This is a genomic window from Paracoccus sp. S-4012 (assembly GCF_009674885.1).
Classification (GTDB): Bacteria; Pseudomonadota; Alphaproteobacteria; order Rhodobacterales; family Rhodobacteraceae; genus Paracoccus.
Map to the genome: position 1 here is coordinate 1 of NZ_WKKA01000019.1, position 46,595 is coordinate 46,595.

The following is a 46,595-nucleotide window of genomic DNA, read 5'->3' on the forward strand; positions in this document are numbered from 1 at the left end:
GGTGATCGCCAATCCCTTGCAGGTGAAGGCGATCGCCCCCGCCCATGGGCAGACCGACAAGGTGGATGCGGGGACTCTGGCGAACCTCTACGTCGCGGGCTACCTGCCCGAGACGCCCGACGCCGCGGCCGAGCGGCTGCGGCGGCTCGTGGCGCGACGCTACCAGATCGTGCGCATCGAACGCGGGTCAGGAACGAGGTGCATGCGATCCTCGCCGCGCATCTGGTCCCGAAGTGTCCGCACGCCGACCTTTTCAACCAGCGCGGTCGGGGCGTAGCTGGCGAGGCAGAGCGTGCCGGACGACGAGCGGATCGCGATCGAGCGCAACCTCCGCGAGCTCGATCGACTGCCTTCCAGCGGATCGCGCCACCCAACACCGAGAAGTGGCGACGGCGTCGGTGTCGTCGTAGTCCCATCCATGGCGTGGTCTCCACGGCGGCGCCAACCGCCGTTCAGGGTTGGGTCAATGCCCGGAGACTACGCCAGCCCCGAAGCTCCACCACGTTCGCGACAGCACCCACCGCATCCACGACAGCCGGTGGCGGGCCAGATACTCGGTCTGCTCGAGCGACAACCCGTGCAGCGATTGCAACACCAGCATCCGGAACTTCAGCACCGGGTCGAACGGAGGCCGGCCACCCATCCAGCGCGGCGGTCGCCGAGGGCACCCTTCAGTACCGGCCGGAATATCTCGAAGTCCACTGTCGCCGCCAGCGTCTCGAACGGATCGCCCAGCGCCGAAATCTCCGCCAGCCCTTCCGTGATCGACCAGAACCCCAACTGACCGCCATCGCCGACCCCCGCTGATCTCAGGCGGACTGAATCACAATCCGCCCTGCAGCGCGCGGTTTCCGGAGGTGTCCAGCTGACCGCCTCATCCCTTCCGCTCGGTGATCTCGGGCGTGCCCGTGCTGGCGCTGCGGGCGCCATCTTCGAGGCAGCGCTCGCCCGCTTCCGACCCGGCGCGACCTTGGGCCAGATCACCTGCGGCCCGGCCCCGCCCTTGTCGGAGGCGGTGCGCGGGCGCTTCCGCCTCACTTCACCGCAGCGCGCGCATCAGGGCGAACCTGCCGCCCGCGCGGGTCTACACCTTCCGCCAGCGGTAACGCCCGCGCGATTGCACCCCCCTGCCCTTGCGCCTATGAGGGCGCCGACCAGAGGATCGGAGGCCGCGCAGCATGACCCAGACCCGCACCGAAACCGACAGCTTCGGCCCGCTCGAGGTCCCGACCGACCGCTACTGGGGCGCGCAGACGCAGCGCTCACTCGGCAACTTCAGGATTGGCTGGGAAAAGCAGCCTGCGGCGATCATTCGCGCGCTGGGCGCGGTGAAGCTGGCGACGGCGCGGGTGAACATGCGCGAGGGGCGGCTGGACGCGACCATCGGCCGGGCGATGGAACAGGCGGCGCAAGAGGTGTTCGAGGGTCGACTCGACGACCACTTCCCGCTCGTGGTGTGGCAGACCGGCTCGGGCACGCAGTCGAACATGAACGCCAACGAGGTGATCTCGAACCGCGCGATCGAGATCCTCGGCGGCGAGATCGGCAGCAAGAAGCCGGTCCACCCGAACGACCACGTCAACATGGGGCAGTCGTCGAACGACACCTTCCCCTCCGCCATGCATGTCGCCATCGGCATGGTCGCCCGCGACCTGCTGCTGCCGGGGATGGAGCATTTGGCGGGTGCGCTCGAGGACAAGCGCGACGCGTTCAGGGATATCATCAAGATCGGCCGCACCCATACGCAGGATGCGACGCCCCTGACGCTCGGGCAGGAGTTCTCGGGCTACGCGCATCAGGTCCGCATGGGGATCGAGCGGGTGAAGCTCGCCCTGCCCTATATCTACGAATTGGCGCAGGGCGGCACCGCGGTCGGCACCGGGCTGAACACGAAGAAGGGCTGGGACAAGGCCGTGGCAGCCGAGATCGCCACGATCACCGGCCTGCCCTTCGTGACCGCGCCGAACAAGTTCGAGGCGCTGGCCGCGCATGACGCGATGGTGTTCTTCCACGGCGCGCTGAAGACGGTCGCCGTCAGCCTCTACAAGATCGCCAACGACCTGCGGCTGCTGGGCTCGGGCCCGCGCTCAGGGCTGGGCGAGCTGATCCTGCCCGAGAACGAGCCCGGAAGCTCGATCATGCCCGGCAAGGTGAACCCGACCCAGGCCGAGGCGCTGACCATGGTCTGCGCGCATGTGATGGGCAACGACGCGGCCGTGGGCTTCGCCGGCTCGCAGGGGCATTTCGAGCTCAACGTCTACAACCCGATGATGTCCTACAACGTACTGCAATCCATGCAACTTCTGGGCGATGCCGCGGTCAGCTTCACCGACAACATGGTGGTCGGGACGCAGGCCAACACCGCGCGGATCGAGAAGCTGATGCAGGAGAGCCTGATGCTGGTCACGGCGCTCGCGCCCACGATCGGCTACGACAACGCCACCAAGGTCGCCAAGACCGCGCACAGGAACGGCACCACGCTGCGCGAGGAGGCGATCGCGCTCGGCTTCGTGGACGGCGCGACCTTCGACCGCGTGGTCCGGCCCGAGCAGATGATCGGCCCGGAGGACTGATGCAGGCGGTCCCGCAGCTGATGTTCGAGGGGCGCGTGGCCGAGGCCATCGCCGTCTGGCGGCGGGCCTTTCCCGATCTCGAGGCGACCGACGCCAACCCGGCCGAGGTGGTCGTGGCCGGGCAGCGCCTGCGCCTCTTCGACAGCCCGGTGCCGCATGCCTTTGCCCTGACGCCGTCCTTCTCGCTGGTCGTGACCTGCGAGAACGAGGCCGAGGTGCGGCGGCTGGCCGATCTGCTAGGCGAAGGCGGCGAGGTCAGGATGCCGCTCGGCGCCTACGACTTCTCGCCCTGCTTCGCCTGGGTCGAGGATGCAGTCGGCGTGAACTGGCAGCTGATGGTCGCGCCGTGACGGCCAAGGTCGTGAACCTGCGCCGCGCGCGCAAGGCGAAGGACCGCGCCGCCAAGGCCCGCGAGGCGGATGCCAACGCCGCCCGCCACGGCCTGACGAAGGCGGAACGTGCGGGCCTGGAGGCGCAGGCCGGGCGCCTCGCTCGCGCGCTCGACGGACACCGGCGCGAGACCCCGGATGATTGACCTGCCGCCGATGGGACCGCCGCGGAAGCGCTCGGTCACGATCGGCGGCCATGCGACCAGCGTCAGCCTCGAGGACGCCTTCTGGGACGGCCTCCGCACCCTCGCCCGTCGCCACGGACTGACCCCGGCGCAAGCGGTGGCCGAGATCGACCGCGGCCGCCCGCCGGAGGTGGGGCTGGCGACGGCGGTGCGGCTGACGGTGCTGGCGGAAGCGGTTGTACGGGGATCGTAGGGTGCCTGCTCAGCACGCACCATCCCGCGCGGCGACACGGTGCTTGCGGAGCACGCACCCTACTGGCAGCGGCGGATGGCGCCGGCGCAGGGATCGCCTTCTGGTCGAGCCTTGCCGGTCCGGCCTCAGCGGCCTCCCGCCGTCCGCCAAACCGGGCCGCATCAGCTTTCGCAGACGCGCGTCTGCGGGTCGAGGCGGACATATTCCGCCGCGGTGATGCGCTGGATCTCCAGCGAGTGCTTCCACTCGCGGTTCCAGCGGGTCAGCACCCCGCCCCGGTAATAGTAGCCCATGATCGCATCGACATACGGCGGGATGATGGTCGTGCCCGGCAGGCGCGGGGCGTGAAAGCCGACGGTCGCATCCGGCGCGAGGCAGGCATTGGGCAGGGTGATGAGAAGCGTGCAGGCGGACCCGCAATAGTCCCTGATCTCGACCGGACCGCCCCAGCGTTCAAGCTGGTTGCGCCTCTGGATCATCGCCATGACATTGCCGCCGCGATCATCGGCGATCACCGCGGACTGGCGCCCCTGCGTTGGAGCATTCGCTCCGGGCAGACCTGCAGGCGGTCCGGCGGGAACGCAACCCGCGAGCATCAGGGCGGCCATCAGCAGGACGGAGTGCCTGTTCATGGCCCGCAAGATGGCGCACGGCGCCATCACTGGGAACCCACGAAGGCGCGAGTCACAGCAGCCGGCACCTCAAGGGTGCCGACCGTCGAGCCGTTCCGCGCGGCCAGCAACAAGCCGCCCTTGCCAGTGTGCTGCAAGGTGAAGTTCTGGTTGCCGCCTGCGGCCAGGTCGGCGTCAAGGCCCTCACGTCGATCACATCCCCCCGGCCGACGCCCTCGAGGCAGCAACGCTATTGCCGGCCCTGATCTCGTCGGCCCTTCGCCTGGACGCGAATGGCTGAAGATGTGGAATCGGAAGGTGTCAGCCCTCTTGCCGCCGATCAGGACGTCGCTTCCGGGGCCGTCCGTCAATTTGTTGTTGCCGTCCTGACAGCGAAGCTCGTCACTGCCTGCGTAACCCCGGATGTCGTCCTGGCCGATGAGGGTAAGGCATCGGCCGCGGAGGCGGCAAGACGGCCGCGAGCCAATGCGCAAAAGGCCGTTGGACCCGAGAGGCGATATCGGCGGATTTCAGGGCGCGATCGCCGGGACCGTGAGGCAACCGCAGGAGGATCAGGACTGCTGGAGGCGCAGGCGCCGGCTGCTGGAGGGATGACGTTCCTCCTGGGGGTGAACGCCGCAAGGCCTGCGGCTTCCTCCCCGCTTGGTTCTTGAATCGTTCTCGTTCGTGCGTTACCTTGACGGGCCATGAACCCAGACCTCGCCCGCAAGCTCGCGATCCTCTCGGACGCGGCCAAATACGACGCCTCCTGCGCCTCGAGTGGGACGGAGCGGCGGGATGCGCGCAAGGGCGGGATCGGCTCGACCGAGGGGTCCGGGATCTGCCACGCCTACACGCCGGACGGGCGCTGCATCAGCCTGCTGAAGATCCTGATGACGAATTTCTGCATCTTCGACTGCGCCTATTGCGTGAACCGCGTCAGTTCCAACGTCGAGCGGGCGCGGTTCTCGGTCGAGGAGGTGGTCACGCTGACGCTGGAATTCTACCGGCGCAACTATATCGAGGGGCTGTTCCTGTCCTCGGGCATCATCCGCAGCCCGGACCAGACCATGGCCGACATGGTGCGGATCGCCCGGACCCTGCGCGAGGAGCATGGCTTCAAGGGCTACATCCACCTCAAGACCATTCCCGACGCCGCGCCGGAGCTGATCGACGAGGCGGGGCTTTTTGCCGACCGGCTGTCGATCAACATCGAGCTGCCGCAGGACGCCTCGGTCCGCGCGCTTGCGCCCGAAAAGCGCCCCGAGACGATCCGCACCGCGATGGCGCGCGTGCGGACCGCGCGGGAGGCGAGTCAAGAGAGGAGCCATACCGGCAAGCACCCTGCCCGCTTCGCCCCCGCGGGGCAGTCGACGCAGATGATCGTCGGCGCGGACGCGGCCAGCGATGCCGACATCCTCGGCACCTCGGCGCGGCTCTACAGCGGCTACGGGCTGAAGCGGGTCTATTACTCCGCCTTCTCGCCCATTCCCGATGCCTCGAAGGCGCTGCCGCTGGTCCGCCCGCCGATGATGCGGGAACACCGCCTCTATCAGGCGGACTGGCTGATGCGCTTCTACGGCTTCGAGGCCGACGAGATCGCCTCGGCCCTGCCGGGCGGAATGCTCGACCTGAAGCTTGACCCGAAGCTCGGCTGGGCTCTGGCGAACCGGGCGCAGTTCCCGGTCGATGTGAACCGCGCCCCGCGCGAGATGCTGCTGCGGGTGCCGGGTTTCGGCACAAGTTCCGTGGACCGGATCCTGGCCGGGCGCCGGCACCGGACGCTCGGCTGGGACGACCTCGTGCGGATCGGCGCGTCGATGAAGAAGGCGCAGCCCTTCGTGGCGCTGCCCGGCTGGTCGCCGGGTGGGCTGACCGATGCCGAGCACCTGCGCGCCCGCTTCGCCCCGGCGCCGGAACAGCTGAGCCTGTTCTAGCATGCACCGCGTCCGGCTGCCCGAGACCGGGACGATGGACGCCTGGCGCGAGGCCGCCCGCGCGCTCGCCGCGCATGATGTCCCGGCGCAGGAGGTCGAGTGGTCGGTCGGCGCGGCCGCCGAGGGGCTGTTCGCGGCGGACCCGCTGCCGCAAGCGCCGGGGCGCGCGCTGTCGGTGCCGACGGCCTTCCTCGATCTTGCCGGAAGGGCGATCCTGCACTGCGACCCGGCGGCGCCGGCACTGCTGTATCAGGCGCTGCTGCGCCTGCAGGCCGAGCGCGCCTTCCTCTCCGATGCCGCCGACCCGCTGCTGCGCCGCCTGCAGTCGCTGGAAAAGTCGGTCCACCGCGACATCCACAAGATGCGCGCCTTCGTCCGCTTCCGCGAACTGCCGGGCGAGGGCCTCCGCCGCCGCTTCGCCGCCTGGTTCGAGCCCGAGCATCGCATCGTGGAGGCGAATGCCGGCTTCTTCTGCCGCCGCTTTGCCGACATGGACTGGGCGATCCACACCCCCCGCCTCAGCGCCATCTGGCAGGACGGCGCGCTCACCTTCGCCCCCGGCGCCCCGCGCCCCGACCTTCCCGACGACGCGGCCGAGGCGCTGTGGGCGACCTACTTCGCCAACATCTTCAACCCGGCGCGGATCAAGCTCGACTCCATGCGCCAGCACATGCCGCGGAAATACTGGAAGAACATGCCCGAGACCGGGCAGATTCCGGCGATGCTGGCCGACGCGGAGGCGCGGGTGGAACGCATGCGCGCGGCGGCCGCGACGGAGGCCCCGATGCGTGCGGCCGCGATCACGGATCGCTACCGCGCCGCCATGCCGCAGGCGCCGGCGGTAATCGGGAGCCTCGAGGACGCGCGCGCCGCCTGCCAGCTCTGCACCCGCTGCGACCTCTGCCAGAACGCCACCCAGGCGGTCTTCGGCGAGGGCCCGCCCGACGCGCGGCTGATGATCGTGGGCGAGCAGCCCGGCGATCAGGAGGACCTCGCCGGGCGTCCCTTCGTCGGCCCGGCCGGTCAGGTCCTGAACGACGCCATGGAGGAGGCGGGCATCGCGCGCGAACGGACCTGGCTGACCAATGCCGTCAAGCACTTCAAGTTCACCCCGCGCGGCAAGCGCCGCCTGCACCAGTCACCCGATGCGGGCGAGGTGCAGGCCTGCCAGTGGTGGCTCGGTCTCGAGCGTCGGTTCGTCCAGCCGCAGCTCAGCATGGCGCTCGGCGGCACCGCGGCCCTCGCGCTGACGGGGCGCAAGGACGCCATGACCCGCCGCCGCGGCCGGGTCGAGGAGACGCCGGAGGGCCCGGTCCTGATCAGCTGGCACCCGTCCTATATCCTGCGCCTGCCCGATCACGGCCGGGCCGCGGCCGCGCGCCAGGAACTGACCGAGGACCTGCGGCTTGCCCGCAAGATCATCGCGGCGTGACCGTCCCGGCCTCGGCGGGCGGCCGGCAGCGCGGCCTCTCGGCGGTGGTTCCCGCTCAGGCAGCCGCGCGGCGTTCAGTGCCGTGCAGCAGCAGGCGCATGATGTCCGAGCGGGTGATGATCCCGCCGAGGCGCCCGCCGGCGTCCACGACCGGGATCGCTTCGCCGCCCTGACTGGCCAGCCGCCGCAGGAGATGGCCGACCGGCAGGTCCGCCGCGACGGCCCGGTCCGCGGTCCGCATCATCTGTCGGGCCGTGATCCGGTGCCGGCTGCGCACCGTCGCGAGGCTGAGGCCGGGCGTCGTCAGCCAGCGGATGACATCGGCCTGCAGGATGATCCCCAGCAGCGCGCCCGACGGTTCCACCACCGGAATGCTCTTGATGGCATGGCTGCGGAACAGGCGCGCCACCGCCGCGATGGGATCATCAGGGCCAACCGTGACCAGTTTCGAGGTCATGATCTGCGCGCATGTGACCGCGTCGAAGCGGTGGTTGGCGACCTCTTCTTCGGCCGCGGCGAGGATGCGGCCCAGATCCGCGACGCCGATGTTCGGCGACTGGTTGAAGCGCTGCAACAGCGAAGCCAGTTCGTCGGCCGCCAGCGGAAGCCGCGAAGGGGCCCGAGCGTCGGCTGCGCGCGGCTGCCGGAACGGATAGCGCCGACCCGTGCGCCGGTCATAGAGAATCCCCATGGCAACTAGCGCCGATGTCATCAGCCCGACCGGCGCGAGCGCGTAGAGGAACCCCATCTCCAGCGCCGGCACGGGGTCGAGCGCGGTCAGGAGCGCGATGGCACCTCCGGGCGGGTGGAGGGCGCGCAGCGTGAGCATTGCGAAGATGGCCCCGCCGACCGCGATAGCAGGCGCGAGGGGCGCGGGCACATGCCGGAGCACCAGGACCGCGACCAGCGCCGAGACCATGTTGCCCACAACCGCCGACCAGGGCTGCGCAAGCGGGGCATTCGGGACCGCGAAGATCAGCACGGCCGATGCGCCGAGCGGCGCGATCAACATCAGCGGCAGGCCGAACAGACCGGGGGAGGCCAATACCAGCAGGGCGCAGCCGCCGATCCCCACGGCGCCGCCCACCGTCGCACGAAGCAACTCGCGCGGGCTCGCCGCGGGAAGAACAGGTCCGAAGGCCCGCCAGAGAGGAAGGTTGGTTTTCAAGGCGGGTCTGCTGCCGGGGAGGTTTCGCTCGAGGCTATGAGCACAGACCGACGCGAGGGGAAAGCTCTGCCTGCCCTTTTACACTGTCTTGCCGCGGGCTTGGGGATGCCGGTTTTCCCGGATCTGGCCGGAAGGGGGAGGCGGTCATCCGTTTTGCCAGCGATGGAGAACGTCGTGCCGCGCCTCCGTTTCTTTGCCGAGAACCGACCTTCTTTCGGCAGCGGCGCTGTTCATCGACGCCGCGCCTGATGCCTCGGACGGCACGGGGCATTGGTGACGGATTGCAAATGCTCACGATGAGAAGGAACCGCGGGGCCACCTCGCGGGCGGGCTTTAACCTTCCCGGTGCAGGGACTATCTGCGGCGACCATGACCGTCGCCGCCCCTCTCCGAACCATGACCGAAGGCACCTCGATCTCCTTCCGCGGGGTCAGCAAGGTCTGGCCCCAGGCAGGCGGGGCCGAGGTCGTGGCGCTGCGCGGTGTCACGCTGGACGTACCGGCGCGGTCGATCACCGGGATCATCGGCCGCTCGGGGGCGGGGAAATCGACGCTGCTGCGGATGGCGAACGGGTTGGAGCGGCCCAGTTCGGGGCAGGTGCTGGTCGGCGCCGACGACGTGGGCGCTGCGCGGGGCGCCGAGTTGCGGCAGATACGGCGCAGCGTGGGAATGATCTTCCAGCACTTCAACCTGCTGGCCAACCGCACCGTTCGGGCCAACATCGGCCTGCCGCTGGAGATCGCGGGCGTCCCGCGCGCCGAGATCGCCCGGCGCACGGCCGAGCTGATGGAGCTGGTTGGGCTGGCGCCGCTGGCCGACCGCTATCCGGCGGAGCTGTCGGGCGGGCAGAAGCAGCGCGTCGGCATTGCCCGGGCGCTGGCCACGACGCCATGCGTGCTGCTGTCGGACGAGGCGACCTCGGCGCTCGACCCGGAAACCACCCGCTCGGTGCTGGCGCTGCTCAGCGACATCAACCGGGAACTGGGGCTGACGATCCTGCTCATCACCCACGAGATGGCGGTGGTGCGCCAGATCTGCAGCCATGTCGCGGTGATCGAAGCCGGCGAAATCGTCGAGGCGGGCGATACCTACGAGGTCTTCGCCCGCCCCCGGCATCCGGTCACGCGGTCCTTCCTGACCGGCATCACGACCGTCGCGCTGCCGCAGTTCATCGCCGACCGGCTCCGCCCGGAGCGCCCCGCGGGGCCGTCGCAGGCGGTGGTGCAGGTGACCTTCGTCGGCGACCACGCGACAGACCCGATGCTGGCGCGCCTCACGCGCGACCTCGGCGTCGAGGTCAACGTTCTGGCCGGCGCCATCGAGGAGATCGGCGCGCGGCCCTTCGGCAACCTGCTGGTCGGGCTTGAGGCGGATCGCGAGGACGACTCCCGCGCCTATCTGGAACGCCACGGGCTGATGACGCGGGGGCTGGGCTATGTCGCCGCAACTGGTTGAGCTGCTCGTCACGGCCACGCTGCAGACCATCTACATGGTCGCGGCCTCGTCGATCCTCGGCACGCTCATCGGGCTGCCGCTGGGCGTCTTCCTGGCCACCTCGCGCCGGGGCGAGCTGCTGTCGGCGGCGGCCGCCAACCGCGTGCTGGGCCTGGTCGTCAACGCCACCCGCTCGGTCCCGTTCATCATCCTCGTTGTCGCGATCATCCCGTTCACGCGGATGCTGGTCGGCACCTCGATCGGCACCACGGCCGCGATCGTGCCGCTGACCATCGCCGCCGCGCCCTTCATCGCGCGGCTTGTCGAGACCTCGATCCGCGAGATCGACAGCGGCCTGATCGAGGCCGCCCGCGCGATGGGCGCCACGCCCGCGCAGATCATCCGCAAGGTGCTGCTGCCGGAAGCCCTGCCCGGCATCGCGCTGGGGCTGACGCTCGCCGTGGTCAGCCTGATCGGCTATTCCGCGATGGTGGGCGCGGTCGGGGGCGAGGGGCTGGGCGATCTCGGCATCCGCTATGGCTATCAGCGGTTCATGCCCTCCGTGATGCTGGCCGTGGTGATCGTGCTGATTGTCATGGTCCAGCTGGTGCAGTCGGTCGGCGAGCGCATCGCCGCCCGTTATGACAAGCGCGCCCCGAAGGACCGGGGCCGGTAACAGAAAGGACAAGCCATGCGTCGCATTCTGGCCGCATCCGCCGCCGCTCTCGCCCTGACGGCCGGGCTGGCGGCTGCCGAGGACATCAAGGTCGGCGTCTCGCCCGGCGAACACGCCGAGATCATGGAGGAGGTTGCAAAGCTCGCCGCGCCGCAGGGCCTCAACATCGACGTGATCGAGTTCTCGGATTATGTCGTGCCGAACCAGGCCCTGGCCGATGGCGACATCCAGGCCAACAGCTTCCAGCATCAGCCCTATCTGGACAACCAGATCAGGGACCGCGGCTTCGATCTGGTGACGGTCGCCAAGACCATCACCACGCCGATGGGCGTCTATTCGACGAAGCTGGAGTCGATGAACGCGCTGCCAGACGGCGCGCGGGTGGCGATCCCGAACGACCCGACCAACGGCGGCCGCGCGCTGCTGATCCTGCAGGATCTGGGCGTGCTGACCGTCGATCCCGAAGCCGGGCTGACGCCGTCGCCGCTGGACGTGACCGGGAACCCGAAGAACCTGCGGTTCATGGAACTGGACGCCGCCCAGCTGCCGCGCGCACTGGCCGACGCCGATATCGCGCTGATCAACACCAACTATGCGCTGGCCGCCGGGATGAATCCCAAGGACGACGCGATCGCGATGGAAAAGGCCGACAGCCCCTACGCGAACATCATCGTCGTGCGTGCCGGCGACGAGAACCAGCCCTGGGTGAAGCAACTGGTCGAGATCTATCACTCGCCCGAAATCAAGTCGTTCATCGACACGAAATACCAGGGCGCTGTCATCACCTCGTGGTGAGGCAGGCGCCCTGCCTTGGCAGGGGAGTGCCTGCGCCCACTCGGCCGGCGTGTCCAGCAGCAAGCGGCGTGGGAGAACAAAGGTTACTGGAGGGCGTCGGCGCGGGCCCGGCGGCCTTCAGGCGTTGAACAGGAAGTGCAGCACGTCGCCGTCCTGGACCTCGTAGGACTTGCCCTCGACGCGGAACTTGCCGGCCTCTCGCGCGCCCGCCTCGCCGCGGCCGGCGACGTAGTCGGCATAGGCCACGGTCTCGGCGCGGATGAAGCCCTTTTCGAAGTCGCCGTGGATCACGCCTGCCGCCTGCGGGGCGAGGGTGCCCTTGGGGATGGTCCAGGCGCGGGCCTCCTTGGGGCCGACGGTGAAGTAGGTCTGCAGGCCCAGCAGCTCGTAGCCGGCGCGGATCAGGCGGTCGAGGCCGGCCTCGTCGAGGCCCATCTCGGCGAGGAACTCGGCGGCCTCCTCGGGGGAGAGCTGGGCCAGTTCCTCCTCGATGCGGGCCGAGATCACCACGTGCCCGGCGCCTTCGGCTTCGGCCTTGGCAGCCACGGCCCGCGTCAGGGCGTTGCCGTCCGCGGCCTCCGCTTCGGCGACGTTGCAGACGTAGAGGACGGGCTTCGCCGTCAGGAGCTGCAGCTGATCCCAGGCGCGGGCGTCCTCCTCCGGGACCGGCACCGTGCGCGCCGGGCGGCCGGCCTCGAGCGCCGCCTGCGCGGCCTTCAGCAACCGTTCCTGCGCGAGGGCCTCCTTGTCGCCGCCCTTCACCTTGCGGGCGAGGTTCGCCAGCCGCCGCTCGACCGACTCGAGATCGGCGATCATCAGTTCGGTCTCGATGGTCTCGGCGTCGGCCAGCGGGTCCACGCGGCCCTCGACATGGGTGATGTCGCCGTCCTCGAAGCAGCGCAGGACATGGGCGATGGCGTCCACCTCGCGGATGTTGGCGAGGAACTGGTTGCCGAGGCCCTCGCCGCGACTCGCGCCCTTCACGAGTCCCGCGATATCCACGAAAGTGATGCGGGTCGGGATGATCTGGCGCGAGCCGGCGATGCCGGCCAGCGTGTCGAGGCGCGGGTCGGGGACCGCGACCTCGCCCACGTTCGGCTCGATCGTGCAGAAGGGGAAGTTCGCCGCCTGCGCCGCGGCGGTGCGGGTCAGCGCGTTGAAGAGCGTGGACTTGCCGACATTCGGCAGCCCGACGATGCCCATGCGAAAGCCCATGATCCCGACCCCTTGCTGAAGAACCCGCGCCTTCTAGGGCAGCCGTCTCGCTTGGTAAAGCGCGCCTCAGCCGAGCCAGCGGCGGGCGAGCGGCGCGAGGTCATCGAAATGCGCCAGCACCGCGTCGGGCGAGAGGCGGGTGATGCCCTCGCCCTCCGGCCCGAAGCCGACGAGGGCGACCTTCACGCCCACGGCGCGGGCGGTGTCGCGGTCGGTGATGGTGTCGCCGACGAGGAAGCTGCGCCGGACCTCGCCGCCCGCCAGTTCCACCGCGCGGCGGTAGGGGCGCGGGTCGGGCTTGCGGACCGGCAGCGTGTCGGCGCCGATCATCGCCGCAAAGCGGTGGCTGAGCCGCAGCGCGGCCAGCAGGTCATGGGCCAGCTTCGCGGGCTTGTTGGTGCAGATGGCGAGGCGGTAGCCCTCGGTCGCGAGGGCGTCCAGCGCCGTCTCGACGCCCGGATAGAGGGTCGTGTGGACGGCGACGTTGCGGCCGTAATGCTCGAGGAGGCGCGGGTAGTCGTCGTCCTCGGCGCCCGGCGGCAGCAGCAGGTCGCCCGGCATCCGCCCGTAGCCCGCCTGCAGCATCGCCCGCCCGCCCTTGAAGGCGGTGAGCGCGTCCTTCACCGGGTCGAGCGCCGCCTCGATCCCCCGGTCGGCGAGGGTCGCGTTCGCGGCCGCGATCAGGTCGGCCGCGGTGTCCGCGAGCGTGCCGTCGAGGTCGAACACCACCGTTCCGGGAACCGCCATGCCGTAACCTTCCGTTGCCAAGCGTGACCGGGCCGCCCCTTGGCCCCCGGCGGATGCCTCGTTAGAAGCCGCGGTCAGGCAAGACAACCGGCAGGGCGGGATTTCATGGCGAGGGAAGTTGCGGCGGTCATCCTCGCCGCCGGTCAGGGCAGCCGCATGCGGTCCGACTTGCCCAAGGTGCTGCATCGCCTCGGCGGCGTGCCGTTGATGGCGCATGCGATGGCCGCGGCGCGGGTGCTGGAGCCGGCGCATCTGGTGCTGGTCGCGGGGCATGGGGCGGAGGCGGTCTCGGCCGCCGCCGCGAAGCTCGACCCGGAGGCGAAGATCGCGCTGCAATCGGAGCAGAAGGGCACCGGCCACGCGGTCGCGCAGGCGCTGCCGCTGCTGGATGGGTTCGAGGGGCGGGTGCTGGTCCTCTATGGCGACACGCCGTTCATCGCGCCCCAGACGCTGGAGGAACTCGCCGGACACTCGGCCGACATCGTCGTGCTGGGCTTCGAGGCCGCCGATCCGGGCCGCTACGGTCGTCTGGTCGTGGGGGCCGAGGGCCTTGAAAAGATCGTCGAGTGGAAGGACGCCGACGCCGCCACACGGCAGATCGCGCTCTGCAACTCGGGCGTGCTGGCGGCCGATGCGGGACTGCTGCGCGAACTGGTCGGGCGGCTCGGCAACGACAACGCGGCGGGGGAATACTACCTCACCGATGTCGTGGGCCTCGCCCGCGAGGCCGGGCGGCGCGTGGATGTCGTCACCTGCGACGAGGCCGAGACGCTGGGCATCAACACCCGGATTGAACTCGCCGCCGCCGAGGCCGCCTTCCAGTCCCGCGCCCGCGCCGCCGCGATGGAGGATGGCGTCACGCTGACCGATCCCGCGACGGTCTGGTTCGCGCTCGACACCGCCGTCGGCCGCGACGCCATCATCGGCCCCAACGTGGTCTTCGGCCCCGGCGTCACCATCGAGAGCGGGGCCGAGATCCTGCCCTTCTGCCATCTCGAGGGCTGCCATGTCAGCGCCGGCGCCACGGTCGGCCCCTTCGCCCGCCTGCGCCCCGGCGCCGAACTGGGCGGCGACGTGCATGTGGGCAATTTCGTCGAGGTGAAGAACAGCGTGCTCCACGAGGGGGCGAAGGTCGGCCACCTGACCTATCTGGGCGATGCGGAGATCGGCGAGGGCACGAACATCGGCGCGGGGACCGTGACCTGCAACTACGACGGCGTGATGAAGCACCGCACCGTGATCGGCGCGCGCGCCTTCATCGGCAGCGACACGATGCTGGTCGCGCCGGTGACGGTGGGCGACCGGGCCGTGACGGGCTCGGGGTCGGTCATCACCGAGGATGTGCCGGCCGATGCGCTCGCCCTCGGGCGGTCGCGGCAGGTGACAAGGCCGGGCCTTGGAGCGCGGATCATGGAAAGCCTGCGGGCGCAGAAGAAGGAGCGCGGCTGATGTGCGGGATCGTCGGAATCCTCGGGCGGCATGAGGTCGGCCCGCAACTGGTCGAGGCGCTGAAGCGACTGGAATACCGCGGCTATGACAGCGCCGGGATCGCCACCGTGGACGCCGAGGGGACGCTCGCCCGCCGCCGCGCCGTCGGCAAGCTGGTCAACCTCTCGGACCGGCTGGTCCATGACCCGCTGACCGGCCTCTCAGGCATCGGTCATACCCGCTGGGCCACCCATGGCGCCGCGACCGAGGGCAACGCGCACCCGCACGCGCATGGCGCGGTCGCCGTGGTCCACAACGGCATCATCGAGAACTACCGCGAACTCCGCGCCGAACTCGCGGCGGAGGGCATCGGGCCGGAAACCGAGACCGACACGGAAACGGTGGCCTTGCTCACGGGGCGCTATCTCGCGCAGGGCATGACCCCGCTGGAAGCCGTGCGCGCGACGCTCGCCCGGCTCGAAGGCGCCTTCGCGCTCGCCTTCCTGTTCGACCGCGAGGGCGACCTGATGATCGGCGCCCGGAAGGGCTCGCCGCTGGCGGTGGGGCATGGCGACGGCGAGATGTTCCTCGGCTCGGACGCCATCGCGCTCGCGCCCTTCACCGACCGCATCACCTATCTCGAGGACGGCGACCATGTGGTGCTGACCCGCGCCGGCGCCGAGGTCTTCGACGCCGCGGGCCGGCGGGCGAACCGCGACATGGCGCGCATCGACGTGGGCGCGACGGCCATCGACAAGGCCGGGCACCGGCATTTCATGGCCAAGGAGATCGCCGAGCAGCCGCGGGTGGTCGAGGACGTGCTGACGCATTACCTCGACGGCGACCGGATCGTGCTGCCCGAGGCGATGGATTTCCGCGAGGTGGACCGCATCGTGCTGGTCGGCTGCGGCACCGCGCATCTGGCCGGGCATGTGGCGAAATACTGGTTCGAGCAGATCGCGGGGCTGCCCTGCGACATCGACATTGCCTCCGAGTTCCGCTACCGCGAGCCGCCGCTCTCGGACCGCTCATGGGCGATCTTCGTCAGCCAGTCGGGCGAGACCGCCGACACGCTCGCGGCGCTGCACTACGCGCAAGGGCGGGTGGCGAAGACCATCGGCGTCGTGAACGTGGGCACCTCGGCCATCGCCCGCGAGGCCGACCTGGCGCTGCCGACGCTGGCCGGGGTGGAGGTCTGCGTGGCGTCGTCGAAGGCGTTTACGTGCCAGCTGACGGTGCTGGCGGTCCTCGCCCTCAAGGCCGCGCGGGATCGCGGCCGACTGGACGACGCCGCCCTCGCCGCGCATCTGGCCGACCTGCGCGCCATGCCTGCGCTTCTGGCGCAGGCGCTGAACGTGTCCGAGGATTGCCGGGAGCTGGCGGGCTGGCTCGCCGAGGCGCAGGACGTCCTCTATCTCGGCCGCGGCGGGCTCTACCCCGTCGCGCTCGAAGGGGCGCTGAAGCTCAAGGAGCTGAGCTACATCCATGCCGAGGGCTATGCCTCGGGCGAGCTCAAGCACGGGCCGATCGCGCTGATCGACCGCAACGTGCCGGTGGTGGTGCTGGCGCAAAGCGGGCCGCTGTTCGACAAAACGGTGTCGAACATGCAGGAGGTGATGGCCCGTCACGGCCAGGTGCTGCTGGTCTCGGACCCGGAGGGAGTCGAGCGGGCGGGTGCCGGCACTCACGCCACGCTGACCGTGCCGCAGGGCGGCGGCGCCTTCGCGCCGATCCTCTACGCGGTGCCGATGCAGTATCTGGCCTATCACACGGCGGTCGCCAAGGGCACCGACGTGGACCAGCCGCGCAACCTCGCGAAGTCCGTGACCGTGGAGTAGCGGCCCCGAAGCGGCCGCTACATCGAGAAGGATGTGCCGCAGCCGCAGGACGAGGCGGCGTTCGGGTTGCGGATCACGAAGCGGGCGCCGATCAGCTCGTCCTCGAAGTCGATCGTGGCCCCGGCGAGGAACGGCAGCGACACGGGGTCCACGACCACCTTCTGCCCGTCGCCTTCCAGCACGAGATCGTCCTCCGCCGGGGCGTCGAGGCGGATGTCATACTGGAAACCCGAGCAGCCGCCGCCCAGCACGGCGACGCGCAATGGCTGCGGTGTGCCCGCGGCATTGATCTCGGCCAGCCGGGCGAAGGCGCGGGGGGAGACGGTCGGGGGGAGGTTGAGCGAGACGTTCATGGGGCGTTCCCGTTCTTGGCGGTCTCCCCACGATATAGGCTCGCCCCCGTAGACCGCAAGGAAGCCCGATGCGCGCCCGCTATGCCTGCCAGCCCGAAGACAGCCGCGGCCGCCTCTGGCCCGAGGGCCTCTCGACCTTCCGCTCGCCCTGGCAGCGCGACCGCGACCGCATCATCCATTCGAGCGCCTTCCGGCGGCTGAAGCACAAGACGCAGGTCTTCGTCGAGCACGAGGGCGACTATTACCGCACCCGGCTGACGCATACGATCGAGGTGGCGCAGGTCGCGCGGACGATCGCCTCCGTCCTCGGTCTCGACACCGATCTGGCCGAAGCCGTGGCGCTGGCCCATGACCTCGGCCATCCGCCCTTCGGCCATACCGGTGAGGATGCGCTGGCCGAGCTGATGGCGCCCTGGGGCGGGTTCGACCACAACGCGCAGGCCCTCAGGATCGTGACCCGGCTCGAGCGGCACTATGCCGGCTTCGACGGGCTGAACCTCACCTGGGAGACGCTGGAGGGGATCGCCAAGCACAATGGCCCGCTTGTCGGGACAGGCCCGACCGGGGGCCCGGCGACAGGCCCCCTGCCCTATGCGCTGGCCGAGGTGAACGCCGCCTGGGACCTGGAACTCGGCACCTTCGCCTCGGCCGAGGCGCAGGTGGCGGCGGTGGCCGATGACGTGGCCTACAACCATCACGATCTGCATGACGGGTTGCGCGCCGGCCTCTTCGATGAGGACGACCTCGCGGCGCTGCCGGTGATCGGCCCGGCATTTGCCGAAGTGGACCGCCTGCATCCCGGCGTCGAGCCGATGCGCCGCCGTCACGAGGCGCTGCGGCGGGTGTTCGGGGTCATGGTCGAGGACGTGATCGCCGTGGCGAGAAACCGCCTCGCGGCCGCGCAGCCCGCCTCGGCTGACGAGATCCGGGCGATGGACGGGCCGATCATCCGGTTCTCGAAGCCGCTCTACCAGAACCTGAAGGCGATCAAGGCTTTCCTGTTCGCGCGCATGTATCGGGCCCCCACCGTCATGGCCGAGCGTGCCCGAGTCACGCAGGTGCTGCACGGGCTGTTTCCGCTGTTCATGGTCGATCCGGCAGCAATGCCCGACGAGTGGCAGGCCGAGGCCGCCGGCGCCACGGACGACACGGCGCGGGCGCGGGTGGTGCTGGATTACGTCGCCGGGATGACCGACCGCTTCGCGCTTTCGGAATACCGGCGGCTGATCGGCGAGCCGGAGGGCTGAGCCGGGCGGCAGTTTCTGCGTCCGCAGAAACTGGAACGATCCTTCGTCCGAAGGATCGTCACGCCGCCGCGGCCGTCTGGCGGATGCGGCCGACCATGGCGCGCAACCCGTTCGAGCGCTGCGCCGAAAGATGCTCGTCGAGCCCGAGGCGGGCGAGTTCGGCCTGCGCGTCTACCTGCCCGACCGCGCCGGTGGGCAGCCCCGCGTAGAGGGTGTGCAGCACCGCGATCAACCCGCGCACGATCCCCGCGTCGCTCTCGCCCGCGAAGTCGAAGCGCCCTCCCTCGATGCGCGGCACCAGCCACACCTGGCTCGCGCAGCCCTCGACCTTGGTCGCGGGCACCTTCAGCGCGTCGTCGAGAGGCGGGAAATCCCGGCCCATCTCGATCAGGTGGCGGTAGCGGTCCTCCCAGTCGTCGAGGAAGGCGAAGGTCTCGACGAGATCCTCGAAATCGTGTTGGGCCATGGGCAGTTTCCTTCAGCGGAGCCGCGGCGGGCGCGGCGGTTCGGGCGGCGCGGGCTGCGGCGGCGGGAGCGGTTCGAGGCGGATCGCGAGAGCGCCTGCGGGGAGCGCGGCGGGCGCGTCGAAGGTGACGTCGAGGGGCGCAGGCAGCGGCGGCAGAAAGGCCACGAGTTCGGCCACCGCCTTGGCGAGCGCGGGCCGGGCGGCCTCGGGCGTGCCCTTCAGGATCAGCAGATGCGCCCCCTCTGCCCCGACCAGCACCGCCTCCTCGACCAGCCCCGGCATGTCGGCGAGCCTTGCCCCCAAGGGTTCGGCGAGAGCAGCCACCACTGCGGCGTCGGGCGCCCTCAACGGACCAAGCCACGCCTCCTCGGCCGCAGGCGCCCCGGCAAGCGCTCCGGTCAGCCAGTCGAGCGTGCCTGCATCGAGCAGCATCGCCGAGGGCGCGTCGGGATTGACCAGCAGCCCCACTCCCGCCGCGGCCAGCCGCCGCGCCAGTTCGCGCCCCGGCAGCACCGCATAGGGCACTGGCCGTCCTAGCGCCGCGGCAAGCCGGGCCTCATCGTCGCAGGCGAGCGCGGCCTCCGCTCCGTCGCCCAGCGGAAGGCGCAGGAGAGAGATCGTCTCGCCCTCTGGCTCCTCCGCGAGCGCGACAAAAAGCTCCGTATCCGCCAGCCGCCGCAGGACCGCGGCGCGGGCGGCGTTGTCTGCCTCGTGGAACGGCGTCTTGCAGAGATCGTCGAGCGCGCTCACAGCACCTCCTCCAGCCGGGCGCGGATCGCGGGCACGACCTCGGCCTCGAACCACGGGTTGCGTTGCAGCCAGGCGGTATTGCGCCAGGAGGGATGCGGCAAGGGGAAGACGGCAGGCGCATGGTCGCGCCAGCGGGCGACGGTGGCGCGGACGCCGCCCGCCGTGGCCGCACGGCCCATGTGCCAAACCTGCGCATGGCCGCCGATCAGCAGCGTGACTTCGGGCGCAAGGGTCGCCATCACCTCCGTCCGCCAGGTCGCGGCGCAGAGGCGTGGCGGCGGCAGGTCGGAGCCGTGGCCGTCGTAGCCGGGAAAGCAGAAGGCCATCGGCACGACGGCGATGCGGCTGCGGTCGTAGAAGGTGGCCTCGTCCACCCCCATCCAGTCGCGCAAGCGCTCGCCCGAGCGGTCGGCGAAGGGCCGGCCCGCCTCATGCACCCGCAGCCCCGGCGCCTGTCCGACGACCAGCACCTTCGCCCCCGGCGCAAACCATGCCACCGGGCGCGGCGCATGCCGGGTCGCGGTCGCCGCGAAGCGGTCGGCGCAGAGGCGGCAGTCGGAGATGCGTCGGGCAAGCTCGGTCATCGCGGGGTTCAGATAGGGGCGCGAGGCGCCGCGGTCCACCACTCGCGCGGTTCCTTCGTGATCCCGGCGGGCGGTCACGATGCTGACAGATTTAGCCTTCCCGTTTACACCCGGCCCCTTCCGGGCCTATGTAGCGGCCGCGCAAGTCAAGATTTTGCGCAGCCCCCGCCGCCATAGCCGCAGCCCGTTTCCATGTCCCTGACGGTCCATCCCTCGAGCCTGAACCAGCCCCGCCCGGCAGGCGGGGTCTGACGCCATGATCGAGTTCGACAAGGTCTCGAAATCCTTCTGGACCGGAACGCAGCGCAAGGTGATCCTGGACCAGGCCTCGTTCCGGGTCGAGTTGGGCAACTCGCTGGGCATCCTCGCCCCGAACGGAACCGGCAAGACCACCCTCATCAACATGATGTGTGGGCTGGAAAAGCCGGACGAGGGCACGATCCGGCGCGAGGCGCGGGTGTCCTTCCCGCTGGGCTTCATGGGCGGCACGGTGCCGAAGCTCTCGGCCAACGAGAACGTGCGCTATATCGCCCGAATCTACGGCCTCGACCCCGACTATGTCGAAGCTTTCTGCCGCTGGCTCTGCGACATCGGCGAGTATTTCGACCGCCCCGTGGGCACCTACAGCCAGGGCATGCGCGCGCGGCTCAACTTCGCGCTGCTGCTGTCGCTGGAGTTCGACATCTACCTGATCGACGAGGGAATGCCCTCGACCACGGATGTCGAGTTCAACCGCAAGGCCGGCGGCGTGCTCTTCGAGCGGCTGAAGACCGCGACGGTGATCGTCGTCTCGCACCAGGCCAAGACGATCGAGAAGTTCTGCCGCAGCGCTGCGGTGCTGCGCAACGGCCGGCTCTACATGTTCGAGACCCTCGACGAGGCGCAGCAATATTATGACTACACAGCCTGAAGCCCGCCTCTTCCACCTGAGCCGCGAGGAATCGGTGCTCGCCAGGGTTCGCGACGGCGCCGGCGGGACTGCCCCCGCGGGTGAGGCCAAAGCGGCCGTGGCATCCGCAACGCCGCCAAAGCTGCGGCTCGAGGTGCGGCGCGGCGCACGCGCCGGCAAGCCGCAGGCGCCTGCGGCCGATGCCGCCGATCAGGACCACTCGCATCTCTTCGCGCCCGACGCGGATGACGATGGCTTCGCGGGCATGCGCTTTCCTGGCGCCGCCCCGGCGCAGGCCAGCGATGCGGCCGCTCCCGATGACGGCCTCGCGGCCGAGATCGAGGCGGTGAAGGCCGAGCGTCTCTCCCCGCGCCAGCTCCGGGTCGCCAACCGCATCGCCGTCTCGCAGGGGATCGCCGCGTCCAGCGACGAGGAAGCGGTGGCGCTGCTGCGGCGCCGGGGCATCGACCCGCTCGACAGCGCGGCACTGCGCCGCGTGGTGGCCGACGAGGGTCAGCGCGCCTCGGCCACCCCCTCAAGGCAGGCCCCTTCGGTCGTCGGCCGGGACGGCGCGCCGGGGAAACCCCGCCCGGTCGTGCCGCTGCCCGACACCATGCCCGCGCTGCCCTCGCGAGAGCAGCTGACCGAAGACCGCCGCGCGGCCGAGATCTTCCGCATCCAGCGCGACATCGCCCGCCGCCGCCGCCGCCGGATGTTCGCGCTTCTGGCCCGCCTCGCGGCCTTCGTGGCGCTGCCCACGATCCTCGCGGGCTGGTATTACTTCGCCGTGGCGACGCCGCTCTTTGCGACCGTCTCGGCCTTCCAGATCCAGAAGGCCGAGGCTGCCTCGCCGGCGGGCCTCGGCAGCCTCTTCGCCGGCACGCAGCTCGCCACCAACCCCGACAGCGTTGCGGTGCAGACCTATCTCGGCTCGCGCGAGGCGATGATGCGGCTCGACGAGGAGATCGGCTTCAAGCGGGTCTTCCAGGACCCCTCGATCGACCCCCTGCTGCGGCTGCCGCCCGATGCCACCAACGAGGACGCCTACGACGTCTACCGCAACTCGGTGAAGATCAGCTACGATCCGACCGAGGGCGTGATCGGCATGGAGGTGATCGCGCCCGACCCGCAGCTGAGCGAGCAATATTCGCTGGCGCTGCTGCGCTATGCCGAGGATCAGGTGGACCAGATGTCGGCCCGGCTGCGCTCCGACCAGATGGAAGGCGCGATCGAGAGCTACAGCGACGCCGAGGCGCGGGTCCAGGAAGCGCAGGTCCGCATTCAGGAGCTGCAACAGCGGCTGGGCGTGCTGGACCCGGTGGCCGAGGGCTCAGCCGCCATGGCGCAGATCGCGCAGCTGGAGACCGAGCTGACCGCCAAGCAGCTGGAGCTTGGCCAGTTGCAGGCGAACGCGCGCCCCAACCAGAGCCGGGTGGCCGGCGTCGAGGGCGACATCGCGCGCCTCGAGCGGATGATCGCCGAACGCCGCGGGGCGCTGACCGAAAGCTCGAGCGCGCGCAGTTCGCTCGCCACCGTCACCGGCGAGCTGCGGATCGCGGAGGGGGACCTGCTGACGCGCCAGCAACTGCTTGCCTCGGCCGCGGCGCAGATGGAGGCAGCGCGGATCGAGGCGAACAAGCAGGTGCGTTACCTCTCGCTCGCCGTGACGCCGGTGCCCCCCGACCAGCCGACTTATCCCAAGGCCGTGCAGAACACGGTCGTGGCCTTCCTGATCTTCGCGGGGATCTACCTCATGCTGTCGCTGACCGCCTCGATCCTGCGCGAGCAGGTGTCCACGTGACCGCGCCTCGCGAAGTCGCGATCGGCGACCTGCGCTGCGGCAACGCCCTGCCGCTCACGGTGATCGCCGGTCCCTGCCAGCTCGAGACGCTGGACCACGCGCTGATGATCGCCGAGGCGATGGCGGAGGCCTGCCGGGCCGCGGGCGCCGGCTACGTCTTCAAGGCGAGCTACGACAAGGCCAACCGCACCTCGCTCTCGGGGCGGCGCGGGGTCGGGGTGGAGGACGGTCTGGCCATGCTGGCCGCGGTCCGCGACCGGATCGGCTGCCCCGTGCTGACCGACATCCACGACGAGGCGCAGGCGGCGGCGGCGGCAGAGGTGGTGGATGTGATCCAGATCCCCGCCTTCCTGTCGCGCCAGACCGACCTGCTGCTGGCCGCGGGCCGCACCGGCGCGGTGGTGAATATCAAGAAGGGCCAGTTCCTCGCGCCCTGGGACATGCCCAACGTGGCGGCGAAGGTCGCCTCAACCGGCAACGAACGCATCCTGCTGACCGAACGCGGCGTGAGTTTCGGCTACAACACGCTGGTCACGGACATGCGCGCCCTGCCGATCATGGCCCGCACCGGCCGGCCGGTCATCATGGACGCGACCCACGCCGTCCAGCAGCCCGGCGGCCAGGGCGGCTCCTCCGGCGGCCAGCGCGAATTCGCCCCGGTGCTGGCCCGCGCGGCGGTGTCGCTCGGCGTCGCCGGGGTCTTCATCGAGACGCATGAGGCGCCCGACCAGGCGCCGTCTGATGGTCCGAACATGATCCCGCTCGACGCCATGCCGGCTCTGGTGACGAGCCTGCTGCGCTTCGACCGCCTCGCCAAGAGCGACCCCGTGGGGGTCTGACGGGGCACCGCTAAGGGGATCGGGCGGCGCTTTTTTCGCTTGCAGCCCCCTGCCGCCTTAGCTAAGCACCCCCGCACGGTTGGGGCGTGGCCAAGTGGTAAGGCATCGGTTTTTGGTACCGTGTACCGTAGGTTCGAATCCTACCGCCCCAGCCAATCTTCTTCCCTGATTTCGTCTCCCGCGAGCTTCGCGGTTTTCCCTGCGTGATTTCCGCGGCTTGTGCGCGCTCTCCCTGCCGAGAGACGCTCCCTGCTTCCCACATATCCGGCTTCCTACGACCCCGTCTCAGAGCGGGTTTTTCGTCGTGCGGTTTGTGCCGGCGTCGCTGTTACAGGGAATATACAAGAAAAATCCTAGAAAACGGCCGCATCCCCAGTCGCGGAGCGGTACTTCGCTGTGCACATTCAACTGGTTATGTGAAGAATTCCCTACGCACAGTAACAGGGAACCGCGCGCGCCGAACAGGGAAAGCGATCAACGGGAGCAGGGTAGCCGCAGGCCGGATCAGGGAGACCTCTCCAAGCCCTGTCAAGCATGCTCACCTCACGGGCGAGATGCCGGTTCGAGCGTATTGCGCAGCCCAGTCGGCCGGCATCTCGGGACGCGTGAGACGGTGCACCGTCAGCGCCTCCGGCTGGGTGCCGTCGAGGATCGCCTGCTGGATCGCGGGGGCCAGGAAGGCCAGCTGCAGATGGAGGCGGAGGCAGCCTTCGGAGACGCCGTCCGCTTTGGCGAGGCTGCGGATTTCGCGACCGCGGCGGATCTCTCCGAGCCAGCGACGCGTCCGGGTCAGATGCGCGACGAGCTGCGTGTCGGGCAAGTTCTGCGGAGAGCCGATCACGAGCCGCTGCTCGACGCCGCGGCGCCGCAGGGCAAGCGGCACGGACAGCAGCAGGGCGCTGGGCGCGAGCGCCTCCGGGCAGAGGCCGAAGAACGCTGCCCCTCTTTCGGGGCTGAGGACGAGGGTCGCAGCGTCGCGCTCCAGCTTCCCGCTCTCGATCAGCCCGACCCAGGCGCTCTCCGCCTGCGCTCCCCTGCCGGACAGCTCAAGCCGGCGGAGCAGATCATCGTGGCGGGCGAGATCCGGCAGCGTCAGCAGGTCGTGCTGATCGACACGGGTGCGGAGATGCGCCGCGTTGCCGGCGGCGAGCGCCTGTTCCAGTGCCCGGGCGGGAGCCGCCACGCTGAATTGTCGGCCTTTCCGGTCACCAGCCGGCTGGAGACGTAGTAGCGGTATCGCCGCGCGCCCTTCTGCGTGTGGGGTAGGCGTCAGGCGGTCACCGGTATCGTCGACCAGCCTGCCCGTCAGCGCGGCCCCGGGATCAGGCAGCGAGGCATCACCGCGCTTCCGGCCCGCGGCGTCGGTGAGCATTTTCTGAACACGCTGCCACTGCGCCTCGTCGATGATCGGCGGATGCTGTCCCTCGTTCTCGACACGGCCATGCCGGGTGGGGCCAATGTAGACGGGGTTGGTCAACAGGTAGTGCAGCTGCCCGCGGTCGAATGGCCGATCTCCCACCTCGCGGCCGTCACGGCCGCGCCGGGACTCGAGCGCAGATCGAGGTGGCGCACCTCGTCCTTGAGGGCCGAAAGATTTCCGCACTGCTCGTAAAGATCGAAGATCTGTCGCACGGTGCTTGCCTCGGCCTCGTTGACCACCAGCACCTGCTCGCGCGGGTCGGAATGGCAGTCGTAACCGAGCGGCAGCGTGCCGCCCATCCAGAGCCCGCGCTTCTTCGAGGCGGCGATCTTGTCGCCGATGCGCTCGCCGGCCTCGCGCTCGAACTGGGCGAAAGACAGCAACACGTTGAGGGTCAGCCTGCCCATGGAGATCGAGGTGTTGAAAGCCTGTTTAACCGAGACGAAGGAGCAGCCCGTGGCATCGAGGCGCTCGACCAGCTTGGCGAAGTCGGCGAGTGACCGGGTCAGCCGGTCGATCTTGTAAACCACGATCATGGAGATGCGGCCGGCATCGACCTCCGCCAGCAGCCGGTTGAGCCGGGCGTTCGGTGTTGCCGCCTCAGAAGCCACCATCATCATAGCGCTCCCGGACCGGCCGCCAGCCTTCGTGACGCTGACTGGCGATGTAGGCGGCACAGGCGTCGTACTGGGCGTCGAGCGAGTTGAAGCCCTGTTCCAACTCCTCCTCCGTCGACTTGCGAGTATAGTTCGCGCAACGGATGGCAGGCGGGCTCATCGCCCTGTACCCTTGCGGCCCTTGCCGCCCGTCCGAGTGCGGCCGCGCGGATCACCTGGTTTCAGCCGAAGAAGCGCGGCCCGGACCAGTGGGCGCCTGTGATTTCGCGGGCGATCGCCGAGAGCGAGTCCCAGTTCCGGCCGTCCCAGCGATATTTATCATCACCGATCTCGACGACATGGGTGGTGCCGTTCCACTCCCGCAGCAACCGGCCTCCGGGCTTCGGCGCCGCTGAGCGCACCCGCGGCTGACGCTCTATGCCGCGCGCGATCCCTCTGCCGCAACCCCGGCGGCCAGCCGCCGTCCTCCTGCAGCTGCAGCTCGAAGGCGAGGATGCGGCGCATGAACTGCTGGCTGATTGATGCCGGCGGCAGTTCGCCAATGCTCTCCCGCCATGATGCGCGGGGCGCGGCGCGGTCCAATGCCATGATGTGCTCAACACTCCTGCCCGCACCCGTCCGGTCGTCCATGGTCCTGCTCCGTTGTCCCCCGCGGTGATCCCGCCTCCGCTACCGAAGCAGGCCCGGGCTCGGTGAGACTGGGAAGTCGAGCGGATTTAGCGAAAGGTCGAGACCCGGGTAATGCGAGTAACCTTCCAGTGAAGTTATCAACCGGTTGCTCTATTTAAGTTATCTTCTTGACACATGACGATGCCGGCTTATCTGGCGGGCGCCGGTGTCAGGGATGGCGACGACCACGCTTCTTCTGGGGAGTTGCCTGCTGAGCAGGCGGCGGGGGGACCTCAGGGATGAACGGCCTCGCGGATCCTTCGGGTCCGTGGACGTCCCGTTCTGCGCGCCCCATCCGGTGATCCATTCGCTAACGGCCCTTACCGCACCGGGTTTCCCGACGGCCGGTTTGTCTTAGCTACGCGGCCATGGCCGGGGTTTGCATGGCGGCGTAGAAGTTCGCTTCGGCTTGGGCGGGCGGGATGCTCCCGATCGGCTCGAGAAGACGCGGTGGTTGAACCAGTCGACCCATTCGAGGGTGGCGTATTCGACGGCCTCAAGGCTGCGCGAGGGTCCACGTCGGTGGATCACCTCGGCTTTTGAACAGGCCGTTGATCGTCTCGGCCAGAGCGTTGTCGTAGCGGTTGCCGACGCTGCCGACCGACGGCTCGATCCCGGCCTCGGCCAGACGTTCCGTATAGCGGATCGACAGGTATTGCGAACCGCGGTCACGGTGATGGCCAGCCCCATCCCCTTGGCGGGGCGGCGCTCGTGGACCGCCTGCTCCAGGGCATCGAGAACGAAGCCGGCCTGCGCGGTCGAGCTGACCCGCCAGCCGACGATGCGTCGGGCATAGGCATCGATGGCGAAGGCGACATGGACGAAGCCCTTCCAGGTGGGGACACAGGTGAAGTCGCTGATTCAAAGCAGGTTCGCGCCGGCACCCGGAACTGGCGGTTCACCTTGTCGAGCGGACGAGGCGCCGATCTGTCGGGGACCGTCGTCCGCTGCGGCTTGCCCCGGATGATACCTCGAATGCCCATGTCCTTCATCAGCCTCGCCACCGTGCAACGGGCAATGTCGAAGCCCTCGCGGCCGAGCTGTCGCCAGACCTTGCGAACGCCGTGGATCCGCCAGTGGGGGCGCAAGGCCTCGTCCCGGCGCGCCCGAGCCGACAGCCGCGCCGGATCAGCCCGCTTCGCCAGGTGATCGTAACAGGTGGACGGGGCGATCGGCAGGATCGGCGGTCGAGCTCCGCCATCGCAAAATATGCTGACGCCTTGCGCAGGATCTCGTTGGCCTGGCGGAGTGTGTTTTGGCGTGCAATTTTGACCCCTTCAGGCGGGGTAATCGGCGCCCAATTTTGACCCCCCTGAGGTTGGGGCAGACCGTCCGTTGCGAGGCAGCGGACGGAGGGGGAGTTGAAGCGGGTGGATGCGATCGCGCGGGTGCGCCGGGCCTTTCACGTGCAGGGCTGGTCGATGAAGAGGATCGTCCGGGAACTGCACGTGTCGCGGAACACGGTGCGGAAGCTCCTACGCTCGGATGAGACGGACTTCAGCTACGAGCGCGAACGTCAGCGGCTCCCGCGGATCGGCCCCTGGCAGGAGCCGCTGGAGAAGATGCTGGCGGTCAACGAGACGAAGCCGGCGCGGGAGCGGCTGACGCTGATCCGGGTGTTCGAGGAGCTGCGGACGCTCGGCCACGAGGGCGGCTATGATGCCGTGCGACGGTTTGCGCGACCTGGTCAAAGACCCGCGGCGCGATGACCGCGGACGCCTATGTGCCGCTCTACTACGCCCCCGGCGAGGCCTGTCAGTTCGACTGGAGCCATGAGGTCGTGCTGATCTCCGGCGTGACAGCCACGGTGAAGGTCGCCCATGTCCGGCTCTGCCACAGCCGGATGATGTTCGTTCGAGCCTACATGCGCGAGAGCCATGAGATGGTCTTCGACGCACACGACCGGGCCTTCGCCTTCTTCCGCGGCACCTGCACGCGCGGCATCCACGACAACATGAAGACGGCGGTGGAGGCCGTGTTCACCGGCAAGGAGCGGCTCTACAACCGCCGCTTCCTTCAGATGTGCAGCCATTATCTGGTCCAGCCGCTGGCCTGCACCCCGGCCTCGGGGTGGGAGAAGGGGCAGGTCGAGAACCAGGTCGGGCTGGTTCGGGAACGGTTCTTCACGCCCCGCCTGCGGGTGAAGAGCCTCGACGAGCTGAACGCCTGACTGACCGACAGATGCGTGGCCAATGCCAAGGCGCATCGCCATCCCGAGAGAGCGCCCGGACCATCTGGGAGATGTTCGAGGCCGAGCGTCCGCATCTGGTTCGCTACGCCGGCCCGTTCGACGGCTTCCCAGCGTGCCCGCCTCGGTCTCGAAGACCTGCACGGTCCGGTTCGACAACAACAAATACTCGGTCCTGGCGACAGCGGTTGGCCGGCCGGTCGAGGTCCATGCCTATGTCGAGCGGATCGTGATCCGGCAGGACGGAGCCATCGTGGGCGAGCACCGGCGGGTCTTCGGGCCAAGACCGTCGGCGGCATGGCACAGACCGTCCATCGCGGCATCGAGCGGGTGCGCTCCCGCTTCATTCATGACAATGGCGGCCAACAATCTCGCCCGACTGCCCCGGCTGCTGGCACCGTGAAGTCGAAAGAGGCGGGCGGAACTGTTCACCCCTCGTCAGGACCTGTCTGGATACCCAAGCTTTCCATCGGCAGGCCGGGAAACCGTTCCCACGCCTCCACTAATTCAGCAGCCTGCTAAGGCTCCTCGATGGCGTCGTAGCAGCGGCGCGATCTCCGTCGAACGGGGCGCACAATCCGGTGACTGATTCCTCGAAGGCATTCGCTATCCTCGCGTGGTGTTGTCATGTGTGGACGGCTCCGGTGACGCAAGGGCGATTAAGGGGCTGAGATGATCGATGCGGGTACGGTCATGTGTCCGGCCTGTCGGCGCGGCACGCTGGCCGCTGGCCCTGATGATGTCCGCATGCCGGGCTCCCGATCAGAGGAGCGGACTCGAAGTCCGGACAACGCCCCGGGGTGTGCCTTGGCCGCGGCTACCGTTCGATCCTCATCCTGCCTCCGGTCCCTGCATCACACCGGCCGGGTTACCCCGACCGGATCGGGTGAGACCCTGAAATGAGCCTGATAGGTGCCGCCGCGCGCCATGAGGGCCCAGACGATGCGAGCGGTCTTGTTAGCGACGCCAACGGTGACGAGCCGCGCCGGCTTGCGGTCCAACAGGGCGCGCAGCCAGGGTGCCGTGTCGTTGCGAGTTGCACGGCGCACGACCGAGGTCGCGCCGACCACCAGCAGGTGCCTGAGATAGCCGTTGCCCATGCGCGAGATCGATCCCAGCCGTGGCTTGCCGCCCGTGGAGTTCTGGCGCGGCACCAGCCCCAGGAAGGCTGCGAGATCCCGGCCGGAGCGAAATGCCGCCGGGTTCTCGATGCTGGCAGAGAGCGCCGTGGCAGTCAGAATGCCGACACCCGGAATGGTTTCCAGCCGCTGGCTGGTCGGATCGGATCGATTCCAGGCGATCAGCTTGCGCTCGAGTGCCCGGATTCCCTTGCCAAGGCTTTCCAACTGGGCGGCGAATACCTGGAGGGTCGAGCGCAGCAACTCGGGCAGCCGGCTGACCTGCCCCCCGTAAGCTCCCTCGCCGTGATGTAGAGTCTGCCCGACCTGAAGGAGCAGACGAGATGAGGAAAAGCCGCTTCACCGATGCGCAGATCATCGGGATGATCAAGGAACAGGAAGCCGGGATGGCGACGGCGGAGGTGTGCCGCAGGCACGGGCTCAGCCCGGCGACGTTCTACAAGCTGAAGGCACGGTATGGCGGGATGGACGTGTCCGACACAAGACGCCTGAAGCAGCTCGAGGACGAGAATGCCAGGCTGAAGCGCCTGCTCGCGGAGGCCATGCTCGACAACGTCGCGCTGAAGGACCTCCTGGGAAAGAGCTGACGACGCCAATGGCGCGGCGGGATGCGGCGCTCCGGGCGATGCGGGATCATGACGTCTCGCAGCGCCGGGCCTGTGCCCTGGTTGGTGTCGATCCGAAGACGGCGCGGCGGGAGCGACCGCCCGACAACCCGGAAATCCGCAAGGAAATGGGCGAGATCGCCGAGAAGCGCCGCAGGTTCGGCTATCGCCGGATCGGCATCCTGCTCGAGCGCCAGGGCATGACCATGAACCACAAGAAGCTCTACCGTCTGTATCGCGAGGAAGGCCTGTCGGTCCGGCGCCGGCGTGGCCGCAAGCGCGCCCGCGGCACCCGATCGCCAATCCCAGAGGCCCTGCGCCCCAACCAGCGCTGGTCGATGGACTTCGTGTCGGACACGTTCGGGGCATCGCGCCGGTTCCGCATCCTGGCCGTGAACGACGATTGCTGCCGCGAGAACCTCGCCCTGATCGCCGATACCAGCCTCTCCGGCGCCCGGGTCGCGCGGGAACTGGACGCGCTGCTGCGGCTCTACGGCAAGCCCCAGACCATCGTCAGCGACAACGGAACCGAGTTCACCAGCAAGGCCATTTCTCAGATGGGCCAAGGACAACGACGTCGCCTGGCATTACATCGATCCCGGCAAGCCCCAGCAGAATGGCTTCATCGAAAGCTTCAACGGCAGCCTGCGCGACGAGTGCCTCAATGAGGAGATCTTCGACAGCCTGGCCGATGCGCGCCGCAAGCTGGCGCTGTGGCGCTACGACTACAACCATGTCAGGCCGCATTCCTCGCTCGGCGGAATGGCCCCGTCACAAGCGCGCCGGGCACTTGAGCAATCCGTGAGCTCCGCGCCCGGCGCGCTTGCCCAACCCGAAACCGACCAATACCAAGTCCAAGGACTCTCGTCATGATCGAGGGACGCCGGGGGGGCAGGTCAATGGTAGAAACAGACATGTGGGCGGCTCCCTCTGTTGGACGCTTCGACAGCAATCCAACCTTGGCACATCGCGATGCCGTCGGGGGAGCCGTCCACACCATCAGAGCAACCGGCCGTGCTACACTGAAGCCGTGGGTAGTGAGCGGGTGGGCGGCGGCCTGGAGGAAGCATTTCCCTCTCTGTACAATTCCTTATAATCCTTGAAAACCGGGCAGAGTGAAGGAAGCTAACACCATCTGATTCTGGCAACACCCTTTTATCGATCCTCAAAGACCCACCCTGACACATCCATGCCGTCGCGGGGCGATCCCATCATCAGAGCCTGATGAGGCGGTAAGCAGCGTTGTTCCCCTGATTCCGCGACTCGCCCGACGACCCGGGCCGGGCCCCACAGGCGGCCGGAGCAAGCCTTCGCAAACCGCCGCGGCTATGGGCCCGGCTCGATCACGCACTCGAGCTCGCCCGCCGTCACCGCTACAGCCTTGCGGAGCTCGGCTAGGACCAGGGCCGCGGCGGGCAGAAGTGGGCGGGCGGCGCGGCGCAGGACGCTGAGGTCGCGAAACATCGGCGGGAGGTGCAGGCCGACGGGCCGCAAGAGGCCCATCTGCTGCTCCTGCCGGAAGGCCATCGCGGGAAGGCCCGTGAGGAAGTCCGACGAGGCGACCGTCAGCTTCAGCGTGTTCATCGAATTGGCCGAGACGCTCGGCTGCGGCGGCTCGCAGCCCTCGGCGAGGAACATGCGGCGCAGTTCCAGCAGCAGCGCGTTGCCGCGCTCGGGCATGATCCAGGGCCAGGCGCTGAGGTCGGAAAGGCTACACTCCCCCCCGGCGGCGGGATGGCCGGGGCGGGCGATGATGAACATCTGCTCGCGCAGCAGGTCGCTGGCGGTGATCGTCTCGCTGGCTTGCGCCGGCAGCGCGCTCGCCACCGCGAAGTCGATATGGCCGTGCTCGAGGTCGGCCACGAGCTGACGGCTCGAGGCCTCGACGACGTGGATCTGGATGTCGGGCGCGCGCTGCAGCGCGGCGGCGAAAACCTTGGGGAGCAGATAGACCGAGGCGCTGGGCAGGATGCCGACCCGGGCCACCCCGCGCGCCGCGCCCCGCAGCAGGTTCAGGTCCTCGATGGTGCGGTTGGCGTCGGCTTGCAGGATGCGGGCATGCGGCAGGAAGGCCTCACCGAATGCGGTCAGATCCATGCCTTGCGTGTGGCGCACGAAGAGCGCGCCGCCGAGCCGTTCCTCGAGCCGCTTCAGCGAGCGGCTCAGCGCCGGCTGGCTCAGCGAGAGCGCTGCCGCGGCGCTGCCGAGGCTGCCCAGTTCGGCGACCTTCAGGAAGTAGGAAATCTCACGAAGACTGAGGTCCATGCGGAACCGCCATGACAGGGGGGGAAGCTTGCGGGGAGCGGCGCCGAGCAGCGTTCCCGTCGCCCTCGGCAAGAGGGTATTTTAAGCATGAAAGGGTCATGCACAAGATGTATGGGTTTCGTTCCACAAGGCATTGGCCGCGGCGCGCCTCCCCTGCCTAGGGTCGTCAATGCGGCCAAGTGACGCCGCGTCTTCGACGGAGTGGCTGGGCTTGCGTACGGCATACACGGGTTGCGACATCATCGACGGCACCGGCAAGCGGTTCCGCGGCTTCCTCACCGTCGAGGACGGCCGGATCGCCAGCATCGGCGAGGGCGAGCTGCCCGAAAGCACCGGCGCGGCCGAGCGGCGCGACCTGACCGGCAAGACCGTGCTGCCCGGCTTCATCGACTGCCACGTCCACCTCCGCAACGACGGCATCGCCGATCCCCGCGCGCAGGCGGCGGCCGACACCGACGCCGTGGCGACCCTGCGCTCGGCCCGCAACGCCCGGCGCACGCTCGAGGCGGGAATCACCACGATTCGCGACTGCGGCTCGCGCGGGGGGATCGACTTCTCGCTGCGCGCGGCCGCGGCACAGGGGCTCTGCGAGACGCCGCGGATGATGCTGAGCGGGCTGATGATCTGCATGACCGGCGGCCACGGCTATACGCTGGGCGTCGAGGCGGACGGTCCCGACGCGCTGCGCCGCGCGGCGCGGGCGCAGATCAAGGCGGGCGCCGATAACGTGAAGCTGATCGCCTCGGGCGGCATCCTCTCGCCCGGCTCCGAGATCGGCGCGCCGCAGTTCACCGTCGAGGAGATGACGGCGGCCGTCGAGGAGGCCCATGCCGCCGGCAAGACCGCCTGCGCCCATGCCCACGGGACGCGGGCGATCAAGAACGCGGTGCGCGCCGGCGTCGACTCGGTCGAGCATGGCTACCTGATCGACGACGAGGGCATCGAGCTGATGATCGAGCGCGGCACCTATCTGGTGGCGACCTCCTCGGCGGTCCGCAACGTGGTGCGCCACGGCACCGCCGCCGGCATCCGGCCGCATGTGGTGGCCAAGGCCGAAGCCGCGATCGAGCAGCATGTCGAGGGCTTCAAGCGCGCGTACAAGGCGGGCGTGCGGATGGCGATGGGCACCGACTCGGGCGTGCCCTTCACCGACCACGGAAACAACCTCGACGAACTGGTCTATCTGGTCGAGATGGGCGTGCCGCCGATGGAGGCGATCACGATCGCCACGCTGAACAGCGCCTGCCTGCTGAAGATGGACGACCGCATCGGCAGCCTCGAAGCCGGCAAGCGCGCGGATTTCGTCGTCGTGGACGGCGATCCGGTGGCGGACATCGCGATCCTGCAGGACCGCAGCCGCATCCTCGAGGTGGTCCTCGACGGCAGGACGATGGTCAGCCGCCAGGCGGCCTGAACAGACAGTTGCAACGGAGAGTGGACGACATGGACAAGGCTGAAAAGATCTGGATCGACGGCGAGATCGTTCCGTGGGACGCGGCCCAGGTCCATCTGGTCAGCAACACGCTGCATTACGGCTTCGGCGTGTTCGAGGGCATCCGCGCCTACAAGACCGACCGCGGCCCGGCCGTGTTCCGCCTGCGCGAGCATTTGGTGCGGCTGAAGAACTCGGCCCGCATCCTCGGCTTCGAGATCCCGCAGTCGGTCGAGGAAATGACCGAGGCCACCTGCGACATCATCCGCGCCAACGGCTTCGAGCAGTGCTACATCCGCCCGCTGGCCTTCCTCGGCGAGGGCGGCATGGGGCTCTCCTACGAGGAAGCGCCCGTCCGGCTGCTGATCGCGACCTGGTTCTGGGGCGAATATGTCGGCCAGGGCACGCTGGAGAACGGCAGCCGGGTCCGCGTCTCGACCTACAACCGCCACCACATCAACACCAACATGGCCAAGGCCAAGGCCTGCGGCAACTACATGCTGTTCCAGATGGCGCGCACCGAGGCCAAGCGCGACGGCTATGACGAGGCGCTGCTGCTGGACACCGACGGCCATGTGGCCGAGGGCTCGGTCGAGCACATCTTCCTCGTGCGCGACGGCAGGCTGGTCACGCCGCCGCTGACGCATCTGCTGGAAGGCATCACCCGCGACACCGTCATCATTCTCGCCCGCGAGATGGGGCTGGAGGTCCGCGAGGAGCTGTTCTCGCGCGATCACGTCCTGACCAGCGACGAGGCCTTCTTCGTCGGCACCGGGGCCGAGGTGACGCCGGTGGTCGAGGTTGACCGCCGCAAGATCGGCGACGGCAAGCGCGGGCCGGTCACGAAGAAGATCCAGGACGCCTATTTCGATCTGGTCTACGGCCGCAGCGACACCCATCCCGAGTGGCTGACCTATGTCGAGGACGTGACCAATGCCGCCGCCGCTGCCGCCGAGTGAACATCAGGGCCGCGTCGCCCGCGCCCGCGCCCTCATGCGCGAGCGCGGGATCGACGGGCTGATCGTCACCGACCCGGGCCATTACGCCTATTTCACCGGCCACAAGGTTCCCGGCTGGCAGAAGTCGCGCCCGGCGATCCTGGTGCTGCCGCTCGACGGCGCGCCCGCGCTCATCACCTGGTCGGGGCCGGACATGTTCCGGCGCCTCTACAACGGCCCGCCGCTGTCCTGGATCGAGGATCAGCGCATCTACCCGGAGGTGCCGCTCAACACCGATCCGCAGGCGGACTGGGGCGTGGCCGGGATCGTGCGCGAGCGCGGGCTGGACGGCGCCACGCTGGGGATCGAGTTGGGCCGCGAGACCTGGCTCGGCATCCCGCAGACCGACTGGGATCTGCTGCGCTCGCAGCTGCCGGGGGTTCGCTGGGTTGATTCCGGCCCGGTCCTCTGGGCCTGCCGGATGGTCAAGTCGGAATGGGAGATCGACTGCATGAAGGAGGCCTGCGCCGTTGGCGGCCGGGCCTGGGGGCGGGTGTTCGAGGACCTGCGCCCCGGCGTCTCGATCCCCGAGGTGCAGCGCAAGGTGCTGAGCTACTACGCCGAGGAAGGCGCCGACCTGAACTCGGAGCCGCCGATGGTCTTCGGCGCGACCGGGCCGGGGCGGACCTTCCGGGCGGGCGACGTCCTCTACATGGACGGCGGCTGCTCGGTCGCCGGCTACAGGATGGACATCACCCGCCGCGCGGTGTTCGGCAAGCCCTCCGCCCGGCAGAAGGCCGAGCATGACGGCATGTGGGCGCTGCTCGAGGAGATCATCGAGCGGATGACCGTGGGCACGCCCGTCCGCGACCTGTTCGAGTTCTCGCAGACCCGCCTCGCCGCGCGGCCCGAGTGGCGCAACTACTCGGACCACCCCTCGAAGCGCATCGGCCACGGCATCGGGCTCGAGAACGAGCCGCCCTCAATCTCCGGCACCGACATGACGGTGCTGGCGGAGGGCATGGTGCTGACGCCCGAGCCGAAGATCGAGAGCGAGGACGGCCTCGTGAACCCCGAGGAGCAGGTGGTGATCCGCGCCTCGGGGCCAGAGGTGATCTCGCCCTATCCCGACCCGCGACTGTTCGAGGTGCACTGAATGGACATGCAGAACCGCGCCACCCTCCGGCTCCTCAGCGAGGCCGACATCCGCGGCCTGGACTTCTCGCTCGGCGACGCGCTGCGGCTGACCGAGCAGGCCTATCGCGAGGATGCCGCGGGCGCGGTCGAGGTGCCGACCAAGATCGGCGTCCACCCTCATCACCCCGGCAGCTTCCTGCACGCGATGCCCGCCTGGGCGGGTGACAGCCGCGCGCTCGGGATGAAATGGGTCTCCTACTTCCCCGGCAACTTCGACCGCGGGCTGGAGGATTCGACCGGCATCATCATCCTCAACGATCCCGAGCACGGCCACCCGGTCTGCATCATGGAGGGGATGCACGTCACCTTCCTGCGCACCGCCGCCTGCGCGGCCGTCGCCGTGCGGGCGCTGATCGCGCGCGAGCCGGAGGTGCTGATGCTGGTCGGCTGCGGCGGCTTGGGCCGCTGGTCGCTGCGGGTGATGACCGCCGCCTTCCCGTCGATCCGCCGCATCCTCGTCAGCTCGAAACGGCGCGAGACGCGCGAGCGCTTCTCGGCCGAGATGGCGGCCGAGGGGCCGTGGGAGATCGTGCCGGTGGACGACATCGCTGCGGCGGGCGCCGAGGCCGACATCGTCGTGTCTTCGGTCCCGCCGAGCCAGGAGCGGCCGGTGACGCTCGACGCGCTCAAGCCGGGCAGCTTCTACGTGCCGCTCGACCTGATGAACGCCTGGGCCGATGAGGTGCCGGGCGCGATGGACCGAATCGTCGCGGACAACCCGGCGCATCTAACCGACCTCATGGGCCGGGCCCGTCCAGGCGCGTCGCTTCCGCGCCCGGTCGAGTGGGTCCAGCAACTCGTCGCCGAGGGCGGCCCGAAGGCCGGCCCGGACGAGCGCACCTTCGTCGGCGTCTGCGGCATCGCCAGCACCGACGTCGTGATCGGCTGGGAAATCTTCCGCCGCGCCGCCGCCGCGGACAAGGGAACGCTGTTTGCCATGACCTGAACAGACCGGGCGAGGAGGCCCGGCGGACAGGTTTCACACGGGGAGAAGACTGCACATGAACGCACTGACCAAGACGCTTGCCGCGGCCGCGATGCTGCTCGGCAGCACTGCCATCGCGCAGGCCCAGGAGGTCGTCCTGAAGGCCGTGACCTACGTCCACCCGACCAAGGTCGAGGACGCCGTGGCCATCTTCAACGCCTGGATCGACCGCGTGAACGAGAAGGCCGAGGGCCGGATGAAGATCGAGGTGATCGGCGGGCCGGAGGTGTTCCCGGTCAACGATCAGGTCAAGGCCGTGAGCCGCGGTCTCGCCGACATCACCCTGACCTTCACGTCGCACGCGCCGATGGTGCCCGAGATCAACAGCATCGGCGTCTCGCAGATCACGCCCGCCGAGGAGCGCGAGAACGGCTACCTGCAGCTGCTCGACGAGGCCCACAACAAGATCGGCATCAAGGTCATCGGCCGCACCGCGACCGATTCGGGCTTCTACATCTTCTCCAAGGAGCCGATCGACAGCCTGTCGGACTTCCAGAACGTGAAGATCCGCTCGCATTCGGGCTATGACGACTTCTTCCGCGCGCTCGGCGCCAACCCGATCGGCATGGCCATTTCGGAAATCTACGGCGGACTCGAGCGCAGCGTCGTCACCGCGGCGCCGTATAACATGTTCGTCTATGACCTCGGCATCCACGAGGTCGTGAAATACGCGCTCGCCGACTCCTTCTGGCCGTCGCACACCACCGTCACGCTGATGAACCTGAAGAAGTTCGAGGGTCTCGACCCCGAGCTGCAGCAGATCCTGATCGACTCGCAGATCGAGATCGAGGCCGAGATGGAGCAGATCGGCGGCGAGATGATCGCGGCCGAGCGCAAGCGGCTGGAGGAGGCGGGCATGACCTTCACCAACCTGCCGCCCGAGGAGGCGGTGGAGTTCCGCCGGCTCGCGGCCGAAAGCCGCTTCGACGTCCTCGAAGAGGAGATCGGGCCTGAGCGCACCGCCCAGATCCGTGAACTCATCACCCGCGACTGACGCCCGCCGCGGCGTCCACGACAAGGAAGGGAGGTTCCTGTCATGTCCAACACGACCATACAGGTGATGGGGGACAGGAGCGTCCCGCAACGAGAGGAGGAAAGCCGGATGAGCATGGGCGAGCGTCTCGGTCGGGCCTTCGACCGCCTGCTCGACTGGCTCGCGCTCGCGTGCTGCGGGCTGGTCATGTTCCAGGTGATCAGCGTCAGCGCCGAGGTGCTCATCCGGCAGTTTTTCGGCTTCTCCTACGGCTGGGTCACGTCGCTGAACGAGTGGAGCCTCGTGCTGATGACCTTCGCCGGCACCGCCTGGCTGCAGCGCGAGGGCGGCCATACCAGCGACGACTCGATCGTGGGCCTGTTCCCGGTCCCGGTCCAGACCTTCGCCCATTACGTCGGCTGGCTGCTGGCGATCGCCACTTGCCTCGTGCTCACCTGGTACGGCGCCAAGCTGACCTGGGAGAACTATGTCGATGGCACCTACGACTTCTTCAAGCTGCGCGAGGTGCCGGTGTTCTACATCTACGCCGCAATCCCCTTTGGCAGCTTCCTCTGGCTGATCCAGATCCTGCGCGGCATCCGTCGCGAGCTCATCGAGGGACGCACCCCTCAAGAGCAAACCCTTTCGGACATGTGAGGCGCAGCCGATGGAATGGTACATCTCCCTCCTGCTGCTCATGGGGACGTTCTTCACGCTCATCCTCATGGGCATCCCGGTGGTCTTCGCCTTCTTCGGGGTGAACATCATCTTCGGCGCCTATTTCATGGGCACCGCCGGCTTCGAGCTGCTGATCGACGGCGTCTATGGCAGCCTCTCGGTCTTCGTGCTGCTGCCGATCACGCTCTTCATCCTCATGGGCGAAGTGCTGTTCCGAACCGGCATCGCCATGAAGATGATCAACACGCTCGACAGCTGGATGGGCGCGATTCCGGGGCGACTGTCGCTGCTCTCGGTCGGCTCGGGAACGCTGATGGCGACGCTCTCGGGCGCCTCGATCGGGACCACGGCGATGCTGGTCCGCACCCTGACCCCGGCGATGGAGGCGCGCGGCTACAGCAAGAACCTCGCCATCGGCCCGCTTCTGGGCAGCGGCGGCCTCGCCATCATGATCCCGCCGAGCGCGCTGGGCGTGATCCTCGCCGTCGTCGCCTCGGTCTCGGTCGGCAAGCTGCTGATCGCGATCATCATCCCCGGCATCCTGCTGGCGCTGTCCTACGTCGTCTACATCTTCGTCGCCTGCTGGCTCGATCCCAACGCCGCCCCCGCCTATGACGAGGCGCCAGTGCCCATGCGCGAGCGGCTGGTCAACACGGCGATCTACATCCTGCCGCTGTCGATCATCGTGTTCCTGGTGATCGGCGTCGTGTTCCTGGGCGTCGCCACCCCGACCGAGGCGGCCGCGCTCGGCACGGCGGGCTCGTTCGTCCTCGCGGCCTGCTACCGGCAGCTGAGCTGGGCGGTGACGATCGACGCGCTGATGTCGACCCTCCGCATCTCCATCATGGTGCTGGCGATCATGGCGGCCTCGACGGCCTTCACCCAGATCCTCGCCTATAGCGGCGCCTCGCAGCAGCTGGTCACCTGGGCCGCCTCGCTGCCGATCCCGCCGATCTGGGTGATCGTGATGATGCACCTCATCACCCTGATCCTCGGCGGCCCGATCGGGGGCATCCCGCTGATCATGATGACCATCCCGGTCTTCATCCCGGTCGTGGTGGCGCTAGGCTACGATCCGATCTGGTTCTGCGTGGCGATGCTGGTCAACGTCGAGCTGGCGCAGATCACGCCCCCCTTCGGCGTGCTGCTCTACGTCACCCGCGGCATCCTGAAGGACACCAGCATGGCGGTCATCGCCCGCGCGGCAGTGCCGATCATCGTCTGCAACCTGATCGTCATGGGCCTGCTGGTGGCCTTCCCGGCGCTGTCGATGTGGCTGCCGTCGCTGATGATGGAATGACCCTCGGGCCGGGCGCCCGCCGCCCGGCCTCCCTTCGATCAAGGAAGCCCGATGTCCTCCCCCCTCCGCACCGCCCTGACGAATGGCCGCATCATCGACGGCACCGGCGCTGTCTTCACCGGCCATCTGGTCATCGAGGGCGCGCGCATCCTCGCCGTCGGAGAGGGCGAGCCGCCGGCGCATCTGACCGGCGACGGCGCGCGGGTGGAGGACCTCGGCGGGCGCACCGTCCTGCCGGGCATGATCGACTGCCATGTGCATCTGTCGATGGACGCGCTGGCCGCGCCCTCCTATGCCGGCGGCCCGCGTGACATGCTGGGGCGGCTGATGGTCGCGGCGAAGAACGCGCTCGCGTCTCTCCACGGCGGCATCACCACGGTGCGCGACTGCGGCACCCCCGGCGAGGTCGATTTCGCGCTGCGGGAGGCCGCGGCGGCCGGCCTCTGCATCACCCCGCGCCTGATCCTCAGCGGTCGCGCGCTCTGCATGACCGGCGGTCACGGCTGGCAGCTGCTGGGGGTGGAGGTCGACGGCCCCGACGAGGCCCGCAAGGCCGCCCGCGCGCAGCTGAAGGCGGGGGCAGACAACGTGAAGGTGATCGCCACCGGCGGCATCCTGACGCAAGGGACCGAAATCGGCAGCCCGCAGCTGACCGTGGCAGAGATGCGCGCTGCGGCCGACGAGGCGCACAACGCCGGCAAGATCGCCGCCGCCCATGCCCACGGCGCGCAGGGTATCAAGAACGCCGCCCGGGCCGGGGTTGACTCGATCGAGCACGCCTATTTCATCGACGCCGAGGGCATCGAGCTGATGCTCGAGCATGGCACGACCCTCGTCGCCACCTCGGCCGCGGTGCGCAACGTGGTCCATCACGGCACCGCCGCAGGCATTCCCGCGCATTCGGTCGCGAAGGCGCAATCCGCCATCGACGCGCATGTCTCGGGCTTCAAGGCCGCGCACAAGGCGGGCGTGAAGATGGCGATGGGCACGGATTCGGGCGTGCCCTTCACCCGGCACGGGCGGAACCTCGACGAACTCGGCTACTTGGTCGAGATGGGCATGACCCCGATGAAGGCGATCCAGACCGCCACCCGCGACAGCGCCCGGCTGCTGAAGCTCGACGACCGGATCGGCACGCTCGAGCCCGGCAAGCTGGCCGACCTGCTGGTGGTCGAGGGCGACCCGCTCGCCGACATCACCCTCCTGCGCGACCCGGAGGCAATCCGCCGGGTGGTCCTTGACGGGCGCACCGTGGTGGACCGCGACGCGAGCCGCTTCCTCGTCGGCAGCGCCTTCGGGGGCGAGGTGGTCAACCGCGCGGCCTCGGCGTAGGCACCGGCCTCCCACGACCCTTCAGCCCCGACAATGGGGTCAGGTCAGTGTTCCTGCGGCGCGCCCGGCACGGCCGGATCTGATTTGGACGCGGAGATCGGACCTTACCGGCCCGCAGCGGCCAGCACCTAGCCATTCCCCCAGTGACAGGGCCAAGCCGCTGGGCTCAGCCTCCGGGCGGCCTACGCCCGCCCTTCGGCTGAACCCAGAGGCCAACTTGCCTGACGGCGCCGGCGCGTTGCCTCGCCTGAAATGTTGCCGAAGATGGCGTGGTTGCCTCAGTAGAAATGCTCCCGAGCAGGTCGGCTGGGGAGGCTCTGATGAGGCAGGTGAGCATGGCGACGCGGGATGAGCTTCTGGTCGCGCTGATGGCGCGCTACGATCAGGCCGGACGGGCGGACAAGGCTCGGATACTGGCGGAGTTCGTGGCGGTGACAGGCTATCACCGCAAGCACGCGGCGCGGCTTCTTCGCGGCGGAAGCAGCAAGGACCGATCGGTGCCCCGGCCTCGACGAAGCTTTATGATGACGCGGTTCGCGAAGCTCTGATCCTGCTGTGGGAAGCCTCGGACCGGATCTGCGGCAAGAGGTTGAAGCCGCTGATCCCGATGCTGGTCGTGGCCATGGAGCGGCATGGGCATCTGGCGCTCGATCCCGATGTAAGGGAGCGGCTGGAGGCAATAAGCGCCGCGACGATCGATCGGATTCTCGGGCCGGTGCGCAAGGAGGCGGGCAACCGCGGGCATCGTCGAAGGTCGCCCTCGTCAGCGATCCGTCGCGCCGTGCCGATCCGCACCTATGCCGACTGGAATGATCCATCGCCGGGGTTCTTCGAGGCCGATCTCGTCTCGCACAGCGGTTCGCTGACGAGCGGGAGCTTCGCGCAGACGCTGGTGCTGACCGACATCGCGAGCGGATGGACGGAATGTGCGCCGCTCCTGTTCCGCGAGCAGCAGCTGTTGGCCGAGGTCCTGACGGTGCTATGCGGGGTGATGCCATTGCCGATCCTGGGGTTCGACACCGACAACGACACCGTCTTCATCAACGAGACGGTGAAGGCCTGGTGCGATGCGGCGGGCGTGACCTTCACCCGCTCGCGGCCCTACCGCAAGAACGACCAGGCGCATATCGAGCAGAAAAACGGCGCGATCGTGCGTCGCATGGTCGGCTATCGCCGCTTCGAGGGCCTTGCGGCGACGGAGGCACTTGCAAACCTCTACCGGCCGATGCGCCTGTTTGTGAACTTCTTCCAGCGGTCCTTCCGGCTTGCCGAGAAGAAGCGGAACGGGGCGCTGGTCCGGAAGCGGTATCATGCACCCCTGACCCCGCATCAGCGCCTCATCGCCGATCCGCACACGCCGCAGATGCTGAAGGATGCGCTCGACGCGCAGCATGCGACGCTGGATCCCGTGAGCCTGCTGCGTGATATTCGCGCGGCCCAGCAGGCCCTTATCGAGATCGCCGACAGGGTGCCCGTCGTGCGAAGCGGCGTGCCGCCGCTCGAGGCTTTCCTCGAGAGCCTCAGGCTCGCCTGGCACTCTACCGACGAGGTCCGGCCGACGGCGCAGCCAAAGCCGTCAAAGCCGCGTTACCGCACTGTCCCGGATCCGCTGGAAGCCGTGACCGACATGCTGAAAGCCTGGTTCGATGCCGACCCGGGCGTGACCGGACGACAGCTCCTCGACCGTTTGCAGGTGGCTCACCCGAAAGCCTATCCAGACAACCTGACCCGCACGGTGCAGCGGCGGCTGAAGGTCTGGCGCCGCGAAAGCGCAAGGGCACTGGTGATGGGCAGGATGGACACAGCCAGCACCTGCGGGGGAGTTTCCGACGAGACGCCGCGCTGGCTGAGGGCTCCGCACCTCGTCGTAAACTCCCCCGCGCCCACCGACGCGCACACGGCCCGCGCGGTTTTTATGGTGCCTGACCGATAGGTGCTCGGCAATATTCCAAGTGAGGCGACAACAACCACTTCGGGAACATATCTTCATGCGGCAATACGCCGGACAACATGGTTGTCGCTCATCAAACCGCCGCTCTCCGCCCGGAAACACCAGATCCGGGGTTCCGGGCAGGTCGCGGCGGTGAAGCCGTAAGCGCCGACCGGGCGCGAGGGCCGCGCGCCGCGCGAGCGTTCCGGCTTCGTGTCGCGGCCTCAGATCCGCGCCGCGTTCGTCGACCGGGCCTCCGGGGTGAGGGTATCCACCATCCAGCGCTCCTGCCCCTCACCACGGTCCCATCTGCTGCTGGAGCGTGCAAGCCGGGGGGGGACGGGCTGTGTTCAGCGGCGCAGCCGGCCGCAACGCGGCGCCCTCCTGGTACCGGCATGCACGTCGCCTGCCCGGACGCTGAAACATCCGCTCCCAAAGGATCCCGCCGCGGAACGGTCAGGGCGCAGTCGCCCTCGCCGAAAGCGCTGTCCCTGATACGCCTCAGCTCGGGGTATTCGCCGAGCGCGCCGACATGGCCTCAGTCAATCTTGTCCGGTCGGGACGCAGGTTTGTGATCACCGCATGGGTGGCGTGCACGAGATAGCGTTCGGATGCCCACAGGTATTCAGGCTGGGTCGCCATGGATTCGAGCACGATGGCGTCCACCTTCAGCCGCCAACCGGGCGGGACGATGTTGCTGCTTGGCGGCCCCCATGCGCAGGAAATCTCCGCGTGGCGTCGTCGACATAGCCCCAGATCATGGCCGCGCTTCCTCGGAAGCTCTCGTCACGGCTGGTCGAGGACCTGTTCGGTCAGAACCGTACCCACCTGCATCGGCTGATCGACGGTGAACAGCGGGATGTCGCGCTGCTCCGCCACTCCATCGAAGTACCCGTCGGCATTACCCGCCGGCCAGACAACCAGCGCATCCGCCTCGCTGCTCACCAGATTGATGAACTGCTCGGACAGTCCGCCCCGGCGCTCCTCACCGCCGATGTGGACGCCGATCACCGTAATCCCGGCCGCCTCGGCGGCGTCCAGCAACTCCTGCGTGCGCGCGAGCTCGGTTTCGGCAGTGATCCCGGCAGCGCCGAAGCCCTTGACGCTCGCCCCCATGGCGAGGACGAGAGTGCCGATACCCTCGAGCTTCTCGGCGGTGGCAACCGGATCGTATTGGACCTCGACCCCGGCGCGCGTGAGCAAGGTCTGGACGGCGAAGGCGTCGAGCGCTTGGCCCGACGAGGCGACCAGAACAGGCAGCGGCGCCTCAAGCGCATCCTGCGCCGCCGCGGGCAGTGCCAAGCCGAGCGCAAGGAGGAGGGGCTGGCTCAGCGCCAGAAAGCGGTATCGGGTCATGGAGTAGCTCCGCATGAGAAAGAGGAGCGCCCTGTGGTCTCGGGCGCTCCCCGTCAGGTTGAGTTCAGAAGCCGGCGACGAAGTCGCGGCCGTTCGGCGCGGCGCCGCCGATCCGCGCGCCAGTCTCAGGGTCGATCTGGATCATCTGCGTGTTGCCGCGGGACGAGTTGCTGAAGGTGCCCGGCTCGTCCAGGGTATAGCCCAGTTCGGCCAGCGACGCCCGGGTCTCGTCCGAGATACCCTCCTCGAGGCCGACGTTGGTTCCGCCGGTGTAGTGGGCGATGTCGCCGTATCGGGCCCTCGCGGTATTGAGCGCCTCTTGGGCGTCCATGCCAAAGTCGATCGTGTTGATGATCGGCTGTGCGATGCCCCACATCGTCGCTTCGGCCCCGGCGCCTCCCACGAGCATGGTCAGATCCTCGCCCTGGAAGATCATGCCGGGCGACAGCGTCCAGCGGTTACGTTTGCCGGGCTCCATGGCGAGCACGTTCGGACTGTCGTCGTTCCAGATGTTCCGGTCGATGTCGAACCAGTCCATTCCGTTGCTCATCAGCAGCCCGGTTCCCTCGACGACCATGCCCATGCCGAAGAAGGTACCATGAGTGTTCGTCATCGAGATCGCGTTCCCCTCCTCGTCGATGATCACCATGTGCGAGGTCGAATGGGTCGAAGACTCGCCCCGATGCAGCGATGCGGTATCGACCGGCTTGAAGGCGCGTACCGGCTCGGCATCGATCTTGCCGCGGACCTCGGCGCCATATTCTGGCGATAGCAGTCGGTCCGTCGGCACCTCCGAGAAGGCACGGTCGCCGCCGTAGCGGTAACTATCCTCATAGGCGTGCTTGGTTGCCTCGATCAGCAGCCGCAGGTAGTCAGCCGAATTGTGCTCCATGGAGGCGAGATCGTAGCCGTCGAGGATGTTCAGGATCTCCATCCAGACCATTGAGGAGGACGGCGGCTGGTTGCCGTAGATGGTGTGGCCGCGATACTGGGTGGTGATCGGTTCGCTCCAGATCACCTCGTAGGCTTCGAGATCCTCCTGCGTGATCAGGCCGCCTTCCTTTTCCATGAAGGCGATCAGCTTTTCGCCCACGGGTCCGTTGTAAAGTGCATCTGACCCGAGTTCGGCAAACTGCTTGTAGGTCTCGGCCAGTTCTGGTCGGACTTGGAGATCGCCGATCTCGACAGGCTGCCCGTCATTCAGGAACTCATCGACCCAGCCCTGAGAGATGCCGAGTTCCGGGATGTGGCGGTTGATGTGGAAGACTGTCGCGGAATCGAGGTTCCAGCCCTCCTCGGCATAGCGGATGGCATCCTGCCAGAGATCGGCCCAGGGCAGTCGCCCACACTCCCGGTGGATCGCTTCCCAGCCCTTCAGGTTGCCAGGAACCGTCGGCGCCAGAATGCCGCGCCGCTTGTGCTGCATCGACTCGTAGAGCGCCGGGTCTGTCGCCAGCGGGGCCACTCCGTTGAAGTCGATGGCCCGGACCGAGCTGTCTTCGGCGCCGGGCGTGTAGACCAAGGCGAAGCCTGAGCCGAGTGGCCCCATCATGTCGACCATCGGCACGCTGAGGGTCGCGGCGGCGGCGACGGCTGCGTCGCAGGCGGTGCCGCCATTGCGGAGTGCGTTCAGACCCGATGCGACAGCGAGTGGATGCCCCGCCGAGATCATCGCCTTGGGCGCCACGACCGACTGATCGAGCGCCAGCGCGGGCGCGCCAGTGACGAGTGCCCCGACGGCACAGGTGCACAGTGCGACTACCCATTTCCTACTATACGGATCCACGAGCATTCTCCTCCCCAGCATTCCTCTCTCCCCCGAAGAACCCGGTAGGCCAGGCAGTCGCTCGATCCGGTGCCAAGACAACTGGTGCGCGAGCTGGTGACTGACCTGCCCCCGTAAGCTCCCTCGCCGTGATGTAGAGTCTGCCCGACCTGAAGGAGCAGACGAGATGAGGAAAAGCCGCTTCACCGATGCGCAGATCATCGGGATGATCAAGGAACAGGAAGCCGGGATGGCG

General features: G+C 68.6%; 39 protein-coding genes, 1 tRNA gene and 7 pseudogenes. 29 read left to right on the forward strand and 18 right to left on the reverse strand.

Annotated features, from left to right (window positions below):
• Positions 1 to 277: pseudogene (locus tag GI374_RS16465) on the forward strand (hypothetical protein); the annotation flags it as partial.
• Positions 278 to 463: 186 nt separating this feature from the next.
• On the opposite strand, the gene GI374_RS16470 reads toward GI374_RS16465, so the two are convergent.
• The gene (locus GI374_RS16470) at positions 464 to 643 is read right to left on the reverse strand and encodes a transposase (RefSeq protein ID WP_154338172.1); all 180 of its coding nucleotides are present in this window, start codon (positions 641 to 643) and stop codon (positions 464 to 466) included.
• Positions 644 to 1,178: 535 nt separating this feature from the next.
• Here GI374_RS16470 and fumC point away from each other — a divergent pair.
• From fumC to GI374_RS16490, 4 genes are read left to right on the forward strand one after another with little or no spacing between them, the layout of a single operon-like run.
• On the forward strand, positions 1,179 to 2,573 hold the full coding sequence (fumC, locus tag GI374_RS16475) for a class II fumarate hydratase (protein ID WP_154338138.1): 1,395 nt from the start codon (positions 1,179 to 1,181) through the stop codon (positions 2,571 to 2,573).
• On the forward strand, positions 2,573 to 2,923 hold the full coding sequence (locus GI374_RS16480; protein ID WP_229583437.1) for a VOC family protein: 351 nt from the start codon (positions 2,573 to 2,575) through the stop codon (positions 2,921 to 2,923). The genes fumC and GI374_RS16480 overlap by 1 nt, the downstream gene beginning before the upstream one ends.
• Positions 2,920 to 3,108 (forward strand): DUF4169 family protein, encoded by a 189-nt coding sequence (locus GI374_RS16485; protein WP_370515421.1) that lies wholly within the window; start codon positions 2,920 to 2,922, stop codon positions 3,106 to 3,108. Before GI374_RS16480 ends, GI374_RS16485 begins: the two co-directional genes overlap by 4 nt.
• The gene (locus tag GI374_RS16490) at positions 3,101 to 3,340 is read left to right on the forward strand and encodes a ribbon-helix-helix domain-containing protein (protein WP_154338141.1); all 240 of its coding nucleotides are present in this window, start codon (positions 3,101 to 3,103) and stop codon (positions 3,338 to 3,340) included. The genes GI374_RS16485 and GI374_RS16490 overlap by 8 nt, the downstream gene beginning before the upstream one ends.
• 161 nt (positions 3,341 to 3,501) lie before the next feature.
• On the opposite strand, the gene GI374_RS16495 is transcribed toward GI374_RS16490, so the two are convergent.
• A complete protein-coding gene (locus GI374_RS16495; protein WP_154338142.1) occupies positions 3,502 to 3,972 on the reverse strand; it encodes a hypothetical protein in 471 nt (156 codons plus the stop codon).
• Positions 3,973 to 4,658: 686 nt separating this feature from the next.
• Here GI374_RS16495 and GI374_RS16500 point away from each other — a divergent pair.
• Entirely contained in the window at positions 4,659 to 5,888 is a 1,230-nt protein-coding gene (locus GI374_RS16500; RefSeq protein WP_154338143.1) for a putative DNA modification/repair radical SAM protein, read from the forward strand.
• Between the two features lies 1 nt (position 5,889).
• On the forward strand, positions 5,890 to 7,320 hold the full coding sequence (locus tag GI374_RS16505) for a UdgX family uracil-DNA binding protein (RefSeq protein WP_154338144.1): 1,431 nt from the start codon (positions 5,890 to 5,892) through the stop codon (positions 7,318 to 7,320).
• Between the two features lie 55 nt (positions 7,321 to 7,375).
• Here GI374_RS16505 and GI374_RS16510 read toward each other — a convergent pair whose 3' ends face one another.
• Positions 7,376 to 8,488 (reverse strand): HPP family protein, encoded by a 1,113-nt coding sequence (locus tag GI374_RS16510; RefSeq protein ID WP_154338145.1) that lies wholly within the window; start codon positions 8,486 to 8,488, stop codon positions 7,376 to 7,378.
• 396 nt (positions 8,489 to 8,884) lie between these two features.
• Between GI374_RS16510 and GI374_RS16515 the strand changes: the two genes are divergently transcribed.
• From GI374_RS16515 to GI374_RS16525, 3 genes are read left to right on the forward strand one after another with little or no spacing between them, the layout of a single operon-like run.
• Positions 8,885 to 9,943 carry a methionine ABC transporter ATP-binding protein gene (locus tag GI374_RS16515; protein WP_154338146.1) on the forward strand — a complete coding sequence of 353 codons (1,059 nt, stop codon included), beginning with the start codon at positions 8,885 to 8,887 and terminating at the stop codon, positions 9,941 to 9,943.
• Complete coding sequence (locus GI374_RS16520) at positions 9,924 to 10,598, forward strand: methionine ABC transporter permease (protein ID WP_154338147.1); 675 nt, start codon at positions 9,924 to 9,926, stop codon at positions 10,596 to 10,598. The genes GI374_RS16515 and GI374_RS16520 overlap by 20 nt, the downstream gene beginning before the upstream one ends.
• A 15-nt stretch (positions 10,599 to 10,613) precedes the next feature.
• Complete coding sequence (locus GI374_RS16525; protein ID WP_154338148.1) at positions 10,614 to 11,393, forward strand: MetQ/NlpA family ABC transporter substrate-binding protein; 780 nt, start codon at positions 10,614 to 10,616, stop codon at positions 11,391 to 11,393.
• Between the two features lie 117 nt (positions 11,394 to 11,510).
• Here GI374_RS16525 and ychF read toward each other — a convergent pair whose 3' ends face one another.
• Both ychF and GI374_RS16535 read right to left on the reverse strand, forming a co-directional pair.
• Positions 11,511 to 12,608 (reverse strand): redox-regulated ATPase YchF, encoded by a 1,098-nt coding sequence (ychF, locus tag GI374_RS16530; protein WP_154338149.1) that lies wholly within the window; start codon positions 12,606 to 12,608, stop codon positions 11,511 to 11,513.
• A gap of 66 nt (positions 12,609 to 12,674) precedes the next feature.
• A complete protein-coding gene (locus GI374_RS16535) occupies positions 12,675 to 13,355 on the reverse strand; it encodes an HAD-IA family hydrolase (RefSeq protein ID WP_154338150.1) in 681 nt (226 codons plus the stop codon).
• A gap of 105 nt (positions 13,356 to 13,460) precedes the next feature.
• On the opposite strand from GI374_RS16535, the gene glmU reads away from it, so the two are divergent.
• Together glmU and glmS are read left to right on the forward strand one after the other, a co-directional pair.
• Positions 13,461 to 14,804 (forward strand): bifunctional UDP-N-acetylglucosamine diphosphorylase/glucosamine-1-phosphate N-acetyltransferase GlmU, encoded by a 1,344-nt coding sequence (gene glmU / locus GI374_RS16540; protein WP_154338151.1) that lies wholly within the window; start codon positions 13,461 to 13,463, stop codon positions 14,802 to 14,804.
• Positions 14,804 to 16,621 carry a glutamine--fructose-6-phosphate transaminase (isomerizing) gene (glmS, locus tag GI374_RS16545; RefSeq protein ID WP_154338152.1) on the forward strand — a complete coding sequence of 606 codons (1,818 nt, stop codon included), beginning with the start codon at positions 14,804 to 14,806 and terminating at the stop codon, positions 16,619 to 16,621. Before glmU ends, glmS begins: the two co-directional genes overlap by 1 nt.
• Before the next feature lie 17 nt (positions 16,622 to 16,638).
• On the opposite strand, the gene GI374_RS16550 is transcribed toward glmS, so the two are convergent.
• Entirely contained in the window at positions 16,639 to 16,974 is a 336-nt protein-coding gene (locus GI374_RS16550) for an iron-sulfur cluster assembly accessory protein (RefSeq protein WP_154338153.1), read from the reverse strand.
• Between the two features lie 68 nt (positions 16,975 to 17,042).
• Here GI374_RS16550 and GI374_RS16555 point away from each other — a divergent pair, with 68 nt between their 5' ends.
• On the forward strand, positions 17,043 to 18,221 hold the full coding sequence (locus GI374_RS16555) for a deoxyguanosinetriphosphate triphosphohydrolase (RefSeq protein ID WP_154338154.1): 1,179 nt from the start codon (positions 17,043 to 17,045) through the stop codon (positions 18,219 to 18,221).
• A gap of 58 nt (positions 18,222 to 18,279) precedes the next feature.
• On the opposite strand, the gene GI374_RS16560 is transcribed toward GI374_RS16555, so the two are convergent.
• From GI374_RS16560 to GI374_RS16570, 3 genes are read right to left on the reverse strand one after another with little or no spacing between them, the layout of a single operon-like run.
• The gene (locus GI374_RS16560) at positions 18,280 to 18,687 is read right to left on the reverse strand and encodes a SufE family protein (protein WP_154338155.1); all 408 of its coding nucleotides are present in this window, start codon (positions 18,685 to 18,687) and stop codon (positions 18,280 to 18,282) included.
• A 12-nt stretch (positions 18,688 to 18,699) separates the two neighbouring features.
• Positions 18,700 to 19,437 carry an SseB family protein gene (locus GI374_RS16565; RefSeq protein ID WP_370515424.1) on the reverse strand — a complete coding sequence of 246 codons (738 nt, stop codon included), beginning with the start codon at positions 19,435 to 19,437 and terminating at the stop codon, positions 18,700 to 18,702.
• Positions 19,434 to 20,021 carry a uracil-DNA glycosylase family protein gene (locus GI374_RS16570; protein ID WP_154338174.1) on the reverse strand — a complete coding sequence of 196 codons (588 nt, stop codon included), beginning with the start codon at positions 20,019 to 20,021 and terminating at the stop codon, positions 19,434 to 19,436. The genes GI374_RS16565 and GI374_RS16570 overlap by 4 nt, the downstream gene beginning before the upstream one ends.
• Before the next feature lie 256 nt (positions 20,022 to 20,277).
• Here GI374_RS16570 and GI374_RS16575 point away from each other — a divergent pair, with 256 nt between their 5' ends.
• From GI374_RS16575 to GI374_RS16590, 4 genes are all read left to right on the forward strand, one after another.
• Positions 20,278 to 20,931, forward strand: coding sequence for an ABC transporter ATP-binding protein (locus GI374_RS16575; protein WP_154338156.1), 654 nt, complete (start codon positions 20,278 to 20,280; stop codon positions 20,929 to 20,931).
• A 97-nt stretch (positions 20,932 to 21,028) separates the two neighbouring features.
• The gene (locus GI374_RS16580; protein ID WP_370515425.1) at positions 21,029 to 22,711 is read left to right on the forward strand and encodes a capsule biosynthesis protein; all 1,683 of its coding nucleotides are present in this window, start codon (positions 21,029 to 21,031) and stop codon (positions 22,709 to 22,711) included.
• On the forward strand, positions 22,708 to 23,550 hold the full coding sequence (kdsA, locus tag GI374_RS16585) for a 3-deoxy-8-phosphooctulonate synthase (protein WP_370515426.1): 843 nt from the start codon (positions 22,708 to 22,710) through the stop codon (positions 23,548 to 23,550). The genes GI374_RS16580 and kdsA overlap by 4 nt, the downstream gene beginning before the upstream one ends.
• 80 nt (positions 23,551 to 23,630) lie before the next feature.
• Positions 23,631 to 23,705: transfer RNA gene (locus GI374_RS16590), tRNA-Gln, on the forward strand.
• 383 nt (positions 23,706 to 24,088) lie between these two features.
• Here GI374_RS16590 and GI374_RS19415 read toward each other — a convergent pair.
• The 4 genes and pseudogenes from GI374_RS19415 to GI374_RS16610 form a co-directional block, all read right to left on the reverse strand.
• Entirely contained in the window at positions 24,089 to 25,027 is a 939-nt protein-coding gene (locus tag GI374_RS19415) for a recombinase family protein (protein WP_229583440.1), read from the reverse strand.
• Positions 25,024 to 25,587, reverse strand: a complete 564-nt coding sequence (locus GI374_RS19420; RefSeq protein WP_229583442.1) for a recombinase family protein — start codon at positions 25,585 to 25,587, stop codon at positions 25,024 to 25,026. Before GI374_RS19420 ends, GI374_RS19415 begins: the two co-directional genes overlap by 4 nt.
• Before the next feature lie 221 nt (positions 25,588 to 25,808).
• Positions 25,809 to 25,955: a DUF2924 domain-containing protein gene (locus GI374_RS19425; RefSeq protein ID WP_229583444.1), complete on the reverse strand. Its 147-nt coding sequence runs from the start codon at positions 25,953 to 25,955 to the stop codon at positions 25,809 to 25,811.
• A gap of 659 nt (positions 25,956 to 26,614) precedes the next feature.
• Positions 26,615 to 27,523 (reverse strand): annotated as a pseudogene (locus tag GI374_RS16610) (IS3 family transposase); the annotation flags it as partial.
• Between the two features lie 94 nt (positions 27,524 to 27,617).
• Here GI374_RS16610 and istA point away from each other — a divergent pair.
• Together istA and GI374_RS16620 are read left to right on the forward strand one after the other, a co-directional pair.
• A pseudogene (gene istA, locus GI374_RS16615) lies at positions 27,618 to 28,766 on the forward strand (IS21 family transposase); the annotation flags it as partial.
• A pseudogene (locus GI374_RS16620) lies at positions 28,724 to 28,847 on the forward strand (IS5/IS1182 family transposase); the annotation flags it as partial. The pseudogenes istA and GI374_RS16620, both read left to right, overlap by 43 nt.
• Before the next feature lie 451 nt (positions 28,848 to 29,298).
• Here the strand turns inward: GI374_RS16620 and GI374_RS16625 are convergent.
• A pseudogene (locus GI374_RS16625) lies at positions 29,299 to 29,841 on the reverse strand (IS110 family transposase); the annotation flags it as partial.
• 65 nt (positions 29,842 to 29,906) lie between these two features.
• Between GI374_RS16625 and GI374_RS16630 the strand changes: the two are divergent.
• Positions 29,907 to 31,061 (forward strand): annotated as a pseudogene (locus GI374_RS16630) (IS3 family transposase).
• Between the two features lie 453 nt (positions 31,062 to 31,514).
• Here the strand turns inward: GI374_RS16630 and GI374_RS16635 are convergent.
• On the reverse strand, positions 31,515 to 32,453 hold the full coding sequence (locus GI374_RS16635; protein WP_154338160.1) for a LysR family transcriptional regulator: 939 nt from the start codon (positions 32,451 to 32,453) through the stop codon (positions 31,515 to 31,517).
• A 211-nt stretch (positions 32,454 to 32,664) separates the two neighbouring features.
• Between GI374_RS16635 and GI374_RS16640 the strand changes: the two genes are divergently transcribed.
• From GI374_RS16640 to GI374_RS16680, 9 genes and pseudogenes are all read left to right on the forward strand, one after another.
• The gene (locus GI374_RS16640) at positions 32,665 to 33,867 is read left to right on the forward strand and encodes an amidohydrolase family protein (RefSeq protein ID WP_195759967.1); all 1,203 of its coding nucleotides are present in this window, start codon (positions 32,665 to 32,667) and stop codon (positions 33,865 to 33,867) included.
• 29 nt (positions 33,868 to 33,896) lie between these two features.
• Entirely contained in the window at positions 33,897 to 34,844 is a 948-nt protein-coding gene (locus GI374_RS16645) for a branched-chain amino acid transaminase (protein ID WP_154338162.1), read from the forward strand.
• Entirely contained in the window at positions 34,819 to 35,979 is a 1,161-nt protein-coding gene (locus GI374_RS16650; protein WP_154338163.1) for a Xaa-Pro peptidase family protein, read from the forward strand. Before GI374_RS16645 ends, GI374_RS16650 begins: the two co-directional genes overlap by 26 nt.
• On the forward strand, positions 35,980 to 36,966 hold the full coding sequence (locus tag GI374_RS16655) for an ornithine cyclodeaminase family protein (protein ID WP_154338164.1): 987 nt from the start codon (positions 35,980 to 35,982) through the stop codon (positions 36,964 to 36,966).
• A gap of 55 nt (positions 36,967 to 37,021) precedes the next feature.
• On the forward strand, positions 37,022 to 37,999 hold the full coding sequence (dctP, locus tag GI374_RS16660; RefSeq protein WP_154338165.1) for a TRAP transporter substrate-binding protein DctP: 978 nt from the start codon (positions 37,022 to 37,024) through the stop codon (positions 37,997 to 37,999).
• 42 nt (positions 38,000 to 38,041) lie between these two features.
• On the forward strand, positions 38,042 to 38,635 hold the full coding sequence (locus GI374_RS16665; protein WP_154338166.1) for a TRAP transporter small permease: 594 nt from the start codon (positions 38,042 to 38,044) through the stop codon (positions 38,633 to 38,635).
• 10 nt (positions 38,636 to 38,645) lie between these two features.
• A complete protein-coding gene (locus tag GI374_RS16670; protein ID WP_154338167.1) occupies positions 38,646 to 39,956 on the forward strand; it encodes a TRAP transporter large permease subunit in 1,311 nt (436 codons plus the stop codon).
• 51 nt (positions 39,957 to 40,007) lie between these two features.
• Positions 40,008 to 41,288, forward strand: coding sequence for an amidohydrolase family protein (locus tag GI374_RS16675; protein ID WP_154338168.1), 1,281 nt, complete (start codon positions 40,008 to 40,010; stop codon positions 41,286 to 41,288).
• Between the two features lie 320 nt (positions 41,289 to 41,608).
• Positions 41,609 to 43,074, forward strand: a pseudogene (locus GI374_RS16680) (transposase family protein); the annotation flags it as partial.
• A gap of 645 nt (positions 43,075 to 43,719) precedes the next feature.
• On the opposite strand, the gene GI374_RS16685 reads toward GI374_RS16680, so the two are convergent.
• From GI374_RS16685 to GI374_RS16695, 3 genes are all read right to left on the reverse strand, one after another.
• Positions 43,720 to 43,884, reverse strand: a complete 165-nt coding sequence (locus GI374_RS16685) for a hypothetical protein (RefSeq protein ID WP_154338169.1) — start codon at positions 43,882 to 43,884, stop codon at positions 43,720 to 43,722.
• Positions 43,885 to 44,004: 120 nt separating this feature from the next.
• On the reverse strand, positions 44,005 to 44,574 hold the full coding sequence (locus GI374_RS16690) for a DUF6305 family protein (RefSeq protein ID WP_154338170.1): 570 nt from the start codon (positions 44,572 to 44,574) through the stop codon (positions 44,005 to 44,007).
• A gap of 64 nt (positions 44,575 to 44,638) precedes the next feature.
• The gene (locus GI374_RS16695; RefSeq protein ID WP_370515427.1) at positions 44,639 to 46,381 is read right to left on the reverse strand and encodes a gamma-glutamyltransferase family protein; all 1,743 of its coding nucleotides are present in this window, start codon (positions 46,379 to 46,381) and stop codon (positions 44,639 to 44,641) included.
• Between the last annotated feature and the right edge of the window lie 214 nt (positions 46,382 to 46,595).

Coding starts and splice junctions, on each gene's coding strand:
- glmU (WP_154338151.1), top strand. CDS start 13,461: ATGGCGAGGGAAGTTGCGGCGGTCATCCTCGCCGCCGGTCAGGGCAGC.
- GI374_RS16635 (WP_154338160.1), bottom strand. CDS start 32,453: ATGGACCTCAGTCTTCGTGAGATTTCCTACTTCCTGAAGGTCGCCGAA.
- GI374_RS16500 (WP_154338143.1), top strand. CDS start 4,659: ATGAACCCAGACCTCGCCCGCAAGCTCGCGATCCTCTCGGACGCGGCC.
- GI374_RS16480 (WP_229583437.1), top strand. CDS start 2,573: ATGCAGGCGGTCCCGCAGCTGATGTTCGAGGGGCGCGTGGCCGAGGCC.
- glmS (WP_154338152.1), top strand. CDS start 14,804: ATGTGCGGGATCGTCGGAATCCTCGGGCGGCATGAGGTCGGCCCGCAA.
- GI374_RS16655 (WP_154338164.1), top strand. CDS start 35,980: ATGGACATGCAGAACCGCGCCACCCTCCGGCTCCTCAGCGAGGCCGAC.
- GI374_RS16470 (WP_154338172.1), bottom strand. CDS start 643: ATGGGTGGCCGGCCTCCGTTCGACCCGGTGCTGAAGTTCCGGATGCTG.
- ychF (WP_154338149.1), bottom strand. CDS start 12,608: ATGGGCTTTCGCATGGGCATCGTCGGGCTGCCGAATGTCGGCAAGTCC.
- GI374_RS16535 (WP_154338150.1), bottom strand. CDS start 13,355: ATGGCGGTTCCCGGAACGGTGGTGTTCGACCTCGACGGCACGCTCGCG.
- GI374_RS16560 (WP_154338155.1), bottom strand. CDS start 18,687: ATGGCCCAACACGATTTCGAGGATCTCGTCGAGACCTTCGCCTTCCTC.
- GI374_RS19420 (WP_229583442.1), bottom strand. CDS start 25,587: ATGATGGTGGCTTCTGAGGCGGCAACACCGAACGCCCGGCTCAACCGG.
- dctP (WP_154338165.1), top strand. CDS start 37,022: ATGAACGCACTGACCAAGACGCTTGCCGCGGCCGCGATGCTGCTCGGC.
- GI374_RS16555 (WP_154338154.1), top strand. CDS start 17,043: ATGCGCGCCCGCTATGCCTGCCAGCCCGAAGACAGCCGCGGCCGCCTC.
- GI374_RS16675 (WP_154338168.1), top strand. CDS start 40,008: ATGTCCTCCCCCCTCCGCACCGCCCTGACGAATGGCCGCATCATCGAC.
- GI374_RS16690 (WP_154338170.1), bottom strand. CDS start 44,574: ATGACCCGATACCGCTTTCTGGCGCTGAGCCAGCCCCTCCTCCTTGCG.
- GI374_RS16550 (WP_154338153.1), bottom strand. CDS start 16,974: ATGAACGTCTCGCTCAACCTCCCCCCGACCGTCTCCCCCCGCGCCTTC.
- GI374_RS16670 (WP_154338167.1), top strand. CDS start 38,646: ATGGAATGGTACATCTCCCTCCTGCTGCTCATGGGGACGTTCTTCACG.
- GI374_RS16515 (WP_154338146.1), top strand. CDS start 8,885: ATGACCGAAGGCACCTCGATCTCCTTCCGCGGGGTCAGCAAGGTCTGG.
- fumC (WP_154338138.1), top strand. CDS start 1,179: ATGACCCAGACCCGCACCGAAACCGACAGCTTCGGCCCGCTCGAGGTC.
- GI374_RS16665 (WP_154338166.1), top strand. CDS start 38,042: ATGTCCAACACGACCATACAGGTGATGGGGGACAGGAGCGTCCCGCAA.
- GI374_RS16650 (WP_154338163.1), top strand. CDS start 34,819: ATGCCGCCGCCGCTGCCGCCGAGTGAACATCAGGGCCGCGTCGCCCGC.
- GI374_RS16570 (WP_154338174.1), bottom strand. CDS start 20,021: ATGACCGAGCTTGCCCGACGCATCTCCGACTGCCGCCTCTGCGCCGAC.
- GI374_RS16520 (WP_154338147.1), top strand. CDS start 9,924: ATGTCGCCGCAACTGGTTGAGCTGCTCGTCACGGCCACGCTGCAGACC.
- GI374_RS16490 (WP_154338141.1), top strand. CDS start 3,101: ATGATTGACCTGCCGCCGATGGGACCGCCGCGGAAGCGCTCGGTCACG.
- GI374_RS16575 (WP_154338156.1), top strand. CDS start 20,278: ATGATCGAGTTCGACAAGGTCTCGAAATCCTTCTGGACCGGAACGCAG.
- GI374_RS16495 (WP_154338142.1), bottom strand. CDS start 3,972: ATGAACAGGCACTCCGTCCTGCTGATGGCCGCCCTGATGCTCGCGGGT.
- GI374_RS16525 (WP_154338148.1), top strand. CDS start 10,614: ATGCGTCGCATTCTGGCCGCATCCGCCGCCGCTCTCGCCCTGACGGCC.
- GI374_RS16695 (WP_370515427.1), bottom strand. CDS start 46,381: ATGCTGGGGAGGAGAATGCTCGTGGATCCGTATAGTAGGAAATGGGTA.
- GI374_RS16505 (WP_154338144.1), top strand. CDS start 5,890: ATGCACCGCGTCCGGCTGCCCGAGACCGGGACGATGGACGCCTGGCGC.
- GI374_RS16645 (WP_154338162.1), top strand. CDS start 33,897: ATGGACAAGGCTGAAAAGATCTGGATCGACGGCGAGATCGTTCCGTGG.